General features: G+C 37.0%; 53 protein-coding genes and 1 pseudogene (1 of these 54 running past the window's edge). 29 read left to right on the forward strand and 25 right to left on the reverse strand.

Annotation, left to right across the window (positions count from 1 at the left end; genetic code table 11):
- The 5 genes from ACQKIM_RS13380 to ACQKIM_RS13400 all read right to left on the reverse strand — a co-directional run.
- The coding region (locus ACQKIM_RS13380; protein WP_427544656.1) for a helix-turn-helix domain-containing protein at positions 1-310 on the reverse strand (310 nt) is incomplete at its 3' end.
- Positions 311-548: 238 nt separating this feature from the next.
- Positions 549-728: a hypothetical protein gene (locus ACQKIM_RS13385; RefSeq protein WP_283868730.1), complete on the reverse strand. Its 180-nt coding sequence runs from the start codon at positions 726-728 to the stop codon at positions 549-551.
- A 182-nt stretch (positions 729-910) separates the two neighbouring features.
- On the reverse strand, positions 911-1447 hold the full coding sequence (locus ACQKIM_RS13390; protein WP_427544658.1) for a tubby C-terminal domain-like protein: 537 nt from the start codon (positions 1445-1447) through the stop codon (positions 911-913).
- A gap of 143 nt (positions 1448-1590) precedes the next feature.
- Entirely contained in the window at positions 1591-2853 is a 1263-nt protein-coding gene (locus ACQKIM_RS13395) for a dicarboxylate/amino acid:cation symporter (protein WP_427544660.1), read from the reverse strand.
- Positions 2854-3115: 262 nt separating this feature from the next.
- A complete protein-coding gene (locus ACQKIM_RS13400) occupies positions 3116-4165 on the reverse strand; it encodes a TRAP transporter substrate-binding protein (protein WP_427544662.1) in 1050 nt (349 codons plus the stop codon).
- Positions 4166-4279: 114 nt separating this feature from the next.
- Between ACQKIM_RS13400 and ACQKIM_RS13405 the strand changes: the two genes are divergently transcribed.
- Entirely contained in the window at positions 4280-5860 is a 1581-nt protein-coding gene (locus ACQKIM_RS13405; RefSeq protein WP_427544761.1) for an ATP-binding protein, read from the forward strand.
- Between the two features lie 146 nt (positions 5861-6006).
- Positions 6007-6708, forward strand: coding sequence for a response regulator (locus ACQKIM_RS13410; protein ID WP_427544664.1), 702 nt, complete (start codon positions 6007-6009; stop codon positions 6706-6708).
- Between the two features lie 43 nt (positions 6709-6751).
- Here the strand turns inward: ACQKIM_RS13410 and ACQKIM_RS13415 are convergent, their stop codons facing one another.
- Positions 6752-7720 carry a 4-hydroxy-3-methylbut-2-enyl diphosphate reductase gene (locus tag ACQKIM_RS13415; RefSeq protein WP_427544666.1) on the reverse strand — a complete coding sequence of 323 codons (969 nt, stop codon included), beginning with the start codon at positions 7718-7720 and terminating at the stop codon, positions 6752-6754.
- Between the two features lie 73 nt (positions 7721-7793).
- Positions 7794-8300 (reverse strand): VrrA/YqfQ family protein, encoded by a 507-nt coding sequence (gene vrrA, locus ACQKIM_RS13420; protein ID WP_427544668.1) that lies wholly within the window; start codon positions 8298-8300, stop codon positions 7794-7796.
- A gap of 331 nt (positions 8301-8631) precedes the next feature.
- Between vrrA and ACQKIM_RS13425 the strand changes: the two genes are divergently transcribed.
- Positions 8632-10320, forward strand: coding sequence for a methyl-accepting chemotaxis protein (locus ACQKIM_RS13425; protein WP_427544670.1), 1689 nt, complete (start codon positions 8632-8634; stop codon positions 10318-10320).
- A 594-nt stretch (positions 10321-10914) separates the two neighbouring features.
- Here ACQKIM_RS13425 and ACQKIM_RS13430 read toward each other — a convergent pair.
- Together ACQKIM_RS13430 and ACQKIM_RS13435 are read right to left on the reverse strand one after the other, a co-directional pair.
- On the reverse strand, positions 10915-11619 hold the full coding sequence (locus tag ACQKIM_RS13430; RefSeq protein ID WP_427544672.1) for a response regulator transcription factor: 705 nt from the start codon (positions 11617-11619) through the stop codon (positions 10915-10917).
- Positions 11620-11628: 9 nt separating this feature from the next.
- The gene (locus tag ACQKIM_RS13435) at positions 11629-14316 is read right to left on the reverse strand and encodes a DUF4118 domain-containing protein (RefSeq protein WP_427544674.1); all 2688 of its coding nucleotides are present in this window, start codon (positions 14314-14316) and stop codon (positions 11629-11631) included.
- A 368-nt stretch (positions 14317-14684) separates the two neighbouring features.
- Between ACQKIM_RS13435 and kdpA the strand changes: the two genes are divergently transcribed.
- The 3 genes from kdpA to kdpC are packed head-to-tail and all read left to right on the forward strand — an operon-like array spanning position 14685 to position 19114.
- Entirely contained in the window at positions 14685-16379 is a 1695-nt protein-coding gene (gene kdpA / locus ACQKIM_RS13440) for a potassium-transporting ATPase subunit KdpA (RefSeq protein WP_427544676.1), read from the forward strand.
- Positions 16380-16394: 15 nt separating this feature from the next.
- The gene (kdpB, locus tag ACQKIM_RS13445; protein WP_427544678.1) at positions 16395-18458 is read left to right on the forward strand and encodes a potassium-transporting ATPase subunit KdpB; all 2064 of its coding nucleotides are present in this window, start codon (positions 16395-16397) and stop codon (positions 18456-18458) included.
- A gap of 11 nt (positions 18459-18469) precedes the next feature.
- Positions 18470-19114 (forward strand): potassium-transporting ATPase subunit KdpC, encoded by a 645-nt coding sequence (gene kdpC / locus ACQKIM_RS13450; protein WP_427544680.1) that lies wholly within the window; start codon positions 18470-18472, stop codon positions 19112-19114.
- Positions 19115-19166: 52 nt separating this feature from the next.
- On the opposite strand, the gene ACQKIM_RS13455 is transcribed toward kdpC, so the two are convergent.
- Entirely contained in the window at positions 19167-20222 is a 1056-nt protein-coding gene (locus ACQKIM_RS13455) for a 2,3-butanediol dehydrogenase (protein ID WP_427544682.1), read from the reverse strand.
- 294 nt (positions 20223-20516) lie between these two features.
- Here ACQKIM_RS13455 and ACQKIM_RS13460 point away from each other — a divergent pair, with 294 nt between their 5' ends.
- A complete protein-coding gene (locus tag ACQKIM_RS13460; protein WP_427544684.1) occupies positions 20517-21818 on the forward strand; it encodes a DEAD/DEAH box helicase in 1302 nt (433 codons plus the stop codon).
- Positions 21819-21830: 12 nt separating this feature from the next.
- Positions 21831-22727 (forward strand): deoxyribonuclease IV, encoded by an 897-nt coding sequence (locus ACQKIM_RS13465; RefSeq protein ID WP_427544686.1) that lies wholly within the window; start codon positions 21831-21833, stop codon positions 22725-22727.
- Positions 22728-22783: 56 nt separating this feature from the next.
- Here the strand turns inward: ACQKIM_RS13465 and ACQKIM_RS13470 are convergent, their stop codons facing one another.
- Positions 22784-23020 carry a Nif11 family protein gene (locus ACQKIM_RS13470; protein ID WP_283868716.1) on the reverse strand — a complete coding sequence of 79 codons (237 nt, stop codon included), beginning with the start codon at positions 23018-23020 and terminating at the stop codon, positions 22784-22786.
- Between the two features lie 226 nt (positions 23021-23246).
- Between ACQKIM_RS13470 and ACQKIM_RS13475 the strand changes: the two genes are divergently transcribed.
- From ACQKIM_RS13475 to ACQKIM_RS13485, 3 genes are read left to right on the forward strand one after another with little or no spacing between them, the layout of a single operon-like run.
- Entirely contained in the window at positions 23247-23993 is a 747-nt protein-coding gene (locus ACQKIM_RS13475) for a metal ABC transporter ATP-binding protein (RefSeq protein ID WP_427544689.1), read from the forward strand.
- A 15-nt stretch (positions 23994-24008) separates the two neighbouring features.
- Positions 24009-24872 carry a metal ABC transporter permease gene (locus ACQKIM_RS13480; RefSeq protein ID WP_427544691.1) on the forward strand — a complete coding sequence of 288 codons (864 nt, stop codon included), beginning with the start codon at positions 24009-24011 and terminating at the stop codon, positions 24870-24872.
- Complete coding sequence (locus tag ACQKIM_RS13485; RefSeq protein ID WP_427544693.1) at positions 24869-25294, forward strand: Fur family transcriptional regulator; 426 nt, start codon at positions 24869-24871, stop codon at positions 25292-25294. The genes ACQKIM_RS13480 and ACQKIM_RS13485 overlap by 4 nt, the downstream gene beginning before the upstream one ends.
- Positions 25295-25648: 354 nt before the next feature.
- On the opposite strand, the gene serC is transcribed toward ACQKIM_RS13485, so the two are convergent.
- Positions 25649-26737, reverse strand: coding sequence for a 3-phosphoserine/phosphohydroxythreonine transaminase (gene serC, locus ACQKIM_RS13490; RefSeq protein WP_427544695.1), 1089 nt, complete (start codon positions 26735-26737; stop codon positions 25649-25651).
- Positions 26738-27427: 690 nt separating this feature from the next.
- Here serC and ACQKIM_RS13495 point away from each other — a divergent pair.
- The 4 genes from ACQKIM_RS13495 to ACQKIM_RS13510 all read left to right on the forward strand — a co-directional run bounded on the left by ACQKIM_RS13495 (position 27428) and on the right by ACQKIM_RS13510 (position 30906).
- Positions 27428-28078: a DUF2306 domain-containing protein gene (locus ACQKIM_RS13495; protein ID WP_427544697.1), complete on the forward strand. Its 651-nt coding sequence runs from the start codon at positions 27428-27430 to the stop codon at positions 28076-28078.
- Positions 28079-28216: 138 nt separating this feature from the next.
- Positions 28217-28753 carry a hydrolase gene (locus ACQKIM_RS13500; RefSeq protein ID WP_427544699.1) on the forward strand — a complete coding sequence of 179 codons (537 nt, stop codon included), beginning with the start codon at positions 28217-28219 and terminating at the stop codon, positions 28751-28753.
- Positions 28754-29149: 396 nt separating this feature from the next.
- On the forward strand, positions 29150-29650 hold the full coding sequence (locus ACQKIM_RS13505) for a sigma-70 family RNA polymerase sigma factor (protein ID WP_427544701.1): 501 nt from the start codon (positions 29150-29152) through the stop codon (positions 29648-29650).
- Positions 29647-30906 (forward strand): DUF4179 domain-containing protein, encoded by a 1260-nt coding sequence (locus ACQKIM_RS13510; protein ID WP_427544703.1) that lies wholly within the window; start codon positions 29647-29649, stop codon positions 30904-30906. The genes ACQKIM_RS13505 and ACQKIM_RS13510 overlap by 4 nt, the downstream gene beginning before the upstream one ends.
- 340 nt (positions 30907-31246) lie before the next feature.
- Here the strand turns inward: ACQKIM_RS13510 and ACQKIM_RS13515 are convergent, their stop codons facing one another.
- Together ACQKIM_RS13515 and ACQKIM_RS13520 are read right to left on the reverse strand one after the other, a co-directional pair.
- Positions 31247-31771, reverse strand: a complete 525-nt coding sequence (locus ACQKIM_RS13515; protein WP_427544705.1) for a PCYCGC motif-containing (lipo)protein — start codon at positions 31769-31771, stop codon at positions 31247-31249.
- A gap of 76 nt (positions 31772-31847) precedes the next feature.
- Positions 31848-34154, reverse strand: a complete 2307-nt coding sequence (locus ACQKIM_RS13520) for a YhgE/Pip family protein (protein WP_427544707.1) — start codon at positions 34152-34154, stop codon at positions 31848-31850.
- Between the two features lie 184 nt (positions 34155-34338).
- On the opposite strand from ACQKIM_RS13520, the gene ACQKIM_RS13525 reads away from it, so the two are divergent.
- The 8 genes and pseudogenes from ACQKIM_RS13525 to ACQKIM_RS13560 all read left to right on the forward strand — a co-directional run bounded on the left by ACQKIM_RS13525 (position 34339) and on the right by ACQKIM_RS13560 (position 41827).
- Entirely contained in the window at positions 34339-34818 is a 480-nt protein-coding gene (locus ACQKIM_RS13525) for a thioredoxin family protein (protein ID WP_427544709.1), read from the forward strand.
- 105 nt (positions 34819-34923) lie between these two features.
- Positions 34924-35625, forward strand: coding sequence for an O-linked GlcNAc transferase (locus ACQKIM_RS13530; protein WP_427544711.1), 702 nt, complete (start codon positions 34924-34926; stop codon positions 35623-35625).
- A 223-nt stretch (positions 35626-35848) separates the two neighbouring features.
- Positions 35849-38026: a bifunctional diguanylate cyclase/phosphodiesterase gene (locus ACQKIM_RS13535; RefSeq protein ID WP_427544713.1), complete on the forward strand. Its 2178-nt coding sequence runs from the start codon at positions 35849-35851 to the stop codon at positions 38024-38026.
- A 370-nt stretch (positions 38027-38396) separates the two neighbouring features.
- Positions 38397-39596, forward strand: a complete 1200-nt coding sequence (locus ACQKIM_RS13540; RefSeq protein WP_427544715.1) for an NAD(P)-dependent malic enzyme — start codon at positions 38397-38399, stop codon at positions 39594-39596.
- Positions 39597-39680: 84 nt separating this feature from the next.
- A complete protein-coding gene (locus tag ACQKIM_RS13545; RefSeq protein ID WP_427544717.1) occupies positions 39681-40238 on the forward strand; it encodes a hypothetical protein in 558 nt (185 codons plus the stop codon).
- Between the two features lie 333 nt (positions 40239-40571).
- Positions 40572-40670, forward strand: a pseudogene (locus tag ACQKIM_RS13550) (hypothetical protein); the annotation flags it as partial.
- A gap of 12 nt (positions 40671-40682) precedes the next feature.
- The gene (locus ACQKIM_RS13555) at positions 40683-41114 is read left to right on the forward strand and encodes a hypothetical protein (protein ID WP_427544719.1); all 432 of its coding nucleotides are present in this window, start codon (positions 40683-40685) and stop codon (positions 41112-41114) included.
- A 59-nt stretch (positions 41115-41173) separates the two neighbouring features.
- Complete coding sequence (locus tag ACQKIM_RS13560) at positions 41174-41827, forward strand: alpha/beta hydrolase (protein ID WP_427544721.1); 654 nt, start codon at positions 41174-41176, stop codon at positions 41825-41827.
- Between the two features lie 49 nt (positions 41828-41876).
- Here the strand turns inward: ACQKIM_RS13560 and proC are convergent, their stop codons facing one another.
- The gene (gene proC, locus ACQKIM_RS13565) at positions 41877-42677 is read right to left on the reverse strand and encodes a pyrroline-5-carboxylate reductase (RefSeq protein WP_427544723.1); all 801 of its coding nucleotides are present in this window, start codon (positions 42675-42677) and stop codon (positions 41877-41879) included.
- A 329-nt stretch (positions 42678-43006) separates the two neighbouring features.
- On the opposite strand from proC, the gene cyoE reads away from it, so the two are divergent.
- Positions 43007-43930 (forward strand): heme o synthase, encoded by a 924-nt coding sequence (cyoE, locus tag ACQKIM_RS13570; RefSeq protein ID WP_427544725.1) that lies wholly within the window; start codon positions 43007-43009, stop codon positions 43928-43930.
- A gap of 30 nt (positions 43931-43960) precedes the next feature.
- Here the strand turns inward: cyoE and ACQKIM_RS13575 are convergent, their stop codons facing one another.
- Complete coding sequence (locus ACQKIM_RS13575; RefSeq protein ID WP_427544727.1) at positions 43961-44695, reverse strand: metallophosphoesterase; 735 nt, start codon at positions 44693-44695, stop codon at positions 43961-43963.
- Between the two features lie 312 nt (positions 44696-45007).
- Here ACQKIM_RS13575 and ACQKIM_RS13580 point away from each other — a divergent pair, with 312 nt between their 5' ends.
- Together ACQKIM_RS13580 and ACQKIM_RS13585 are read left to right on the forward strand one after the other, a co-directional pair.
- Complete coding sequence (locus tag ACQKIM_RS13580) at positions 45008-45517, forward strand: RNA polymerase sigma factor (protein WP_427544729.1); 510 nt, start codon at positions 45008-45010, stop codon at positions 45515-45517.
- Positions 45510-46460 (forward strand): hypothetical protein, encoded by a 951-nt coding sequence (locus tag ACQKIM_RS13585; RefSeq protein WP_427544731.1) that lies wholly within the window; start codon positions 45510-45512, stop codon positions 46458-46460. Before ACQKIM_RS13580 ends, ACQKIM_RS13585 begins: the two co-directional genes overlap by 8 nt.
- A gap of 63 nt (positions 46461-46523) precedes the next feature.
- On the opposite strand, the gene ACQKIM_RS13590 is transcribed toward ACQKIM_RS13585, so the two are convergent.
- From ACQKIM_RS13590 to ACQKIM_RS13610, 5 genes are all read right to left on the reverse strand, one after another.
- Complete coding sequence (locus ACQKIM_RS13590; protein ID WP_427544733.1) at positions 46524-46973, reverse strand: helix-turn-helix transcriptional regulator; 450 nt, start codon at positions 46971-46973, stop codon at positions 46524-46526.
- 283 nt (positions 46974-47256) lie between these two features.
- A complete protein-coding gene (locus ACQKIM_RS13595; RefSeq protein WP_427544735.1) occupies positions 47257-47661 on the reverse strand; it encodes a hypothetical protein in 405 nt (134 codons plus the stop codon).
- A 165-nt stretch (positions 47662-47826) separates the two neighbouring features.
- Positions 47827-49155, reverse strand: a complete 1329-nt coding sequence (locus tag ACQKIM_RS13600; protein ID WP_427544737.1) for a hemolysin family protein — start codon at positions 49153-49155, stop codon at positions 47827-47829.
- Positions 49156-49187: 32 nt separating this feature from the next.
- Positions 49188-49592, reverse strand: a complete 405-nt coding sequence (locus ACQKIM_RS13605; RefSeq protein WP_427544763.1) for a MerR family transcriptional regulator — start codon at positions 49590-49592, stop codon at positions 49188-49190.
- Between the two features lie 178 nt (positions 49593-49770).
- Positions 49771-50265: a hypothetical protein gene (locus tag ACQKIM_RS13610; RefSeq protein ID WP_427544739.1), complete on the reverse strand. Its 495-nt coding sequence runs from the start codon at positions 50263-50265 to the stop codon at positions 49771-49773.
- Positions 50266-50454: 189 nt separating this feature from the next.
- On the opposite strand from ACQKIM_RS13610, the gene ACQKIM_RS13615 reads away from it, so the two are divergent.
- The 3 genes from ACQKIM_RS13615 to ACQKIM_RS13625 all read left to right on the forward strand — a co-directional run bounded on the left by ACQKIM_RS13615 (position 50455) and on the right by ACQKIM_RS13625 (position 55067).
- The gene (locus ACQKIM_RS13615; protein WP_277815951.1) at positions 50455-50583 is read left to right on the forward strand and encodes a hypothetical protein; all 129 of its coding nucleotides are present in this window, start codon (positions 50455-50457) and stop codon (positions 50581-50583) included.
- Between the two features lie 148 nt (positions 50584-50731).
- Entirely contained in the window at positions 50732-52819 is a 2088-nt protein-coding gene (locus ACQKIM_RS13620; protein WP_427544741.1) for a methyl-accepting chemotaxis protein, read from the forward strand.
- A gap of 160 nt (positions 52820-52979) precedes the next feature.
- Positions 52980-55067 (forward strand): methyl-accepting chemotaxis protein, encoded by a 2088-nt coding sequence (locus ACQKIM_RS13625; protein WP_427544743.1) that lies wholly within the window; start codon positions 52980-52982, stop codon positions 55065-55067.
- 62 nt (positions 55068-55129) lie between these two features.
- Here the strand turns inward: ACQKIM_RS13625 and ACQKIM_RS13630 are convergent, their stop codons facing one another.
- From ACQKIM_RS13630 to ACQKIM_RS13645, 4 genes are all read right to left on the reverse strand, one after another.
- Positions 55130-55702, reverse strand: a complete 573-nt coding sequence (locus ACQKIM_RS13630) for a 5' nucleotidase, NT5C type (protein WP_427544745.1) — start codon at positions 55700-55702, stop codon at positions 55130-55132.
- 12 nt (positions 55703-55714) lie between these two features.
- The gene (ispG, locus tag ACQKIM_RS13635) at positions 55715-56830 is read right to left on the reverse strand and encodes a flavodoxin-dependent (E)-4-hydroxy-3-methylbut-2-enyl-diphosphate synthase (protein WP_427544747.1); all 1116 of its coding nucleotides are present in this window, start codon (positions 56828-56830) and stop codon (positions 55715-55717) included.
- 95 nt (positions 56831-56925) lie between these two features.
- Positions 56926-57270 (reverse strand): hypothetical protein, encoded by a 345-nt coding sequence (locus ACQKIM_RS13640; RefSeq protein ID WP_427544749.1) that lies wholly within the window; start codon positions 57268-57270, stop codon positions 56926-56928.
- Positions 57271-57322: 52 nt separating this feature from the next.
- Positions 57323-57671 carry the 3' portion of a DUF1189 family protein gene (locus ACQKIM_RS13645; protein ID WP_427544751.1) on the reverse strand. 170 nt of this gene lie beyond the right edge of the window, so the window shows 349 of its 519 coding nt (coding positions 171-519); its start codon lies off the right edge, out of view; it ends in the stop codon at positions 57323-57325.

Here is a 57671-nt window from a genome sequence, read left to right on the forward strand (position 1 = left end):
CTAGAAAAGCCAATACTCGCTTCACCTTCAAAGGGTTACGAGAACGAGCCACATTTCGATCAGTGATTGCTTGACCAGTTGCAGCGAAGTACTTCATGGTATAGATTCGTTTACCATTTACTATCCTCACTTGGGTAGTAGTTCCTCGCTTGATTTCGTTATATATAGTAGCACGACAAACACCCAATCTACGGGCAATCTCAGCTTTTGATAAATTCCCTTCATCAAGGTAAGCCTCTAACTTTCCACGTTGAATTTCAGTAAGTCTGGGTTTCTTTTGAGTTCCTTTTATGTTAAGCTTTGTTTGCATCAAATCGAAAAATCTCCTTTGTATATTGGTTGTGTAGGAACTCCAATAATACACGATTTTTCCGATTTGATGCATTTTTTTATACAGTGTCTAATCTGATTTTACAATTCGCCATTTATTTTCAAAATAGATTTCCTTAATTTAAAGTAAAAATATAGGTATGCGAGTTATAATTGATCAAATTAGAGGGTAGCTCAAGTTTCAGTACTTGGAGCTACCCTTTTTGACATGTTACCCATTAATGTTTAATTTCTTCAATGACTTTTTCTTTTAAATCGGTGTCCATAGAGGAAAGCTTAACATTATTTGTAAGACGTTCTTTTAACTCTCGATCAGTCATAATGCCACGTTCCTCTAAGATTTGAACAAGAAGATTTAAAGTCATTAAATTTTTAATGTCTGCTGCCTTTGAATCCATATACACCCCTCCAAAAGTATAGTAAGCCTACTCTTTTAGTGTACTCCTATTTTGAAGGGACTGTATAAAATACTCAAAACAAAGCGAATATATTTCGTGTTCCGGAATATCTGGAACAATTCTAGCGTGTAAAAGTGAACTCTTTAATCTGTTTAAGTTTTAAACTATCTAAAGTCCTTATTTCATTTTTTTATTAAGAATAAAGTTTGATAAAGAGCAGCTAGTAAAGCAACAAAAAGCGTATCATCGGAGTCGAAAAGCTTAAAAGCTATACCAGTACGTACTAATTCAGTTTCTAAATTACTAGCACTTGCTATTTTTACATCATTGCAATATAAATAGGCGGTTGAGGTAAAATCCTTTTCAAAGCGAAAAACAAGTCCATCCATTGTAAATGAATAGGAGGATTCAAGTAGCTGCACGACCTTGTGTTGAATTGGTAGGGTTGTTCCATCTGGCATCACAAGAAGATGGCTAACCCCTTTTGTTAAGAGTGTTGATTGCACTTGAAAAAGCGGTGCTCCTAAGGGAGAGCGGGTTTCATAACGATGTGGTAAGGATTGCTGTGCAGCTACTAGCATAACAGCATTGATAACTTTTCCAACGGATGAACGTTCAACCTTTTGTAATACACATACTGCTTCATTTCGTTCATTAATAATAGGGATCTGTGTAAAGCTTTCGAATGCTTTCGGAAAGGTAAGTGTAAATGTAGCCATAAAAAGCCTCCAATCTACTAGACTATACGAGGAAGCCTAATCCTAGGTTTCATCATTTTATAAATATTATTTTGACATAAGAGATGAAAAAGAATGAACAAAAAATAGCTGACCATTATTACATTGATGGTCAGCTTTTTATCTTATTGAATGATTACTTCACCTGCAAGAGCACGTTTTTCTTGCTCTGGATCGAATTCTTTTTCCATTTTTGAAACAACAACTGTTGCAACACCATTACCAATTAAGTTTGTAACAGCGCGAGCCTCTGACATAAAACGATCGACACCGATTAACAATGCAATCCCTTCAACTGGAATCATAGGGAATGCCGCTAGCGTTGCCGCGAGTGTAATAAAGCCTGAACCCGTTACACCAGCCGCTCCTTTAGATGTTAGCATTAAAATAGCTAATAAGGTAATTTGATGCCAAATGTCTAATTCCACGCCATAAGCTTGTGCTATAAATATTGCTGCCATGGATAAGTAAATAGACGTACCATCTAAATTAAAGGAATACCCCGTTGGTATAACAAGACCAACGACTTGTTTAGAGCAGCCATAGTTTTCTAGTTTACGCATCATCGAAGGTAATGCTGATTCTGATGAGGATGTCCCAATAACGATAAAAATTTCATCTTTAATATATTTAATGAACTTAAAAATATTGAACCCAAAGTAACGTGTAATCAGACCGATAATGACTACGATAAAGATAAACATCGTGATATAAACAGACAGCATTAAAAATCCTAAGTTTCCAAGTGATTTAATACCAAAATTTCCGATTGTGTAACTCATGGCACCAAATGCACCAATAGGGGAAATCTTCATGACCATATTAACAATTTTAAAGAAAATATCTGCGACTTGTTCGAAAAAATTAATTACTGGTTTAGCTGGTTCACCAATTGCAGCGGCAGCTAGCCCAAATAAAACTGCTGAGAACAGGACTGGTAGTAATTCACCGTTAGCAAGTGCGCCAACAACATTATCAGGAATAATTTGCATGATAAATGCACCGAAGCCATGTTCCGCGGCAGCAGCTTGTTGTGTATATTGAGACACATCTGCGGCGTTTGCAGCATCTGTATTAAAGCCCTTACCTGGCTGTACAATATTGACAACGAGTAGGCCAATCGCTAGTGCAAAAGTAGAGACGATCTCAAAATAAATTAAGGCTTTCCCTCCGATTTTTCCAACCTTTTTTACATCGCCCATACTCCCAATGCCAATAACAACTGTTAAGAAAATAATAGGAGCTATTAACATTTTAATTAATTTAATAAAAATATCGGCTAATATTTTTAGCTTCGCCCCAAACTCAGGGAACATGGCACCGACAATAATACCAAGTACAATAGCTATCAGTACTTGTACTGTTAAGTTTTTAAAATTTATACGCATAAAGTTCTACCCCTCCAACCTTAGTGAAAATTGTGTGAACGCTTTCATGTGGTTATCATAGCTGAAATTTTCCGACAATAGTTTTTATGACCGTAATGTTTCTATTGTTCATTTTGTTCATTTTTAGTTGAAGAGTGTATGAAACCAGTGTTTGCAAGGATAAATACTGTTTTATAGTAGATTTGAAATTGAAGAATCTATTATAATACAAAAGAAAAAATCCTCACGATTTGTGAGGATTTATCATTAATGAACAAAAGTATTAAGGAGAAACGATTTTTTCAATTCTCGATAAGACATCATCATTTTGTATATTGGTTTTATAAAAGTCATAGACAGGTGTAAGCTTTTCTTTAAATCGTTGTCGTTCCTCACTACTCATCGTGGAAATTTCAAAGCCTTCTTGCTGCTCTAGCTTTCGTAGATCCTTTTCATTCATAATAACGGCTTGTTCAAATTGCCAATCTGTCGTGTCCTTCATAGCCTCCATAATCTGCTTTTGAATCTTTACAGGTAGAGACTTCCAAAAGTTTTCATTCATAAGAACAGCATACCCTAAAATCCCATGCTTTGTTAATGTCATATGTTTTTGTACCTTATAGAAGCCTTTAGAGTAAATATTAGATGCTGTATTTTCCTGTGCATCGATGGCATGTGATTCAAGATCCGTAAACACCTCACTAAAGGAAATAGGAATAGGCGTTGCTCCAACAGCCTCAAATTGCTTCTCAAGTGTTTTACTTGGCATTGTTCTGATACGTAAGCCTTTTAAATCCTCAAATGTATGAATAGGATAATCGACAGAGGTTAAATGCTTAAAGCCATTGTGCCAAAAGCTAAGTCCCTTTATTTGAAAGGGTTCAAGCTCATTTAATAGCTGTTCGCCAATTGAGCCGGTAAGAACTTCATGGACTTCATCATCCGTATTAAAGAGGTAGGGTAAATCTAGAACCTGCCAGTTTGGTACATAGGCTGTCATTTTAGAGAAAGTAGGGATAATCATTTCTACTTCTCCATTTTGTAATGCTTGAAACTCATTTTCATCATTAAACAAGGAGGAGTTTGGGTAAACATGTACCTTTACTTCACCATTTGTTTTTTCCTCAACAAGCTCTGCGAATTTACTTGCAGCCTGTCCCTTCGGCGTATTTTCTGCTACTACATGACTTAAATGAATGGTAATTTGTGTATCCAAGCCTTTTTGTTCATCGTCGTAGGGGAGGGGGTTAGCGAATAGTAGACCTTGTTGTACGCCAATCGCTATTGTTAACAGTAAAACGGTTGCTATTGTTCCAATAATAAATTTTTTCATCTATTACACCCAATTAATTCGTATTTTCTGATGTTTTTGTTATTCTAACATATGAAGTAAGCTAAAATATAGGTGAGGGAGGCGTTTTACATCTTGAAATTTCAAAAGTTATCAATGAGAAGAAAAATCATGTCTCTAACTTTTTTTATTCTCATGCTTTCCTTTAGTATTGGTGGTACATTTTTGCTAGGATTCGTAATGAATGAGCAGAAGGATAAGCTTGGAAATCAGGCATTGCTTGTGGCAAAAACCGTATCACAGCTTCCTGAATTAAAAACATATATTACCAGTCTTGATTTTAATGAGGCAACAACGCATATTAATCCGGTTGTAGACGAAATACGTGATATAAATGGTGCACAATATATTGTTGTTTTAGACATGCAAAGACGCAAGTATTCCCATCCGAATTCAGAGGAAATAGGTCGAATTTCGCAATCAGGAGATTTAAATGCAGCCTTTTCTGAACATTATTATACATCAATTGCACATGGTGAGCATGGTGATATGGTGCGCGCATTTGTACCTATTATGAATAATGAGGGAAAACAATTAGGCGTCGTGATAGTAGGTTATAGTGTTTTAACGATTGCTGAATTACTACAATCTATCCAAAAGGAATTAATCATTACAATCTTCTTGTCTCTTCTATTTAGTGCATGGGGTGCCCATAATTTAGGGCTTCATATGAAAAAGCAAATGTTTGGGTTAGAGCCGCATGAAATTGCTAAAATGTATGTGGAGCGAACAGAAACCTTTAATGCCATGCATGAAGGAATTATCGCGATAGATAATGATTTAACGATAACTATTTTTAATGAAAAAGCATGTGATATATTAAGTGTTTATGACCAACCGTCGACATTAATTGGAAAGAAAATTTATGAGGTATTACCTGACACACGCTTACCAGAAATTTTGGAACTTGATCAGCCTCTTTTCAATCGTGAGCTATATATTAATGGACATAGTATTATGAGCAATCGTATTCCAATACAAGTCAATGGAAAAACAGTTGGAGCGGTGGCCATGTTTAAGGATCGTACAGAAGTGAAAAAGCTTGCAGAGGAATTAACTGGTGTAAAGGCATTTGTACAGGCATTGCGTGTACAAACACATGAGCATAAAAATAAACTGCACACCATTGCTGGACTTTTACAGCTTGGACATCATGAGCAGGCACTATCTTATTTAACGCAAGTGAAGGAAGAACATGATGAAATTACAAATTTCTTAAATGAACGAATTAAAAATGAAAATATTTCAGGCTTATTACTTAGTAAGATTTCCTATGCAAAAGAGCAGGGAATTCGATTAGAGATAGATCGAGAAAGTCGACTGACTGAATTTCCGAAAAATTTAGATCATCATGATTTTGTCATTTTATTTGGTAATTTAATCGAAAATGCTTTTGATGCATTAAGAGATACGCAACTGGATGAAAAAATTGTGCATGTGTCTGTTGATGAAGATGAAGATGTATTGGCAATCTTAGTAACAGATAATGGTATAGGCATGACAGAAGAGGTAAGGACCCATATTTTTGATAATGGCTTTTCGACAAAAGAGAAAAAGGGGCGAGGTATTGGTCTGTATTTAATCCAAGATATTGTACAAAAGGGGCAGGGGGATATTGAGGTTATTAGTGAGCCTCATAAAGGAACCAGCTTTTTGATAACATTTTATTTTTCCTAAAGCCCGGAATTATAAGTGATTAAACTGAAAGCTCTTCGCTTAAATGAGTGACCACTTAATAGGAGAGTATCGACTACGCAAAAAAAGTAGTAAATAACCAACGACTTAATCCAACTAGAAAAATTACGATATACGGAGGGTTGACAGTGACACAGATAAGGGTGCTCTTAATAGAAGATGATCCGATGGTGCGAGAGGTGAATCGTCAATTTATTGAAAAGGTAGCGGGGTTTGAAGTGATAGGTCAAGCCTCAAATGGTGTCGAGGGAATAGCTCAAATACGTAAGCTTGCACCTGATTTAGTATTCATGGATATTTTTATGCCAGAGCAGGATGGAATTACGAGTTTGCGAAAAATACGTGAACTTAAATTGCCAGTGGATGTTATCACTGTAACTGCTGCAAATGATATGAAAACGGTGAAACAGATTTTGCATCTAGGCGTTTTCGATTATATTATGAAGCCCTTTTCGTTTGAACGCGTGCAGGGAACACTTGAAAATTATTTGCGTTTTAAAAGACAGATGCAAACAGAGCGTGAGCTGACACAGGGAGAACTTGATCAGTTATTCCATTATCAGGGTGTGCAAAATGAAATTGAGCACCCGACTATGATGCACTTAGAAAAAAACTTGCCAAAAGGTTTTAATAGAGCAACACTCGAAAAAGTTATGCACTATTTGCATTCTGTAGAGGGAGCATCGGCTGAAAGAGTTGCAAGTGGTGTAGGCATCGCTCGTGTTACAGCTCGGAGATATTTAGATTATTTAGAGAAGCAAGAAGAGATTACGATGGATGTGCATTATGGGGGTATAGGTCGTCCTATCAATTATTATTTTAGCAAATAACAAAAAAACCTGATTGTGTTTAGGCAATCAGGTTTTAAGTATTTTAGTAGGGCATAATTTTTTCTACAGGCTTTGGTGTCTTAATTTTTGGCAAAATTTTATCTAGTGTAACTGTACGTTTAATGACGTGTGTAGTTTCATCATGTTCTTCGAATTGTTCAAGGAATGAAATGACCTCTTTCACAATCGGTGTAGGCGTTGAAGCACCTGCTGTGACAGCAACAGTATTAATGTTTGTTAACCATTCAACTTTTAGTTCAGAAACATCTGCAATTCGATAGGATGGTGTCCCTGCGATTTCAACAGACACCTGTGTTAAACGATTTGAGTTATTGGATTTTGGATCACCTACAACAATAAGTAAACCGGCTTCCCCTGCCTGTTTAGCAACGGCTTCTTGGCGTACCTGTGTTGCTAAACAGATTTCTTTATGCACTTCAATATGTGGGAATTTTTCTTTTAAACTATCCATTAAATGAGCAACATCCCATTGACTCATAGTTGTTTGATTGGTTACCAGTAATTTATCATTCGTTAAATTTAATGCATCAATATCATTGGAAGATTGCACTAAATGTACATGCTCTGGTGCAACGCCGATTGCTCCTTCAGGTTCGGGATGTCCTTTTTTACCAATATAAATAATATCATAGCCTTGTGCTGATTTTTCACGAATTAAATCGTGTGTAACTGTTACGTCAGGACATGTAGCATCAATGGATACTAACCCTTTTTGCTTCGCAATTTCACGAATTTCAGGTGAAACGCCATGCGCTGTGAAAATAACAGTGCCAGTTTCAACCTGTTTTATGATTTCTAAACGATTATCACCATCTAATGTGATGATGCCATCCTCTGCAAAGGCATCTGTGACATGTTTATTATGCACAATCATTCCTAAAATGTAGATAGGTCTTGGTAATGTTTTATCGAGTGCGGCGTTACGAGCGATAACCATCGCATCAACAACACCGTAGCAATAGCCACGTGGATTAATTTTTAATACTTGCATGGTTGTGACTCCTTTCAAGCTTACCTACCTACATTATAACGGACGGGAGCGACGAATACAAAGAAACGTTCATCTACATAGGTGGCTGGAAAATACGTGGTTTGGATGGGATTGGATCTGGCGGAGTGAATGATGCATTTTGTCGAGAAGACCTTCCACTTTTTGCAGAACCTGCTCCATCACTTGCTGTAGCTTTAGCGGCCCCAGCCTTATCTCCTGTAGATGGAAGACCTTGAAACCCTTTATACAATTTTAATAGAGAGGGAATATTTTTTACCATAGGCATGGCTTGCTGTATATAGGGTGTATAGGTTTTGGCTGAATTGAACAAGCTATTTGCTTGCTGTAAGAATGAGCCGATCTTAGAGGCTCCTTGAACTGGCGGCATCGGCATTTGCCCTCCGAAAGTCCCTATTCCGCTAGACATTGGAAAGCCACCCGGAATTCGTGGTTGAACTGGGAAGCCTCCAGGAGGTAAAAAGGACTGCGGTGACATTTGTTGTGTTGGCATTGGCATTTGCATGGGCATTCTCATGCCGCCGGGATACATTGGGAACTGATAGGGTTGTCGAAATACCATAATGAACTCCTTTCAATACTTGTTTATCATTGATGACATACCTGATTATAGTTATGATATGCAGATGGCTATGCTAGCGTTCGACAAAGACAAAGAAAACACACGACCAATAATGGCCTCTGTTCATCGTACCTATATATTTATCATTACATAGGTATATTTCTTAAATCGTCACATTTTTTCCACTTTTCTGTCGACTTGCGGGAGTATAATGGATTACTAGTAACTACTTTCCTATAGAATAGAAAAGAACTTGTAGGATTTATGTAAATATTTCGTAAAGGTATTTTTGTTAGAATAGTATAGAGGAATCTTGAATAGGAGGTATTTTGTGTCAATTAAAATGAGAAGTATGGTGTCATTTGGTCTGATTGTATTATTAGTGCTAATTATGGGGTTTTTTCAGCAACAAAATGCCAAATCCCAATTAGATCAAATACACTTAATGAGGGAAAAGACATTGCAATCAGCACTGCTAGCAGATGAGATGAAGCTGGCGGTGGTTCAGGTTCAGCAATACTTGACAGATATTAGTGCTACAAGAGCACTAGACAATTTAGATGATGGATTTGAGCAGGCAGAAAAATATAGTAAAATTTTTAATCAAAATTTAGAACAGCTGAAAAGTTTACATCCTCAAAATGAGGAAAAACTAAATGCTATTAAAAAAGCATTTGATCACTATTATAGCACTGGTCAAGAAATGGCTAATAGCTATATTCAAGGGGGACCTCAGCAGGGAAATAAGATTATGCTGGAATTTGATACGACATCTGTTGAAATCAATGAAAAAGTAGAAATATTCCAACAAGAAAGCATTACCCAAATGGAAAATTCTTTAGCCGATGTTGAAAAACTTATAGATGATAATAAGCAATGGTTTTTATGGATATTCGGTATTATTGTCCTGATTTGTATTATAGTCGGCTTTATACTTGTACGTTCCATTCTTGTTCCAGTACATAAATTAACTTCTGCTGCGGAAGTAATTGCTAAAGGTGATTTGTGTCAAAAGGATATAGAGGTTAGAACAAATGATGAAATTAGGATTTTAGCAGATTCCTTTAATTTAATGAAAACTAATTTACATTCTTTGATACGTAGTATGACTGCTAATGTTGAGCATACTACTTCATCAGCTGAACAATTAGCTGCAAGTACAGATGTCATTTCTGATTCCTCTAATGATGTTGCAAACTTAGTAGAGGAGATGGCAACAAATGATCATCAAGCAGCGGCCACTGGTCGTGAAAGTTCGATTGCAATGGATGAAACAGCTCGAGGCGTTCAACGTATAGCGGAGGCTACGCAAATGCTCCATTCAAAAGCTATAGATACACAGACTATTGCGAACGATGGCGAAAAAACGTTGCATATCGCAGAAAATCAAATAGCACTCATCCAGGAATCATCTAATAAGACAAATGAGCGTATTAAGCAGCTAAATAGACAATCAGCTGAAATCGTCCATATTACGAAAGTAATAACGGATATTACCGAACAAACGAATCTTCTAGCATTAAATGCTGCTATTGAGGCAGCGCGTGCTGGTGAGCATGGTAAAGGCTTTGCAGTTGTAGCTGATGAGGTACGCAAGTTAGCGGAGGAATCGAAAGCATCTGCCAATCAAATTGTTGATTTGATTGCACTAATTCAGCAGGAAATGAAGGAAGTAGATAAGGCTGTAGGTGTAACGGTATTAAATGTAGATGAGGGAGTCACATTTATTCAAAATGCACAAAAATCTTTCGATGAAATTCTACATGCCATTCGTGAGATGACAGGTCAAATTGAAGATGTTTCAGCCTCCACACAGCAAATATCAGCAAGCACTGAAGAAATGGCTGCATCGGTCAATGAAATGTCCAACTCTGCCGTACAAGCTGCACAGCAATCCGAAACAATTGCCTCAACAATTGAGGAGCAAGCAGCAACGATTGAAGAAATAAATGCCGTTGCAAAATCATTAAGTGAAGAGGCTCTGATAGTGAAGGAAGAAATCAATAAATTTAAAATTTAGGTAGGACTGGAGATTATTAAAATCTGTTATTACTTTTTATCTTGATTCAGCAGAATACTCCCACCTCTATAGGTGGCGAGATGAATGCGATTTTTTTCCTATTCAGTGGGCGTACAAACGCCCGCTGAATCAGAGGAACTCAGGTTAGATCTTCACATCCTGTGAAAACGCCTGAGTGACCAACATCGTGTTGGCCTAAAGCCCTTGACGGATTCAAGCGAGGAGGTTCCAAAAAATTTGGGTGTTGTGGCAAAATGAAAGTGATTTCTTTCGTGTTATGTGAGGTCTTTTATTTTGTCGAATACATAAGGAAATCTTTATTTTAAGGGGAGATTGCTGAATTGATGAGACTATGTGCACGATTGACTAGTATTTGTGCTAGATAGAAGGCTACTTGTACTTAATAGAATGTCCGTTATTAGTTTTAACTAAATTTTCACTGTAAATGTATTGCTTTTTCCTACAGAGCAATACTTTGGATTAGAATAACTTGATTCATTGACATAATAGTTTTCAACAACATGAAGCGAGGTAGTTCCAAACATTTTTGGAATTACCTCGCTATATTTTTTTAGAAAATATCTTCGTTTTACATTATTCTTCATCATGACAGCGTAGCATTCTGTACCCGACACGAACATGGGTCTGAATTAACTTTGGATTAGCGGGGTCGTTCTCTATTTTTTTGCGAAGCGTTGCCATGAAAACTCTAAGGCTTGGGACATCCGATTGGAGAACATTGTGCCAAATTTCCTTTAAAATAAAATTATGTGTTAATACTTTGCCAACATGCTTAGATAAAATGACCAACAGCTTATATTCTATTGGTGTCAAATGCACCTCTTTACTATTGACAAACACTGTATTTGCTAAATAGTTTATTTGTAAATGGCCGTTCTCAAAGATAGAGGGTTCATTTTCTAGCTGATGCTCATACATCATTCTTCGCAGTGCTACTCGTATGCGTGCTAGTAACTCCTCAACACTAAAAGGCTTAGTGACATAATCATCTGCACCAGCATCCAATGCATTTATTTTATCTTGTTCTTCACCACGCGCACTGACAACAATAATAGGGGTTTGGGTCCAGCTTCTAATCTTTGTAATAAGCTCTACACCATCCATGTCCGGTAGTCCTAAATCCAGGATGATTACGTCTGGCTTCATAGTAAGAGCCTTTTGCAATGCACTGTTCCCATCATATACGATGTCGAATTCATAGTGCTGTGTAGCTAATGTCATCTTGATTAAATTACCAATGGCTAGGTCATCTTCGACTACAAGAATTCGTTTATTCATGGAACATCATTACTCCTTTTTTAGTGAAAAATGAAAGATAGTGCCCTGTGGTTGATTATCTAATACATGTATTTCGCTGCCATGTAATTTTAAAATGGTTTGACAAAGTGCCAAGCCTAATCCTAGACCTCTTCGACTATCGCTACGCTGTATTTTTCCGGTTGTAAATGGCTCAAAAAGCGTTTCTTTTATCGCATCATCAATACCTGGTCCATCATCAGAAATAGCGAAATCTACTAAACCACCAGATTCTTTTACTAGTATCGTAATCACACTACCGGGAGGTGTATAGGTCAATGCATTATCAATGATATTAATCAGAACCTGAATGATTAGTCGTGCATCCATAAAAGCAAATAAGAATTCTGGTTCAATTTGATAGGATATTTTATGAGTATTATTTAGACGAACGACATGGCAAAGAGCCTCTTGTATAATTTCTTCTACAAGTTCCAAATGCATCTCTAAAGCGAATTGTCCATTCTCCAATTTTGAAACAGCGAGTAAGTTTTCAACCATTTGTACAAGCCATTTTGAATTTTTATAAATATCTTCATATAATTTGTTTTTTTCATTATCTGGAATATAATTTGCATTCGTCAATAAAATATCCGCATTTCCGGAAATAGCTGTAAGTGGTGTTCTTAAATCATGTGAGATAGCACGTAAAAGGTTAGCACGCATTTGTTCCATTTCCGCATCTCTAGCTACTTCTACATTGAGCTTCTGTAAATACCATTTATCGAGCGCAAACGAAAAATCATTGATAATAGCATGCAAAATATTACGCTCAAATGCAGGTAATGGTGATTGCTTTGACAGTGCAATGCCAATAACACCCTTCACATATCCATTTGATATAACGGGTAAATAGTAGGCACTTACTTCTGGAAATATATCAGTTGAAACACCTGCTACATGCTTATTATTAATAACCCAACTCACCACCCCACCATTAGGATTTTCAAAAAGGGAGGATACTTTCTTATTTTCGCTATTTGACATGCTCTCTGTATGAAAAAACATTGAATTAACAATGGTGTTATTTTCTATTTCAAAGAATTGTACGGGCTTTTCTACTAGCCTAACAATTTGTACCATACCCTCCGTAATAATTTCATCTATCGTTTTAGCGTGTTGGAGCCTCCGATTTATATCAAGCAGCACCTCCATTCGATAAGATTTCCGCACAGCTATCATCGTTTGCTTTTTTATTTTTTTTGTTAAGCTACTTGTGATGAACCCTGAAAGGAACATGATTACAAAGGTCATTGGATAATCTCGATGATAGGCATCAAATGAGAATCGTGGTTCTGTAAATAAGTAATTAAATAGTAATACAGCGGTGATGGAGCTAATAATGCTCATTATCCAACCCGATGACCAGATAGCAAGCATTAAAACACCTAAAATATAAATCGTAATGACATTTGATTCACTAATACCAAGTGAATATAAATACAAGCCGATAATGGATACAAAGCCAAATATGAAAATCATTTTTAACAAGTCAAGCCAGTCAAATGACCACTGTATATTTATTTTTTGTAGATAGAATTGTTCATTTTCCTGATCTGGTACTATATGAATAGCTAAATTTGGTACAAATTCAGTCAGTTGATCGCTGATTTTTGTGCTTGGTTGCCACCATCTTTTTCTCATGCTTGTTCTACCGATGACCAATTTTGTCACACCGCTAATTTGAGCATAATTAGCAAGGGCTGCTGCTATATCATCCTCTTGAACAATGACCACATGACCACCAAGCTGTTCAACAAGCTTTATATGCTGCTGCAATCGCTCTGAGTTTGCGGTTGTCCTATCGCTTTCCTGTACCCTTTGTACATAAAGAGCAGTGAATTTGCCATGCAATGCCTGAGAAAGTCTTGCGGCATTTCGAATAACCTTGGCATTTGTAGGAGAGCTACTAATACCAACAAGTATATGCTCTTCAATCTGTACAGAATGTTTCATTGATTCGTTGCTGTTAATTTGTTTATAGTTAATCGTATCAGCGGCTCTACGTAGTGCAATTTCTCGAAGAGCTATTAAATTTTGCTTAGAAAAGAAAGATTGTAGGGCTTTTTCAGCTTGTTGCTTGCTATAAATTTTGCCATCCTGTAGACGTTGAATTAACTCATCGGGTTCAAGATCCACAATTTTTATTTGTGCAGCCTGATCAATTAAGTAATCTGGTATGCGTTCCCGTACCTTGATGCCAGTTATTTCTTCTACCAAATCATGAAGACTTTCAATATGTTGAATATTTACAGTTGTATAGACATGAATTCCCTTTGCAAGTAATTCCTCTATATCTCCAAAGCGCTTCTTGTGTCGCATTGTTGGTACATTACTATGTGCTAATTCATCAATAAGAACAATTTCTGGTTTACGACTTAATACTGCATCAATATCTAATTCCTGAAAGGCTTTCTCCTTATACCTTATTTTTTTTGTAGGAATTTGCTCAAGCCCTTCGAGTAAGGCTAATGTTTCTGGACGAGGATGAGGCTCTACATAGCCAACCACCACATCTTTACCAAGCGTTTGAGCCTGATGTGCTGCATCTAGCATTGCATAGGTTTTCCCTACGCCAGCAGCATAGCCAAGAAAAATTTTGAGCTTTCCAATAACGTGTTCCTCCTGTTGAAGCCTCGCTAAAAATGTCTCTGGAGCTGGTCGATCTTGTTCCATCATCCTTCACCTCATTTGTATTATAGCGCTATCTTCCATTAAGAAAGTATTAAGATTTCCGCCCTTATAGTTTCTTAATAGAAAAAACGATTTCCTAACACTACATTAATCTGAAAGTAAGTATGATGAGAGCATCCTAATAACGAAAGGGGTTTTAATTGTTGGACTTATCTATGATTGGTTTACTAATAATCAACTTTGCATGTCTTTATGCGTTAACAGCATGGTGCTTTAAGCTAGTGAAAGAAAAGTAAGGAGGGTGAATTGAATGTGGATTTTTATGGGGATTGTACTTGTATTCCTTTTTGGTTATCTAGGGCATGCATTACTATATCCTGAAAATTATTAATTGGCTTATAGGAGGTTGCATTATGTGGCAAATAGCCATTGTATTAATTATTTATGTACCACTCGTTATCGTTACAGGTCATTATTTATACCGGGTGGCAATGCAGCAAAGAACCTGGATTGATCCAATCATGGATAGATTTGATGGGTTTATTTATAAACTTTGTGGTATTAAAAGAGTGGATATGACAGGTAAACAATATGTGCTCTCTTTAATCCTATCAAATGCCTGTATGGTGTTTATTGGCTATATTCTATTACGAATTCAAGCAATCTTGTTTTTAAATCCAAACAAGATTGACAATATGGAAGCATCACTATCTTTTAATACTATTATTTCATTTATGACGAATACAAATCTTCAGCATTATAGTGGTGAATCAGGGCTTAGTTATTTATCACAAATGCTTATCATTATTTTTATGATGTTTACATCTGCAGCTAGTGGTTATGCAGCGTGTATGGCATTCTGTCGTCGTATTGTGGCTAAAACGGATACGATCGGTAATTTCTTTGTAGATTTTGTTCGTATCATTACAAGGATATTAATACCACTTTCTATAGTAGTTTCCGTTATTTTGGTATCACAGGGTATACCACAAACCCTCAAAGCCAATCAAACTGTACAAACGATAGAAGGGAAATTACAAGATATTGCACTAGGACCTGTAGCTTCACTTGAGTCTATTAAGCATATAGGAACAAACGGTGGTGGTTTTTATGGAGCAAATTCTACTACTCCATTTGAAAATCCAACGGTCATTTCAAATATGATTGAAATGCTGTCAATGATGCTATTGCCTGGAGCCTGTGTAGTAGCATTTAGCTTAATGATAGCTTCTAGAAAAAAGAAGCCCATATTTGGCAAGCAGGGGTTAGCTATTTTTGTAGCAATGACCATGTTGTTCCTTGTTGGATTAGTGACTGTCTATGTATCGGAGCGAGCAGGTAATCCCATTATGAATGAACTGGGAATCACACAACAACTTGGTAGTATGGAGGGCAAGGAGATGCGCTTTGGGGTGGCGCAGTCTGCATTATTTACAACGGTGACCACAGCTTTTACAACTGGATCTGTCAACAATATGCATGATACGTTAACTCCGCTAGGTGGGCTTGTACCGATGTTTAATATGATGCTAAATGTTGTCTTTGGTGGTAAGGGCGTTGGTCTGATGAACATGATGATGTATGTGTTGCTAACAATCTTCATTGCTTGTTTGATGATTGGTCGAACACCTCAATTTTTAGGCAAGAAAATTGAAGAGAAGGAGATGAAGCTTATTGCTCTTTGTATTCTAATTCATCCCGCCATTATCCTGCTATTTTCAGCTCTTGCTGTTGCTTTACCACAGGGCGTAGCAGGGATAACGAATCCAGGTGCACATGGATTATCACAAGTACTCTATGAATTTGCTTCTGCTTCAGCAAACAATGGCTCGGGCTTTGAAGGACTATCCGACAACTCCATATTTTGGAATGTCACAACAGGTCTGGCTATGTTCTTTGGTCGTTATGTAACGATTATCATTCAACTAGCAATCGCATCCTTACTGGCTAAAAAAATGTGGCATCGTGATTCTATAGGAACGTTGAAAACGGACAATACCATGTTTACATTTCTACTTATGGCAATTGTTTTAATGATTGGTGCTCTGACATTTTTACCTGCGATTGCACTGGGACCAATCACTGAGCACCTACAACTTTATGCGTAATGAGGAGAGACACGTATGGAAACTGAAAGAAAAATCTTTATCACTGGCACTATGCTAAAAAGCGCTTTGATAGATGCGTTAAAAAAATTTCATCCGATATATATGCTGAAAAATCCTGTAATGTTTGTAGTAGAGGTGGGATTTTTGTTTGTTCTGCTTTTAGCTCTATTTCCAGCTCTTTTTGGCGGTGAAATAACAGAACATGAGAGACTCTATAATGCAATTGTGGCAACCATTCTTTTTATTACTATTTTATTTGCGAATTTTGCGGAGTCGATTGCAGAGGGAAGAGGAAAAGCACAGGTTGAAACCTTAAAAAAGACGAAAACCGTGACACAGGCCCGTGTTTTGCTAAATGATGGTTCTGAAATAATGAAACAGGCACATGAATTAAAGAAGGGCGATATCGTGTTAGTTCAAGCAGGAGAGGTTATACCAAACGATGGAGAGGTCATCGATGGAATAGCTACTGTAGATGAATCGGCGATAACAGGTGAATCTGCACCAGTAGTCAAAGAGCGTGGGGGTGATTTTTCTTCAGTGACAGGTGGAACGACTGTTACAAGCGATTGGCTAATGATTGAAATTACTTCAATGCCTGGTGAATCATTTTTAGATAAAATGATAACGCTTATTGAAGGTGCTAGTCGTAAAAAAACGCCAAATGAGGTGGCTCTCAATACGCTTTTAGTAAGCTTAACGATTATTTTTTTACTAGTGGTTGTATCACTTTATCCTATGACAACTTATTTAAACGTGCCTATTTCGATCGCAACATTAATTGCTCTGACAGTCTGCTTAATTCCAACAACAATTGGTGGATTATTATCTGCTATCGGTATTGCGGGAATGGATAGGGTGACACAGTTCAATGTTATTGCCATGTCAGGAAGAGCTGTAGAGGCATGTGGGGATGTGGATATATTAATCTTAGATAAAACAGGCACAATCACTTATGGGAATCGCATGGCTTCTGAATTTCTGCCTGTAATAGGTGTGAAAAATAAAGATTTAGTGCAAGCATCTTATTTTAGTTCATTAACAGATGACACACCTGAAGGGAAGTCTATCCTATCACTAGCATGCGAATTAGGTGTGAATACTGATAATGAAGAACAAATCATAAAAAATAGTACACATATCCCATTTACAGCACAGACAAGAATGAGTGGATTAGATCTGCAGGATGGAACAAAAATTCGAAAAGGTGCCTATGATACGATTAAACAAGAGTGTATCAATGCAGGGCATAGTGTTCCAGCGAATTTAGATCAGCTTATTCATCGAGTATCCTCTGTTGGTGGGACACCTCTAGTAGTAGCAGTAAACCAGAAAATTATAGGTGTTATTTATTTAAAGGATGTGGTCAAGGCTGGATTAAAGGAACGCTTTGAACAGCTACGAGCAATGGGAATTAAAACAATCATGTGTACAGGAGATAACCCCCTGACCGCAGCAGCTATTGCAAAGGAAGCGGGGGTGGATAGCTTTATTGCAGAAAGTAAACCTGAGGACAAGATTCAAGTCATAAAAGATGAACAGGCACAAGGAAAAGTAGTAGCGATGACTGGTGATGGGACGAATGATGCACCAGCATTGGCACAAGCAAATGTAGGACTCGCTATGAATTCAGGAACGAATGCAGCGAAGGAAGCTGCTAACATGGTGGATTTAGATTCAAATCCTACTAAAATTATTGAAGTAGTTGAAATTGGGAAGCAGTTACTTATGACTCGAGGTGCCCTCACAACATTTAGTATCGCAAATGATATGGCAAAATATTTCGCCATAATCCCAGCAATGCTAATGGTTGCTGTTCCAGAGATGAATGAGCTAAACGTGATGCAACTGAATTCGCCCTCAAGTGCTATTATTTCCGCATTACTATTCAATGCGATTATCATACCTCTGCTCATTCCTGTTGCCATGAAAGGGGTTAAATACAAGCCTATGAGTGCTTCAAAGCTACTAAATAAAAACTTATTCGTTTATGGACTAGGAGGCATCATAGCTCCTTTTATCGGCATAAAGTTGATTGATGTTATGATAGCACCCCTGTTTCAGATGTTTGGACTATAGGAGGAAGAGAGATGCATAAATTTTTTGAGAATACAAAGCAAGCAATATTGATTACGTTCACAATGTTTCTTCTTTGTGGCTTTATTTATCCATTGGCAGTAACTGCATTAGCACAAGGAGTGTTTCCGCACAAAGCAAACGGTAGTTTAATAGAAGTTGATGGGCAAGCTAGAGGTTCAGAATTAATCGGTCAGGCATTTTTAGAGCCCGCCTATTTCTGGGGACGAGTGTCATCAGTAAATTATAATGTGTACACAAAAGAGGATACAATTCCTAATGAAAATGGTCAGTTGAATTATAGTGGTGTTAGCTCAGGCTCCTTTAATTATGCACCAACAAATCCTGAATTAAGGAAAAGAATTGAAGCAGATATCGAGAAATTTTTACTAGCCAATCCTGCTGTTGAACGACAGGATATTCCTGCCGATTTAATGACGGCCTCTGGTTCAGGGCTAGATCCCCATATCAGTGTAAAGGCTGCAGAAATACAAATCCAGCGTATTGTTCAAGCAAGTGGTCTTTCAGAACAGGAGATTAGAAATATTATAGCTACTTATACAGAAAAACGAGTACTGGGGATTTTTGGGGAAAATAAGGTCAATGTTCTTATGGCTAATCTAGCAATCATGAAGAAAATAGAGGAAAGAAAAGAGTAATCCATTAAAAACAGGTAGAGAAGCGCTTGGGTCTTCTCTACCTGATATATAGTTAAGCTTGAGAATTTACTAGAATTTTAATATGGTTTTTCTCTTTCATTAAAGCTTCGAAGCCTTCTGTCACTACTTCATCTAATGCAATACGTTTTGTTACGAGCTTCTCAGCAGGGAAGTAACCTTGTGTCATTAATTCCATAACAGCCGGGAAAATATCACGGTACGCAATAATTCCTTTTACAGTACGCTCTGAAAGAACAATATTGTTTGGCAGAATAGAAGCTGCTGTTTCCCAAATTGAAACAATAATTGTTTCACCTTCAAATGATGTTGAATCAATGGCTTGCTGTAACACTACAGGAACACCAGTAACTTCAAATGCAACATCAACGCCACCGCTTGTTAATTCATGTAGTCGAGCAACTACATCCTCGTCCTTTGGATTGATAACAGCTGTTGCGCCTAATTCTAACGCTTTTGCTGCACGCTCTGCTGAAAGCTCTACTGCATAAATTTCAGATGCTCCAGCTGCACGTAATGCCTCAATCACTAATAATCCAATTGGTCCTGCGCCAAAGACAGCCGCTTTATCGCCAGCCTTTAGCTTACTTTGACGTACAGCATGTAGGGCTACCGCTGCAGGCTCTACAAGCGCACCTTGTTCATAGGAAAGTCCCTCTGGCATTTTGTGTACCATTTTTTCGTCAACCATCGTAAATTCAGAGAAGCCACCGCCACCGCCAGATAGACCGTGGAAACCTAAGTGCTTACAGATATTGTATTTGCCTTTTTTACAAGCAGCACATTCGCCACATGCAAGAATAGGCTCAACAACAACAGGATCTCCTACCTGTACTTTGGAAACGCCTTCACCGATTTCTACAACTTCACCTGAGAACTCATGTCCCATCACGATTGGTGCAATATCTTTACTTACATAGTGAGGTTGTTCCACTGGGATGAATATAGGGCCAGCTGCATATTCATGTAAATCACTGCCACAAATTCCTGTCCAATGTACTTTAATTTTCACTTTCCCAGGTGCAATAACTGGTTCTTCAATGTTTTCTACACGGATGTCTTTTGCTTTATACCATCTTGCTGCTTTCATGATAAAATCAACCTCCTCTAATGTCTTACTTCCTCATCATAACATGTGGTAATTATTCAAATCATTAGTTTGCAATAAATTGACATAAAAAATACGAATACTTAGCTTTTTTCAATGATATTGTAGCACTTTTTTGATTGCATCTTAACGGTATTTACAGTACCTTTGATAAGGGTTTTATTGTAACGATAATAAAACTAAAAAATAATGTTCATGCTAAAGTTTAATAGGCCGTTAATATACCTAAAAGTTGAATCATGATACAATGGGAAAGATGATTAGGAGGAACGAAGGATGTCAAAATATACTGATTATAATTTTCAGCCATTTTTGCAGGACGCAATAGCAAAATTAGGCTTTACAGAACCGACGCCAATTCAAAAGGAAATTATTCCGCTACTATTAAAGGGAAAAAGTGCAATCGGACAGGCACATACAGGAACAGGAAAAACACATAGCTTTTTAATTCCAATTGTGCAGCGTATTAATTCGGATAAACAAGAAGTACAAGCTGTTATTACTTCACCTACACGTGAGCTTGCACAACAAATCTTTGATGCGTTAAATCAATTAATAGAAGGAACAGCGATTCAAGCAAAACTATTTATTGGGGGTACAGACAAACAACGCTCCATTGATAAGTTAAAAACACAGCCACAAATTGTTGTTGGGACACCTGGACGTATTCGTGATCTCGTTTCTGCGCAGGCGTTATTTGTGCATACGGCATCAATTTTAGTTGTCGATGAGGCTGACCTAGCCTTTGATATGGGCTTTATCGAGGAGATTGATGGCTTTGCTTCTCAAATGCCAGAGAATCTTGAAATGTTTGTATTCTCAGCAACTATTCCAGAAAAACTTCAGCCTTTCTTAAAGAAATATATGGAAACACCTGTCCACGTCCATATGAATGATAAACGACCAGTGGCAGAAGGCATTGATTTTGTGCTTGTACCAGTTCGCTCAAAATCACGGAACAAGCGCTTATTGGATGTTATAGAAGGAATCAATCCATTTTTAGCTGTAATTTTTACAAATACGCGTAAAACGGCAGAGCAAGTTGCAGGCTACTTAAATGAAAACGGTATTCGCTGTGGTCAAATACATGGTGATTTAAGTCCACGTGATCGTAAGAAGATGATGAAACAAATTCGTGATTTGGATTATCAATATATTGTTGCTACTGATTTGGCAGCTCGTGGTATTGATATTCAAGGGATTTCACATGTCATTAACTATGAAATTCCAGAAGATCTAGAATTCTTTATTCATCGTGTAGGACGTACAGCACGTGCAGGAAATAAAGGAACAGCCATCACCTTGTTTGAGCCTTCAGATGAGGATGCATTAATTCGTGTGGAGAAGATGGGCGTTCCATTTGTACAAAAAGACGTAAAAGATGGAGAATGGTCTGAACTAAAGGATCGCCATGCTCGAAAAAATCGTGTGAAGCATGAAAATGAAATCGATGCAAAGGCAAAATCATTAGTTCGTAAGCCGAAAAAAGTAAAACCAGGCTATAAACGTAATATGAAATGGGAAATGGAAAAAATAAAAAAACGTGAACGTCGCTTAAAAGCTCGCGGTAAAAAATAAGGAGGCATTCTTATGCTACTTGGATCACATGTTTCAATGAGTGGAAAGGAAATGCTACTTGGATCAAGTAAAGAGGCACTTTCATATGGGGCAAATACCTTTATGATCTATACGGGAGCTCCTCAGAACACGCGTCGTAAAGCTATTGCTGACCTTAATATAATGAATGGTCTTTTACACATGAAGGAGCATGGCATGACAAACATCGTTGTCCATGCACCTTATATTATTAATATTGCAAATACAGAAAAACCTGAAACCTTTCGTCTAGGCGTAGATTTCCTACAATCTGAAATTGAACGCACTGCTGCGTTGGAGGCAAAGCAAATTGTTTTACATCCAGGCGCCCATGTTGGAGCTGGTGCAGATGCAGGTATTGCCAAAATTATTGAAGGCTTAAATGAAGTGCTATCACAGGATTATCCTGTCCAAATTGCATTAGAGACAATGGCTGGTAAAGGAACAGAATGTGGCCGTTCTTTTGATGAGCTTGCTAAAATTATCGATGGTGTTACGAATAATGAACGCCTTTCTATCTGTTTCGATACATGTCATACGCATGATGCTGGCTACAATATTGTAGAGGACTTTGATGGTGTATTGAATGAATTTGATAAAATTATCGGTGTTGAACGTATTAAAGTTCTTCATATCAATGACTCAAAAAATGTTCGAGGTGCAGGCAAAGACCGCCACGAAAATATTGGCTTTGGTCATATTGGCTTTGAGGCATTAAATTATGTGGTGCACCATCCGCAATTAAAGGATATTCCTAAAATCCTAGAAACGCCTTATGTTGCGTTAAATAGTGATGCAAAATCCAAGTCGGCACCTTATAAGTATGAACTAGAGATGTTCCGAAGTGGTGAATTTAAGCCTGAGCTAATCACTGCTCTGAAAGAAGGATAAGAATAGAAGATGCCCGAAATCAGTGAAATAAACACTGCATTTTCGGGCATTTTCAATTATTTCGTAAAAAGTGCGATAAGCTGACGAGAACGCTTTCTACCTAAAACAGCCTCAACCTCTACAAGTATATCTTTCGGTATGCCTAAAAAAAGCCAAGAAAATGAGAATTGCTCCAAATGGGGCCGAAGCTTTTTTACTTCAGACGTTGTAATGTCAAATCCTTCAGCACGAGCGATGGCAACAATTTCCTTATCACTACTTTGCGCTAATTGCTGTAAAAATTGAATACTCAAAGCGAATCCTCCTTCAAATTTTTATTTTATGAAGATCTTCATATGAGCACAAGACAAATGGGACAATCGTTCACTGTGCACTGGAAGCCGCTTGCTTGAACTAAAACAATATTTCCACCAGAACATAAAACATAAGAATCTTTTTTTCTTTACAAAAACTGAGCTTTCATTTATACTAACAATCTGTAAATCGTAATGATTTTGAATTAGAAAGAAGCGATCATGCATGAAAAAATCATTAATTAACATTGAAAACGTGTCATTTCAATATGACTACACACAAGTCTTAAAAAATATCTCTTTCCGTGTAGAAGAGGGAGATTTTTTAGCACTACTCGGTCCAAATGGCTCTGGGAAATCTACATTATTAAAAATTATTTTAGGACTATTAAGACCTATGTCTGGAGAAATAAAGTTGTTTGGTGAACCAAGTACAACTTTTAAGCATCGTGAATGGATAGGATATGTTTCACAAAAATCCAATGCCTTCAATTCAGGATTTCCAGCAACCGTCCAGGAGGTAGTAAAAAGTGGATTAACAAAAAAATTAGGGCTATTTAAAAGACCAGGACGCGAAGCAAAAGAACAAGTATTGGATGCCTTAAAAGCTGTTGGAATGGATGCTTTTATGCATCGCAATATTGGCGATTTATCTGGTGGGCAACAGCAACGGGTCTTTATTGCACGAGCCTTAGTGAGTGAACCGAGGCTACTAATATTAGATGAACCAACTGTCGGCATTGATCATGAGAATGTGCAATCATTTTATGATATGCTAGCGAAATTAAATCGGGAACAGGGAATTACCATGATTCTTGTCACACACGATGTCGATACAGTGTCCAATCGCATCAGTCATGTGGCATGTCTAAATCAAACGATTCATTTCCATGGTTATAAAAATGAATTTGATAGCATTTCTCAGGATGCGCTTGATGCTTGGTATGGTCATTCTGTCAGAAAGATTCATTAAGAAGGAGAAGGCACTATGATTGAAGCAATTTTACATTATGAATTTTTACAAAATGCCTTTTTCTCTGGGCTATTAATCGGCATATTGGCCCCGCTTTTAGGTGTCTTTATTGTTGTACGTCGATTGTCTCTGATTGCAGATGCCTTGTCACATGTAACACTCGCTGGTATAGCAGGAAGCTTATACATCAGTCAGTCTGTGACAGCCTTAGCGATGCTTAATCCTATTTATTTAGGGATACTCGCCTCTGTGAGCGGCTCCATATTAATAGAACGACTAAGACGGCTGTATAAGCACTATGAAGAGCTTGCCATTCCCATTATTATGTCTGGTGGTATTGGTATTAGTGCTATCTTTATTTCACTAGCTAGTGGCTTTAGTACAGATTTAATGAGCTATTTATTTGGATCTGTATCGGCTGTTTCACGGCAGGATTTATGGGTAGTTGTGGGTATTGCTGCCGTTGTTATCATTTTTTTATTTTTATTTTTTAAAGAGCTTTTTGTCCTATCTTTTGATGAGGAATATGCCAAAGCGAGTGGTCTACCTGCACGTTGGATTCACCTACTATTTATGATTGTGACAGCACTAGTCATTGCCGCAAGTATGCGCATCGTTGGAATCTTACTTGTGTCATCTCTTATGACGCTTCCTGTCGCTGCTGCTATGCGACTAGCTAAGGGCTTTAAACAAACAATTATTTATGCCATAGTGTTTGGCGAAGCGGCTGTGCTAATAGGGCTAGTGAGTGCTTTTTATTTGGATTTAGCGCCAGGTGGTACGATTGTGGTCACTTCCATCCTCATTTTGTTACTTGTTATACTAGGGAAGAAAATAGCATTTAAAATGGCTGCAAAACAGGGGGAGGTAGCGTCATGAATATTACAAGAGCGTGGGAAATCTTAAAAGAGAACGGCTATAAAAAAACAGATAAGCGGGAGTTAATATTAGATATGTTTGCAGCAACTGATAAATATCTTACTGCTCGTGACTTATTGGATGTTTTGAAAAAAGATTTTCCAGGTATGAGTTTTGATACCATTTATCGCAACCTAGCTACATTTGTGAAACTTGACATACTGGAGGAAACTGAATTATCTGGAGAGCGTAATTTCCGTATGCATTGCGAGTCAGAGCATCATCACCATCATTTTATCTGTATGGATTGTGGTAATGTCAAAGAGTTAAACTTATGTCCAATGGAAATGCTTGGAGAAAAGCTGCCAGACTATGAAATTGAAAATCATAAGTTTGAGATTTATGGTAAATGTCCAGATTGTAAGCACGAAAATCTGTCATAATCTTTCAATCCTACAAAAAGCAGCATTCGAAAAAGGGTAGTGCCAAAAATTGGAACTACTCCTGATTAAATTAAGAAATTTTACGAATTTCATCAATTTTATTGCAATCTATAATAAGAGGTTGTAGCTGCAGCTTGAAGGAAAGTAGCACAGCAATTTTTTGTCAAAGGAAATAAATATTACACCTAAGAAGCTGTTGCCGCTAGATAAAAAGATTTAAGAAAATCATCTTTATAGGGATTAACGGAGAGACAAAAAGACGAAAGAATAAGCAAATTATTCCTTCGTCTTTTTATATAGATTGAATAATATAAGTGAAGTGTCAGAATCAATACTTCTTCAGAAGTAATTGGACTACTGATGCTTTTGTTGGAAAGCTACCATGAAGTCACGTAATGCTTCACAAGCCTCTAATGGTACAGCATTGTAAGTTGAGGCACGACAACCACCTACAGAGCGGTGTCCATTTAGTCCGATAAATCCTGCTGCTTTTGCCTCAGTCAGGAACTGCTTTTCAAGCTCCTCATCTGCGACACGGAAAGTAATGTTCATTAAAGAACGGCTTTCTGGTGTAGCATGTCCTTTGTAGAAGCCATTGCTATTGTCAATCGCATCATAAATAACCTTTGCCTTTAATTCATTGTGCTTCGCGATTTCAGCAACTCCGCCCTTTGCTTCCACCCATTTTAATACTTCACCCAACATATAAATACCGAAAGTTGGCGGTGTATTATATAAAGAGTTGTTATCAGCATGTGTTGTATATTTCAACATCGTTGGAATATTTTTATTCTCTTTTTCTAGTAGATCTTTACGAATAATGACAACTGTTACTCCAGATGGACCAAGATTTTTTTGAGCTCCTGCATAAATAAGTCCAAATTTGCTTACATCGATTGGTTTTGAAAGAATATCACTTGACATATCTGCCACTAATGGGACATTACCTGTTTCAGGGAATTCCTTCCACTGTGTACCATGAATAGTATTGTTTGAAGTAATATGCACATAAGCATCCTCTTCGTTAAAGTGAATATCTGCTAACGCTGGGATATTACGATATTGATTTTCTTTTGTACTTGCCGCTTCTACAGGTGTACCAAATAATTTGGCTTCCTTGAAGGCTTTTTCAGCCCATGAGCCTGATAAAACATAGCTTGCCTTTTGATCTGCTGGAAGGAAGTTCATTGGTACCATTGTAAACTGAAGGCTGGCACCTCCTTGTAGAAACAGAATTTCATATTTTTCTGGGATAGCATAAAGCTTTTTTAATAAAGCAATTGCTTCATTATGTACTTCATCAAAAATAGCACTACGGTGACTCATCTCCATAATGGACATACCTGAATCACGGAAGTTTACTAATTGCTGTTGAGCTCTTTCTAGTACTTCTAGCGGTAGTGCAGATGGACCTGCGTTAAAATTGTATGCGCGTTGTGTCAAAGTGGTACACTCCTTGTTTTTTATAAAGTGAGTTTTGTTCATTCAATGGGAGTCAGTTCTCCTAGTGAATGTTAGATAAATCCTTCAGGCTTTTACGGAACGGTCATATACACACATTCTAAAATAATGGGTGATTAACTAACCGTGAAAGCAAGATAAAAGAACTTTACTGGATTATAACTCAATTTTCAATAGAAAAAATAAAATTCTCAATATTTAAGCAAAATAGTGACAGTCTCGCTACAAAATGTACACAATTAAGTAAATTAAAAATGTCTATTAAGCTATAAATACGAACAAACATATAAATGCATGGGCGTTTTTTGAGGTTATCTTCGTAATTTATTAATCATTTCAATTTTTTAATGTCAAACGTTCGTGTTTGTGTAACGAAAAAGGTTTGAGTACATAAGCTTCTGTCTACCTTTTTATCTTTTTCTTAAAACTAAAGGATTCATTTTCAGGGCCTATATAAAACCTCTTATATTCATTTTAGTACCACTTGTATAGCAAAGGGAGAATCCAATAAATTGAAATGTTACAGTATAAACAGAGTAAGGGAATGTGGCAAAAAATGAATGGGGATAAAAATAGTCTCCAATTCATATATTTTCACAGATGCATGGAGAAAAGCATAGTCAAAAAACTCTCATATATTATCAAAAAAACCAAATTACAGGAGATTTCGGTATGGATAAAAAAGCATGGCTAATTGTTAGTTGTTGTTTAGCGATTTTAATATCTGGTTATTCTATTGTGCAGTATTTTTTCATGGACGCACATCAAGCAGGGTTTGTGAAACTAAAGCTTATGTTGAATTCTACATTAAACTCTCTGTGGTACATAATGCTATATATACATATTATATTTGGTGTTTTAGCATTAGTAATCGGTCCCTTTACACTATTCACAAAATTTAGAGAAAAGAATATTAAACTTCATCGTACGATGGGAAGAATTTATATGATTGGTATTTTATTTGGTGGTATTTCAGGGATTTATTTGGCATTTCATGCAACCGGAGGCGTACTGTCTCAGTTGGGCTTTGGCCTTTTATCTATATTTTGGCTGATTACAGCTTCACAGGCACTTGCTAACATTAGACATAAAAAAATTGATACACATGAAAAGTGGATGATTAGAAATTATTCCTTAACCTTTGCAGCTGTCACATTAAGAATCTGGCTAGCTTTATTTACGGGATTATTCGGGTTTCAACAATTTGAAATTAGTTATACTATTATTGCTTGGCTCTGTTGGGTGCCTAATTTAATCGTTGCAGAATGGCTTATTAAACGGAAACATAAAAAGAAGGACTCGAAGTTACTAGTTGGGACATAAAATTTTTGTAGAGATGAATACATTATTTGGGCTACAAAACATGATGACTTATTCAGCTCCAATAACAAGGCTGAATGCAGATAAACAACACAACTTTCGGTATAATGAATGTTGACTATGATTTAAAGGGGTGTTCAAATGTTTACAGCAGAAGAAGCATGTTTAGTGGTTGTCGATGTACAAGGGAAGTTAGCAACGATCGTGGATGAAAGCGAAGTTACAATTCAAAATATTTCTAAACTAGCTCAAGCTATGCAAGTACTGGGAGTACCCGTTTTATGGCTCGAACAGAATCCAAGCCGTTTAGGTGGCACCGCATTAGAAATTGCCCAACATATTCAGGGGCAGCCAATAGCTAAAATGGCATTTAGTGCTTGCCAAGAGGAAGAATTTATGACTGCATTAAAAGCCACTGGTCGTTCACAATTTGTTGTGACTGGAATTGAAACGCATATCTGTGTCTATCAAACAGCGCGACAGCTGAAAGAGCAAGGCTTTGAGGTTGAAGTTGCCGTAGATGCGGTATCCTCTCGTACAAAGGAAAATAAAGAGCTAGGGATAGAGAAAATGAAGGCACTCGGCATTTTACCAACGAGTACGGAAATGATTTTATATGAACTCCTGCAAAGAGCAGATCATGAGCATTTTAAAACAATACTGCAGCTTGTAAAGTAAACGATAGAAAAAATACGGGTTTTTCATGGATGTTTGAAAAGGTCTAAAGGACTTGTTCAAACATCCTTTTTTTCTGTGAACCAAGCCCCTTTTTGTTAAAGATATAGTCTGAAAATATTTAATAAATGTATAGTTATGTAAATCTTTCTATCCGTTATTCAACTCCCATGAGAGAACTTAATATCTGTCATTTTCTGAGGTGAAGTGCTGAAAATGTGCTTCATGGGTGGCTAATGGAGCAGGTTATTTGAAGAAGGAATTAATAACTTATGTCTTTAAAGGAACCTCTATGACGCAAAGATTAAAGGCAAATCCATAGTCGGTTTCAAAATAATTTGAAAGTTTTTGAACGAAATGAAGAATCGCTCCGTCTAATGGAGGAAGGAGGCGAAAAGGATGGAATTTGAAATCGTGCAGCGTGCTATTCGAGGGGATCATCAAGCGATACTTTCACTTATTGAAATGGATGAAGATATTTTATATCGCATGGCTTTTACATATCTGAAAAATGAGCAAGACGCTTTAGACGTGATGCAGGACCTAGTTTACAAGGCACTGAAAAAAATGCATACCGTTCAACAGCACGAATATGCCAGAACATGGCTCGTGCGCGTTTTAATCAATTGTTGTAAAGACCATTTACGAAAACGCCAGTCAACCATTTCAATTAAAGAACATCACCTAGTTGAAAAGGTCATCTACTCTGATATGGAGCGGTTATTGGAACATTTATCCTTGTCGGAGCAGCAACTCGTCTATATGAAATATTTTCAGCAACTAAAAAACAAAGAAATTGCCGAGCTAAATCAAATTCCGGAGGGTACTGTAAAGTCTAAGCTTCATCACATACTAAAGAAGCTTAGAAACTTCGCTGGAGAAAAGGAGGACTGGCTATGAGTAAACTACCGATTGACGTTCCAAAGGAGAAACTTCAACAAGTTCGGATGGATATGTTTCGTAAAGTTCAACGAGAAAAAAGAGTAAAGAAGCGCATTGTTCCGGTTGCAATAGCCTTTTTGTTTTGCTTAGGCGTTTTATTTTCAATTCGTATTTCTCCTACGATTGCTAACCAGGCTGCAAAAATACCTGGCTTTCAACAAATTGTATTAGCGGTTGTAAGAGATAAAGGGATAAAAGATATTGTGGACAATGACTACTATGAAGAAATCAACGCGACGCAGACTAAAAATGGTCTATCGCTTACATTGCAAGGCGTGATTGCAGATAATTCGGGATTAGTACTTTACTATGACGCCGATGCCTCATTTGATATGTCGGAATTACACTTGGAGGAAGTTCAATTGTTCCAAGGAGACAAAAAAATTAAAGACGGAAGTTCATTTACAAGTCATCAATCGCATCAAACACGCATCTCTTCTTCAGTAGAATTTAATTTTTCAGAGCCTTTCGCTTATAGTTCAAAGGATTTTAAGGTGGTTTTTCGTTTTTATGAAAAAGATAAGGGGAACATTGAAATTACGATACCGTTTTCACTACAAAAAGAAATCGCAAAGGAAAAAATTATTACTGCGAATCGTATTGTAGACGTCGGTGGTCAGAAATTTACGATTACACAAATTCGCCGTTCTCCACTAAGAACGGCAATCGATATTGAATTAGATGAAGCGAATACGATGCAAATTTTAGCGTTTGATGATATTGCGGTCGAGACGGAAAATGGGGAGCGAAGAGAAGGCATTAAATATGGCTTGTCATTAGGTGGTGATAATCGCGATAGCAAATTCATGTTTAAGTTACAAAGTAATTATTTCCATGATTCAGATTCACTCAAAATATTAATTGGAGCTGTTAATGCTGTTCCAAAGGGCGAGGATTTTATCGAAGTTGATTTTGGCACAAAAGAAGTACTCAAGAAGCCCGATTATTTGGATTGGGATATTTCTCTAACGGAGCAAGGTGTATCAGTTGCTGCAAAGAAATGGGATGATAGAATGCGACATTCGTTTCTAAATATTGCTGAAAAAGCAGATGGCACGCCGTTAAAATTTACAGGTGGCTCGTACTCAGATGATGACCAGCACCTATTTGCGACAGAGAGCTTTGAAAATTATAATGGCAAAGCAAAAATATATATAAACTATTACTTCAATCCTATTGGAAAAAATATTGAACTGAATATTCCGTTGAAATAAAGTAAAGATGTTCAAAAAGGCTCTCCTTTTTGAACATCTTTTTAACTTTTTCATACTTGTGGTAATATTCCATTATTGAATCCGGTTAAGCCTACCGAATAATATGCTACTAGTTTATCCTCCTTCAGCAAATGTTTTTTGTATCGAAAGCATAGCAATTACGCCAAGGCGAAATTGATTTTAACTTTTGTCCTATGTAATATGATAAAAAATGTACACCACTAAAATTTTAGTAATGTACATTTCCATAATATGCGTAACATTATAAACAAGTTGTGATGAAATTAAACATCATGTATAATTGCGGTCTTTAATGTTACAGATTGTGCGACTTTGCTTTTTATGCAGGCATTTCAGTCGGTGTTGGTTTAGCATAGCCTTCTTTATATGTGTCATCTATTGCTTGACGAATTTCCTTAAGACTCATGCCATCCTTATGCATTTTGGCAGATTGTACAGCAATTTCAAGACATACCAAACAGCGAGTACCGTGATCATCCCAGACGATAGCTCCATCCTTACGCTTCTCCTGGATAAAACAGTTTAAATTACTTTTATGCCCTACAGATTCGCCACATCCACAATAGCATGGGATCCACTCCAAAATTTCTGTGGCTTGCCCAGCAACTTGATATACTAAGCGAATATTTTCAGGCTGACTGTCTAAAAAGGAAGGAAGTACGTCAGCAGAGGCTGTTTCTTCCTGAATATCACCAGAGTCATGGGCATGTCCCTCATGCGAAGCTTCATTTTGCTCATAGTTCTGATTCGGATCCTGATTTGATTCCACAGCCTTTTTTTCATCATTACAAGCACTTAACACTAATAATGACATAGCAAAAAGAAAAATTAGTTTTTTCAACATAACGCCTCCTAGATGTTTACACTACTGCCATTATAGCATCGGTAGTTGAAACATTTGTAGGAAGAGTAGGGAAGATTTAATGAAATATATCTAAATCACGTGTTTTGTTCATGAAAAGTTCCATTTTCTCACTCAATAATTTTTTTAAGAAGAAGCCAAATAAAATAAAGACTAACCAGAAGCAAGATAAAAAGGCTAAATCTACCCAGACTTTTGTCCAAATTATACCTCCAACTGCCTCACGCATCATTTCTATTGCGTAGGTAAAGGGCAGAAATGGGTTGATTATTTGGAAAAATTTTGGTAATAATTCGACTGGATATGTGCCTCCAGAGCCGGCTATTTGTAATACCAGCATGACAATTGCTAATGCTTTTCCTACATTTCCGAATACGGATACGAGTGTATAGACAACTGTCACAAACACTAAGCTAATAAAAAGACCAAAGGGTATAAAGTAATATGGAGAACTAATGGATCCATCTAAAAGAACAATATCGCCAATTGTAATAATCAGTGTTTGGATTAAAGAAAACGTAGCAAAAGTTAATAGTCGCCCAAAATAGATAGCACGAATACTATATTGTGAATGATTGTGAACATCTACGGCTAATAGTGAAATTAACAATAAACAGCCCACCCATATAGACAATACTGTATAAAATGGAGTCATAGCAGTTCCGTAATTTGCGATAGGAAACATTCTATGCTCCTCAAGCTTAATAGGCTCCTCAAAGAATTCACGTTCAGCATTGACGTCATTTTTTAGCAATTGAACAATTTCGGCAATGTCTGCTTCATTTTCCAATGTTCGAAGCTTCTCTGCAAGGTCTCTAATTTTGGTACTGAGAGCAGGAAAATCGGCTTGTACTTTAGAAATGGTATTATTGGCTGTTTCTAACGTTTTTCTAGCATTTTTTAAGCGATTTGTTGCTTCTGGCATAGAGTTTTTTACATTCGTCAACATGGCGGATGCATTTGTTAACGTATTTTTAGCAGATGATAAGGTTGTATGAATTTGTGGTTCCAGATTATCATTATAATGCGTAACGAATTGCTGAAGGTTGTTAGCAGCAGTTTGTGCAATGGCTTGAAGATCAGCTAGATCCTTTTTAATTGTTTCTTCATCCAAGACATTAAGCTTCTGTACGTTTGTGTGAACATCTAAGAGTAGCGTGTTGAGTTGTTGTAATGATGTTAATGTGCTTAATGAATAGTCAGTTAAACCTGGATTTTCCTGTAAATTTCCTCGTATAGCTTCAAGTTTTGTGATGAGATCCTTATTGACACCTCCAGTATTGTTTTGCTGAAGATCCGTAATAATTGATTCAAGTGAGCTTTCAAGTTGCTTGCGTGAAGAGGCATTAGCTTGTGTTAAATCTTGGAGGGCTTCAAGTGTCTGGATGCTATTATTAACTTTTTTACGTGATTCCTCTAGCTGTTTTTGTACCGTTTCCTTTGTTTGTGCAATTTTCGATGTACCTACAGTTGCATTTTGCAGCTTCTCTAATAGCTTTGAAAAATGTTGGGCAATTTGTTGAACAGTTTCTAAATCTTTTTTAATGGCTGGAGATAGCTGATTAAATAGTGTCTCAGCTTCATTCATTAATGTTAAACCATGCTGTATAGTAGTAAGACCATCATTAGTTAATGCCTCAACCTTTGGGACCTGTTTAATGGTGTCATCTAACAATGATTCGGCTTCCTTACCACCTTTTGCGGTTTGTGCTAAAAATGATTCAATATCAGGTAGATGATGCTCAATGGTAAATATATAATGTTCAAATTTTCTAAAGTCAGGTATTTCCCTTTCCATTTCAATGCCTATCGTATTAAACATAGAAAAAAGTGTTCCATTAACAGTTGAAACAAATTCGTTAGAAACCTGTTGCGTCAGCACACTAGCCCCTTTACTAGTAATTTTAGGTGCAATGGGGTTGATTTTTTCATTCACATAATAATCAATATGTGCTTTTGTTGGCTGATTGGATAGGATAGAGGTGAGTTTTTGAGAAAAATCACTAGGGACAATGATCACCGCAAAATAATCACCATTTTGTAATTGATGAATGGCTTGTTCATGAGATAAAAATGTCCAAGAAAAATTTTTATTTGTTTTTAAATTGTGGACTACCTCGTTCCCGACATTGATCTCGTCTCCTCTAACGGTAGTTCCAGTGTCTTCATTGACTACAGCAATTTTCATATTGGCTGTGTGAGCGTACGGGTCCATAGAGGCATAGATATTAAGCCATGCATATAGAGAGGGTAAAAAGATGAGCCCGCCAATAATGACAGCAACTACCCAGTTTGTTAAAATATTATGGATATCTCTTTTATAAATTTGAAAGCTATGTTGGATAGTGTGCTTCAAAGTAACCACTCCACATTCATTTTTGGCTAAAGCTTTATTATGTATGTTCCCAAATTTGGACGAAATTATGTTTGAATTGTGGAAAAACTTATTTTTAAAGGCAAATTAGTTTACTAGGATTTCAAAACACTTTATAATCAAATCGCGAATACACTAAAAATAGGGTATTTTTAGTGTCTAAAAGGAGGAACACATGAAAAAATTACTGATTATTGGCTCCATTATTGTTGTACTATTTGCAGCAATTATTGTGCTAACAAATGTGTCGAACAAAAGTAAGCTAGCAAACGCAAAGGATTTGTATGGCGACAAAGATTTAAAACAAGAAACAATCGATCAATTAGATGATAAAAACTATCAAAATATTATGCTGCCTGATGAATTAGAGAAAAAAATAAAAGCTGGAGAAGATGTAAACGCTTATTTCTTCAGTCCAACATGTGTGCATTGTCAAGCGTTCACACCAGTATTAATGCCAATTGCTGATGAGCTTGGTATTGATATTGCTCAACTAAATGTTTATGAGTATGACGATCTATGGAGTAAATACAATATCGAATATACACCAACATTTATTCGCTTTGAGGGTGGTAAAGAGGTTAACCGCTTTGTAGGTGCATTACCTGAGGAAGATTTACGAGCATTCTTAAATACAGAGGTATTAAAAAAATAGAGTTAAGTGAGACTGTTTCAAAAGTTAAATTTTGAGCAGTCTTTTTTTAATTGTAGTTAGTGTATACTAAATATACTGAAAAGTTGTGCATTGGAGGAATATGGAATGACGATGGATGATTATTTTTATAATGGAGAGTTAATGAAATGTTATGAAGCAGCTAAGCAAGTGACAGATGAAGCGGAAAAGGCATTAGCTGATAAATATATAAAATTATTGGAAGAGTATGATTTTGCTAGCTACCCTAAGCCTATGCTGGCAGTTGAAAATCAGCAGGAGGAGCGTGCAGATGAAAGCTATCCTGAATCGGATGCTGTCGTAGAAATTCGTGCAATAAAGGATGAAACGGAATTTTCTAAGCGTGTTCAAGAGCTAGAGAATATAGCGAAAATAGGTACACCCTATGAAAAAGCACAATCGTTTTTTACGCAGGGTGAATTATTTTTATTTGCGCACCATTACAATGAGAGTGTGCATTGTTTTAAACAAGCCGTTAAGGAAAATCCAAATAAGGCTTTATACTGGGGGATTACTGGACAAACAATGCATCGCTTTGGCTGGATGCCCTTTGATGCACTTGGTTATTTAGAGCAAGCGATTCATTTAGATCCTAATAATGCCCGCTGGAAATGGAATAAAGCGCTTGTCCTGATTCAATTAGCGAAGGATATACAGCTGGCACCGTTTATGGCAAATGCTGCGATTACCTTAGAGGATGCCCTTGCTGCTTGTGGTGAGCAACAGCGATCATTGCAGGAAGCCATTCAAAATACAATCGATAATATGGATAGCTACGTATTCTCATAACAAGGGAAAGATGTCTCGATAATAGGGGCATCTTTTTTTAGTGTCTAGCATTTGAGGGGAAATAGTATTAGAGCTAATTTTTTTATGTCAATAATCTATGTTTTCTTAATGCTAAAATGGATAATCGAAACCTCTGTTTTTTTGTTATTTTATAGTATAATTATTCCAATATTTCTATATGAAATATCGGAAAATAAATCTTAAGCAAAGGAGGGAAGTAACAATGTGGAAGTTCAATGATGATTTTTCATTTGTAAAGAGAGGGAGTCAATTTCTTGTATTAACAGTAATTTTCTTAAGTGTTATTGCTTTAGGTGGTGACCAATTCTATGGCATCTTCGGTAAGAACAACTATGTCACAATTCATTTAATGATGGAAATCCTTATAATTGTGGTAACAATGGCGATTTCGATTCAGGCTTGGCTAGTTTCACCTTATATTTTATCGAATCGAGTTCTCTATGCTGGTGCTTTATTTTTAACCATTAGCTTAATAGAAATAGCCCATACTCTATCCTATAAAGGAATGCCTTTCTTCATTACAGAAAGTACACCCTATGCTGCCACATGGTTCTATATACTAGGGAGATTGCTATTATCGGTTGGTGGTCTTATTCTTCTTTTCACGAAAGACAAGGAAGCTAAAATAACCTTTCGTTGGCTGATTTTTACGGTGCCATTTTTAATAATCGTAGCTTGCTTTGCAATTATTTATGCCCCAACATCTATCTTGCCATCACTAATCATTGAAGGAGAAGGGCCTACAGCATTAAAAAATACTTTGCAATATTTAGCAATTATGTTACATATCATCATTATCATTGTTTTACTAAGTAAGTTTAAGCAAGCACCAAAAATAATTTTTCTTTCGGTGGGCAGTGCGATTTATTTAATCATGAGTGATTATCTTTTTACAATATATCGTGATGTTTATGACATTAAAAATTTTATCGGTCATATTTTCCAGCTTAGCTCCTTCTACCTTTTATTTAGAGCAATTTATTTTTCATCTATCGAAAGGCCTTTTCAACAGCTAATTGATACACAAGGTCATCTAGAAAAATCTCGTGAAAAAATGCATTATATGGCCTATCATAATGAAGTAACGAACCTGCCAAATGAGCGTTTTTTAATGGAGACATTAAAAAGAAATTTATACATAACTTCATCGCAAAAAGCAATTCTTGCCATTGGTATAGAAAGGATTTCAGCCATTAAAGCATCTTTAGGTAATACATATGCAGACCAGATGATTGATCTGATTGCACAACGGCTGAAAAACGTTATACCAGAGAAATTTGATCTTTGTATGTTGCGAGAGGATTATTTTGTAATTTTTATCGATGAAGTGGTTCATACCAATCAATTAACTCAGCTGAGTCAGCAGCTTCAATTGGTCATGGAGGAGTCATTTCAAGTACAACATTTTTCACTCAATAGTCAGCTCAATATAGGAATTTCTTTATTTCCCACAGATTCAAATAGGGAAGAAGAACTTCTTAGATTTGCACTCTATGCGATGCATGAAGCACATAAAATACCATCACGTATACGTTTTTATGAATCCACCATGTCTAGTGAAATGACAGAGCGGCTAGTATTAGAAAATGATTTACATGATGCATTAAACAATCAGGAGCTTTATTTGGAATATCAGCCTCAAATCAATTTACAGTTAGGTGAAATAAAGTCAGTGGAAGCTTTAATCAGATGGCAGCATCCAAAAAAGGGATGGATTTCACCAGGGGTTTTCATTCCGATTGCGGAGGAATCTGGCTTGATTATTCCTATTGGACAATGGGTGTTAGAAACAGCCTGTACACAAGTGAAACAATGGGAAGCAGCTGGTCTACCCCGAATGAAGGTGGCTGTCAATTTATCATTAGGTCAACTTTTTCAGCAAAATCTAGTGGAAATGATACAGCATGTGCTTGACAAGACACATTTAGAACCACAATATTTACAGCTGGAAATTACAGAAAGCATGACAATTAACAGCAATCATATAACGACAATTTTACAGCAATTAAAGGGACTTGGTGTGACTATTGCAGTAGATGATTTTGGCACAGGTTATTCATCCCTATCTTATCTGAAGGATTTACCGATTGATTGCTTAAAGATAGATCGATCTTTTGTTCAAAAAATACATGCAGATTCTACAGATAAGGCATTAGTAGACATGATTCTTTCGATGGCCAAGCATCTACAGTTAAAGGTAGTTGCAGAGGGAATAGAGGAGATAGATCAACTAAGCTATTTAGTGACTAGTAAATGTGATGCTGTACAGGGCTTTTTATTCAGTAAACCTATACCGCCCGAAATATTACAGGAATCCTACAAATCGCTTCACAATCATGTGAAGAGTATATTAGACTCAATTTTAATTCTAGAAAATTAATATAAATGGGGCTTTTCAGTAAGTCTAATAGTTTTCAAAAAACTTCGTACACGAATAATGAATGCTAAAAAAATACCTAGTTGTAAAGGATTTTTGAACTCCGCAGTAACACATATAGTGTAACTGTGGAGTTTCTTTGCCTTTGTCGGGTCATCTAAACCTATTTTTGGATAATATTCCTTTGTAAACGATTACATATATTTGTAATATTCATAAAATAATAACAATTTTGCACTCTCTTGAGAACATTGGTTTTATAGCGTTGACTTTACTTAAGTGAAGTAATATAATTTTCAAAGTTAAATTGTTTGAATAGTTTTGCAATAAAAATAAATTTGATAATTTTTTTAGTAGGATGGGAGTTTATTTAATGGATATTATGCAAAAAGCAGCAGAGATGCATAGAGAAGCACAAGGGAAAATGAAAATTGTTGCAAAAGTACCTGTACAAGATACATATGATTTAAGCTTAGCGTATTCACCAGGAGTTGCACAGCCTTGTATCGAAATCGAAAACAATCCTCAGGCTGTGTATGATTATACAATCAAAGGAAACTTAGTGGGCATTGTTACGGATGGTACAGCTGTACTTGGGCTTGGCGATATTGGACCTGAGGCTGCACTGCCAGTAATGGAGGGAAAGGCCATTCTTTTAAAACGCTTTGCGGATGTTGATGCATTTCCGATTTGCCTTGCAACAAAAGATGTAGATGAAATTGTGCGTACAGTCAAAGCTATTGCCCCGACTTTCGGGGGGATTAATTTAGAGGATATTTCAGCGCCTCGTTGTTTTGAGATTGAAGACCGTCTTCGTCAGGAATGCAATATTCCTGTATTTCACGATGACCAGCATGGCACGGCAATCGTAGTAGGGGCAGGACTATTAAATGCTGCGAAAATTGTTCATAAAAAACCAGAGGATATGAAAGTAGTCATTAATGGTGCTGGTGCGGCAGGGATTGCAATTTTACGTTTATTACTTCAAATGGACTATAAAAATGTCATTATGTGTGATACAAAGGGAATTATTTATGATGGTCGTCAAGAGGGAATGAATAAGATTAAGGAGCAAATTGCGAAGCTTTCTAATCCAGATAATCTTAAAGGAACATTAGAGGATGCTATTACTGGAAGTGATGTTTTTATCGGTGTTTCAGTTGCCAATCTTTTAACAAAAGCCCATATTGAATCTATGAATGCAGATCCAATTGTTTTTGCTTTGGCAAATCCAAATCCAGAAATTACTTATGATAATGCGCGTGCATGGGGCGTTCGTGTCATGGGGACAGGTCGTTCTGATTATCCTAACCAAGTGAACAATATGTTAGCATTCCCAGGGATTTTTCGTGGTGCACTAGATGTTCGAGCTACAGATATTAACGAAGCGATGAAATTAGCAGCTGTTGAGGCGATTGCATCATTAGTGTCAGAAGAAGCATTATGTGAAGAGTTTATCATCCCAAAATCTATGGATGAGCGAGTTGCAGGTGTTGTAGCTAAAGCAGTTGGAAGTGCTGCCATTGAATCTGGCGTTTCAGTGCTATTCCAACAACCGACACTACAGGCATAATGGCTGCCCGTTTCTTTATATTCTACAATCATGGTATGATAGGAACGAAATGATTTGATTTGTAGATATAAAGGACGGGTTTTTATGGCACAAGAAGCGGCAAATAAATTTATTGAAAAGGTGTGTAATCATTTAGTTCGCAATATGAATATTTCAAAGGTAGAGCAGCACTTTAAAGAGACAATTGTGATACAGCGTGAATCGGCACAGTCCCAATTCGATTTTTGGGATAGATTGATGGTGAATATGCTGTATTTTACTGAAAATGAGCAAGTTTGGGAAAACGAATTCCTGAAAATGCTTGTAAACAAAGAGTGGCTAAAGCCAGCGGTGCTTGAGGAAGAATTATTGATGCATCAGCTTCGTATCCGTCAACAAGTTGCTGAGCGAATCGATGAAGCGAAAGAATTGTTTCACAAGCAGTATGAATCAGATGGCTTAGTAGAGGAGGATATCATTTACGATTTTGCTTATAGTTCTGCTGGACATTCAATGCGTATGGATTTAATAACGGTATTGGTGACAACCGCAGAGCAATCAAAATTACTATTTGACGCTGATCCACAAGAAACCATTCGTATTGTTAATGGTTATATTGCGTACCATACAGATCAATTAATAAATCGAACAAAATTGATATAAGTTTTTCTAAGAGGCTACCTAATTCGTTAGGTAGTTTTTATAATGTCTGAGTAGCATATTGACAAAATAATGGATAACAGTGTACTTTTGAATTAATATAAATGATAATGATTTTCATTATCGGTAAAATAGGAGGTTGCTTTGTGGTGAAGAAACGTCAAACAAGGGCAACAAAAATAGTGTTAGCAGCTTTATTAGCAGTTGATATGATAGTTCCTGGCTAAAGTGCAGTAGCATACGCAGAACAAGGAACTACTACTGTATTATTATCCTGTACAATTTCGTTTTGATGTCAAAGGAGCACCAACAGTTGTTGTTAATACATATACAGATATTGAGGCAGATGGCAATAAGGACGCCATTCTAACGCTTTATGCAAAAGGCATAATTACTAAGGCAGAGCACTTTCATCCACAAAATAATGTGATGAGAGGGCAGCTTGCATTGATGCTTGCACGTGCACTTCAGTTATCAGGTGCTCCAGATGTAGGATTTAAAGATGTTGCCACATTAAGCGACACAGAACAAATTCAAGCAATTAATGCATTAGCAGCAGCTGGCATTGTGATGACAGGAGAGAATTTTAAACAAAATGACATTGTAACATGTCAACAAGGAGCGTTAATGGTGTATCGTGCCATAGGCTATGCCGCACAAAAAGAGCTTAATTTTGGTTCAACACTTGTCTATGCAGATGAAGCAAGTATTTCAAATGTCGAAGCAAGAAAGGCTTTTGCACTGTTATACGCAGGAGGCATGATGACTGGAAGGAAGAATACGACAGGGGCACTAGTGATAGAGCCAAATGCACAATTAAAACGTACACAAATGGCAAAAATTTTAAACGGTGCACTGAAATATATGAGCACTAAATAAGTGATGCAGGAATTGAATATGGTAAGATAATAATGATTCCATTTGAAAGGATTTTGTTCATGAATACACCATTTACCTTTAAGCATACACAACCTACTACTATGGACCCTCAAAAAAAATATCCAGCGATTTTTTTATTGCATGGAATGGGTAGTCATGAAGATGATTTACCACAATTAGTGCAAGATTTTAAAGAACAATGCCATGTTTTTAGTTTACGTGGACCTATTACACAAAAGCCTGGCTATGCTTTTTTCACTATCCAGGAGGTTGGTAAACCAGACCGTGAAATCTTTGATAAAGTGTTAGTGGCATTACAACGGTTTGTGTTAGAGGCTATTGACGAATATCAAATTGATCCACATAAAGTATTCGTGCTGGGCTTTAGTCAAGGGGCAGTTTTGGCACAATCACTTGCTTTTGTAATGGGCAATTTAATTACTGGTATAGTAGCGTTAAGCGGCTATACACCAAAATTTGTCACAGATGAATATGCAATTCGTCCAATCAATCATCTACGGGCATTTATTTCTCATGGTGACTATGATTATGTTATTCCGTCACAATGGGGTGCTGAAAGTAAAGAAACTTTTGAGCAATTTGGAGCAACGGTCACATTTAAACAATACGCAGATGGACATGGCGTTACACCAGAAAACTTACGCGACCTTACTGCATTTTTAGCACAGGAATTACAAGAAAATTATCAATAATGAAAAGTCGAGACATGATTCGTCTCGGCTTTTCATATTGTTTAGCATTTTATTTGGATAAGCTTCGATCTTTATCAGTCACAGCAGCTACTGCATCATGAATCGTTGTTTCAAAATGATTGCTTTGTAAGGAGGATACACCTTGAATGGTAGTTCCACCTGGTGAACATACCTGATCGACAAGTGCCCATGGATGCTCCTGTGATTGTAAAATCATTTTAGCACTGCCGAGCACTGCATTTGCTGCTATATCAAGCGCCATATTCTTTGGCATTCCTTCGCGTACAGCTGCACGTGCTAAAGCGTCAATATACATATAAGTAAATGCTGGTGAAGCCCCGCCTATTGTTGTAAAAATAGAAAATAAATGCTCAGGCACTTCAATAATTGTGCCAACTGTTTCAAACAAGGAAATAACGAGTTGAAGCTGTGTAGTTGATACTTGTTCACTTGCTGTATAGCAGCTTGTGGATGCACCGATAAGGGCATTGATATTTGGCATTACACGAATAATAGGGGTACTTTCAGATAAATAATCTTGTAGATATGTAATATTTTTACCTGCAGCAATGGAAACAATGACTTGATTGTCCTGTAAATATTTTTTCACTTCTGGTAAAATGTCTGGTAGCATTTGGGGTTTAACACCAAGGATAATGACGTCACAATTTGACATAATGTCTGCGATAGAGCTTGTGGCTTGAATACCGTAAGATGTTGCTAATTTTGTTGTTTTAACTTTGGTCCGATTATAACCGTAGATCATGGTAGAATCGAAATCTCCGCTTTTGCACATTCCTTTTATAATAGCTGTCGTCATATTACCAAGACCGATAAATCCATATTTCACGTGATAGACACTCCTTTATTTAGTTCAAACATACACATTAGTATAAAATAGATTGTTTTTCTTGAATAGCAATATGCAAAGAATCAAGGCAATAAGGTTCAAATTCACGGCAGTCGGTGGTATCATAGAAGATGTTGTGAATGGAACTGTATCTTTATTCTCATTTAGCAGAAAATAAGAAAATCAACAAATCATGTACTTTATGTGAACATAGAGACAGACTCTAGCTAAAAGAGGTAAAATAATAATTTGATATGTTTAATGCAAATTTTGTCGCTTTCTATCGAGGATAGCTTGTAGAAATTAAGAGAGAAAAGGAATTAAGATGAATGGAACAAAATCTAAAAACGGAGCATCAACAACAATCTCGCTCTTCTATTTTAGCGCAAACAGTTAAAACTGGAATTATTAAATCCAATTTAATTCCTATGTGGGCTGGTTTAACGCTAGGGATGTACAAAAATAAAATGACTTTTATCGAGAATATACCTGAGATTATTTTTGCCACGATAGGATCCACGCTTGTTATAGGAGCCGCTGGGGCATTTAATAATGTCTATGATCGGGACATCGATGCTATTATGCCTCGTACACAAAGCCGTCCTACAGTTACAGGAGAGATGTCTGCGAAATCTACTCTGACTTTAGCGTTTGCTATGCTTATTTTGGGTGTGGCTGTACTATTTCTGGCATCACCATTAGCTGCAGCATTTGGCTTCCTTGGAGTATTTTTGTATGTAGTACCGTATACAATGTGGACAAAGCGTCGTACAATCTATAATACAGAAATCGGAAGCGTAGGAGGAGCAATTCCACCTGTAATTGGCTGGGCTGCAGTCTCTTCCGACATTACACATCCAGCGATACTCGGTTTATTTTTTGTCATGGTTATATGGCAAATGCCTCATTTTTATGCGATTGCTATTCGTAAGCATGCTGACTATGAAGCAGCAAAAGTTCCAATGCTTCCCGTTGTAAAAGGAATGCGTCGAACGTATTATCAAACGAACTTTTATTTACTATTACTAATTTTATCAAGCTTCCTATTTGGCTCTTTAAGTATTGGAATTATGCTTGTTGCACTATTGCTAAGTATTGCATGGCTTGTTATGAGTATTTACGGCTATCATAGTAACAAGGATCAAATTAAATGGGCGACAAAAATGTTTGTGTTCTCACTATTCCATATGACTATTCTGTTTTCAACAGTGATTGTGTACTCATTAGTGGGTGTTATTTTTAAATTGTATTAATGTCATCCTATTACAACAAAAGCCAACAAGTTATTCGTCACTTGTTGGCTTTTTCTTATCCACTGATATGATTTGGCGACTGGGCCATTCCAACGCATGTAATTGCCCACCAAATACAGCCCCGCCATCAATGCCAATAATATGATTTTCACCAAAATAGGCATTGTAATTAGTTGGGTTTTGATGAAGTCTATACGTAGGTGTATGGCCAAAGACCACCGTTTTATCTCCCTGATAGCCGGTATGAAATTCTTCTCGTATCCATAACAATTGCATAGGGTCAGTTTCTGCCAAAGCTACTCCAGGAACAACGCCACCATGTACAAAGATAACATCTTCTAACTCAATATAAGTTTCAAGTGTTTCGATAAGCTGTAAATGTTCTTCAAGCTTCGGTAATGTCTGTATAAAAGTTGGTAAGTTGTTATTTCGAATGGCTTCTTCAAAATCCGCTAGCTGATAACCGTAGCTTGCAAGTGTAGCATCTCCGCCACATAGACCTACCCAATGATTCCAAGGTTTTAGATGACCTGAGCGACAGGCATTAAGCATAATCGCCTCATGGTTACCTAGTAGAACCCGTGCACCCATTGCTCGCAATTCGCTCACTAGGTTTAACACACCACTTGAGGAAGGTCCTCGATCAATATAATCACCTAGTAAAAATAGCTGATCATGCTCAGCATTATAATTTGCTGCCATTAATAGCTCCTCAAAAAGTTCTAATTCCCCGTGTATATCACTAATAGCTAGTATTCTATTCATACAGTTGCATCCTTTCCAGTTTAGTACAGTTACTATTTAGTATAGAGAATAGTTCTGCAAAATTCGACTTTTCTAGCTCTAGACGGAAAAGTGATTACGAAAGTTTTCACTTTTCCTAAAAAGTATTGATGAATGAGATTCTTATCTTGTCAATGCTTCAAGCAAAGGACTTCTTCTTAATTTAGTAAATGTATCCAGTACTATTATCTTAAAATTTTCACTAATGAAAGTTTACTTTATCATATGTTAGGGTGATTCCAATTCCTTATTCGTTCGTCTATAGTGTTGGGATAGTGGAAAGGGGGAGCATAATTGCTACAGCAATTTCAGCAAGATTATGAGAAGCACAGTGATACTATTTTTAAATATATTTATTATTTGGTAGGAAACAAGGAACTAGCGGAAGATTTAACACAGGAAACATTCTTTAAGGCCTATCAATATATGCATACATATAGGAAGGAAGCAAATATTGTTACATGGTTAAGAAAAATAGCTCGGAATTTAGTATACGATTACTTTAGACGTAAGCGAATTTTTCAATTTATCCCCTTTTATCAGAAGGATTGTTTACAAGATGAAGCCTTGTTACCAGAGGAATTTTTACTGAAAGGTGAGATTTTTTTAGCTGTTTTTCAAGCACTTTTTAAGATAAAGCTTGAGTACCGAGAAGCTATTATTTTGCGTTACATTGAGGAGCTATCAGTTAAAGAGGTCAGTGATTTACTTGGCTGGAGCGAAGCAAAGGTGAAAAATAATACGACTCGTGGTCTTAGGGCAGTACGAAAAATACTAGGGGAGGAGGAAATAAGTTATGAATGATCCAGTAAAAAAAGTTTTAAGACAAATGCGGGAATTAAATCGATCAACAGAAGACAAAGAGCTAACGTGGAGAAATCTGGAGAAAAAAATGCAGATGGAAACAAAACGTCATCAATGGCGGTATCGTACAGCATTCACAGGTGTGCTTGTTATGTTATTTTTGTTTCTTATCTTGTTAGTAAATGGTAATGAGGTTTCCAAAAATGCGATGTTTCCCTTAAAGGAGGAAATAGCATCTGTTCATTATGTAGCATCCGATACAAAAAGCCAATTTATTGGTAAAGATTCAAGACTTTATTTGGGTGTGAAAAAGCTATCTTCAAAATCCTATAGGCAACTAGAAACATTATTAGCCTTACTTCAAGTAATTATTCCGAGCGAAAGTGACATTCAAGCTTTTGATAATGATACGTATGATCTAGTTATTACCTTTAAAGATGGACATCAGCAACGTTTAAAATGGAATCGTTATGCTAACGAAAATGGAGAATTATTAATGCTCGATTGGGATAAAAAAATATATTATACAATCCCTAAAGAAATGGCTATGAAAATGGATGAGGAAATTTTAGCGTTAAAAAATGATTTTAAGAATTGGTCATTATGGCCACTTATTATTCTAGGAGTTATGATAGTGGAAGCTTTTTTGAGTTTTTTAATACGAAAAAAATACAGGCTTCCGAAAAAGCCAGACCTCTATCCAGAAAGAAAGTGGATGCTAGTGGATATTGGTGTGTCAATGGTTATACTTTTTGTCGCAATTAATTTAAAGAGTCCATTGTATGCAGGTTGGTTAATACCTGTCGCAATCATATTATGCTGTTGGCAATTTTGGATTAATCAAAAATTAACGCCACACCGTGGTTATATGGAGCTTCGATTATTGCGGGTTGCTTATCTTTTATCTTTTATTATGTATTTTATAATCTTGTTTGCATCTTAAATAGGGGCTCAACTTACAGTCGGTGGGGATATGGAAAATCCCACCGATTGACAGTAAATTTGGTTATTCTTTGAGTTTACGCCATGCTTGCTTTGCAATATTTTCATCAAATGTTGATAGTAGCCGATAGTTATTGGAATCTAGAATTCGAAAATGCTGACTAATAACATTTTGCTGCAGGCGATAACTACTGAATTCACTTAGGTTTTTCCACCATATGTAACCGCCCATAGTTTTTTCTTTTGGCTGTAATGTTCCATTGTTCGCTATCAAATCCACTACCTCAAGTGGATCACCGCCAAGCTCATGCTGTAAAATTGAGCTTTCTCGGCATAAGGTACAAACTGCGACTGTTGTTGTCCATCCAGCGTGTATACGACCTTTTTCAATTTGAACAAGTGTTTTTTTAGAGAGTCCCAGCAAATCGCTCATCTGATCCTGTGTTAAATTTTTTTCGGTACGGATTAATTTCAGTTTTTCTGAAATAAGTGTGATTAATTGTTCACGATTCATCCAAACACCCTTTCTTTCAGATCGTTAAGTACCATTATACATCAAAGCATGAAGAGCATGTTTTCGGTTTTGTTGTATTCAAAATGGCTAATAGTAATGTAAAACAGACTGTCCAAATGACTTTGAACAGTCTGTTTTATCCCACGTACAGTAGGGCTCCTACTTCGATATGTAGGAGGAGCCTATACCTATAATTGAGGCAAGAATTAAATTATTCACCAAAGCCTAATTCGTTCAGATAATAGGACTTTAGTCACGTAGGATATGAAGTTTCATCTTATCGTTAAATTTCGTATTTTTTTGTGTCTGAAATAACGCGGAAATGAATTCCTTTAATTTGAGCACTTATTTTATGACGAAGAGTATCAATATCGACAAGCTCATCTTTATCATTCACACATTCTGCAATTTCCTGTAATAGCTTCGTAAAGGCTTCTTTGAAGAGTGTGCGCATATTATCGAAATCCAGACTACGGAAGTTACCATCAATATCAAAAGCTTCAACAGAATTTAATTGCTTTGAAGCTCCAGCAAAACGATCGTCGTAGACTGTATAGTTTTCATCCGTGACAACGATAATATATAATATTTCACCTGTAATCGTTTTTAGTTCGATATTCGTTTTGTGTTTTTTGACGTCCGTAATAATGTGTATACCGTCTGAATGATATAGCTTAAACAATTTCATATGTGATGCCCCCTGAAAATAGAATCATATTCATATTTCATTATATAGGAATATGGCTAATAATGGAATAAGGCGAAAGTATATGAAAAATTAAATAGCCCTATTTGTGAAACATCAGTAAAGCTAAAAATGATATAAACTATCAAAAAAATCGTAACTTAATTATTAGGCTTGAACAATAGAGGGTGCTGCTTTTCGAAGAGGTCGCACCTCAATGTAATGTAGTTGATGCCCTTGTTGCTCGTAGATACTAAAAACATATGGAGCTAATTCAATATTTTTCGTCGCTTTAATACCATTATTTACTGTTAAGAACCACCCGCCGAGCGTTTCAACTTCTTCTGCTTCAAGCGTAATATTTAATAAGTTTTCAACATCTTCAACAAGCATTTTTGCATTTAAAATGTAGTGATTGTCATTTATTTTTCGAATTTCTGCAATTTCATCATCGTCAAATTCATCACGAATTTCACCAACAATTTCTTCTAAAATATCCTCTACAGTAACAAGACCTGATGTGCCACCATATTCATCCATTAGAATGGCCATATGAATGCGCTCCTTCTGCATACGTACCAATAATTGTTGAATAGGAATCGTTTCAATCACTCGAATTACTGGATTGATAAATTCATCTAGTACAAGAGATTCGTCCGTAAGCTGCTCAAGCAATCCATAGGTAAATAATTCTTTGGCATTAATAAAGCCTAGAATATTATCACGATCTCCTTCATAAACAGGATATCGCGTATATTTTTCTTCAGCGATAAAATGGATCATATTTGTAAAAGATTCGTTCTTCTCAATACCAGCAATTTCTGTGCGAGGTACCATAATTTCACGAGCAATACGTTCGTCAAATTCAAACACATTATTTACAAATTTGAGCTCAGTTTTATTGATTTCGCCGCTTTTAAAGCTCTCTGATAGTAGTAATCGTAATTCTTCCTCTGTATGTGATAATTCATGCTCGGAAGCAGGTTTCATGCCGAAAAGTCCAACTAGTATACGAGCAGAACCATTCAAGAACCAAATAAATGGATACATTATCTTATAGAAAAGCATAATAGGCTTGGCAAACAACAATGTAATCGTTTCAGCCTTTTGAATAGCAGCGGTTTTAGGTGCTAATTCACCAACAACAACATGTAAAAATGTAGCAATCGCAAAAGCACTACCAATTGTGAAAATCGTCATATATTTATCAGAAATACCAACCATCTCGAAAAGGGGATGTAGCATAAATTCAAAGGTTTTTTCACCAACCATCCCGATACCAAGAGCTGTTACAGTAATACCGAGCTGACAGGCAGATAAGTATTCATCCAAATGATTGACAACATGCTTAGCAGGAATAGCTTTTTTATTGCCCTCGCCAATTAATTGATCTAGCCTAGAGGAACGGACTTTAACGATGGCAAATTCTGTTGCTACAAAAAAGCCAGTTAAAGCTAATAAAATGGTGAAAATCGATAAGTTAAGTATGGTCTCCAAATAGTCGTTCTGTATAAACAGAACGTCACCTCCTAATTATGAATAAGTAAAAGCAAAGATTGCATGAGTGCAATACTTTCAGGTGAAACATTTTTTTTAATTTTTTCAATATGTTTAGTGTCTTGTTTGTTCATTTGAGCAAGAAGAGAAGTAACATCATGCTCTAAATCCTGCATTTTCAAACGAAGTATTTGTACATCGATTTCTTCATATGGTGTGATGTTTAACTCATGCTGGATTTCTACAAGGGATAGACCTTCCTGTTTGCGCTGCTCAATAAAACGAAGTCTGTCAATCATAGCAGGGGCATAATAACGATAATTTGCGGCAGAGCGTTCAGCTTCCAATAAACCTATGTTTGTATAATAATCGATTGTTCTTTTTGTAATGCCTGTTATTTCTGCCAGTTCGCCAATTCTTAATTTCTCTGTCCCAATGTAAACACCTCCAAACCATCACGTGATACTTTAATTATAACGTGATGGTTTTATACATTCAAATTATAGAATTCAATATTTCAAAATTGTAAGATTTCTTTTAACAGACACATAAAAAATTCAAGATAGAGAAGCAAAAAATCAGTGGGAGCTGTGCCCACTGATCAAAGTTACTACGTTATTTCTTTAAATGTGAATCGTAAAGGTAATATAATGCCTCTTCACCAGTCATTTCTAAAATTATTTCATTGTTAAAAACTAATGTCACATCAGTAAGCGAGCCATCAATTTGGTCATCATTTATCACACATGTAACGTTTACCACGCCTGTTTCTGCGAGCTGTTTTTTCATAGTATCATCCCACGATTGTTCGGAAAATAGTGGTGCTTGCCATGTCCCTCTCACATGAAGCTCTTTTTTGTTAGGGTCATAATCCCAGCGTATGTCACGTAAAATAGATTTAAATAGGTCATTAACCGTAAAAGCTGTGTCTTTATAGTTAATGGTAATGGCACGTATAGCATGTACATCACGACCAACAGCACTAGCTGCGGAATCAGCTGCTGAATTAATGCCTGAAGCTGCATCTTTAATTTCAGATAGTCGTTCACCGCAGCCGGCTAGTAATGCACATAGACATGCTACGCATGCTGACTTTGTTATCCATCTCACAAGTAGTCCCCCCAGTTTTGCAAGTTGTTACTACTATATTATCGAAAAGAAAAATACGAAGAAAGGGCATGAAGGCGGCAGATTGTGACGGTTTTGCAACGATACGACCTCCACTTGAATGTTCAAGAAATTGGAATTTTTAGTATCTGAAAATTTAGTAAACTCACAAAAGAAAGGGAGCGATTTGGGATGAAGATTAATGATGAATTACTGGAACGATTAGGAACGTATTTTGTCTATCATGCTGTCTATGAAAATTATGGAATTACCTTTGAGAATTTTGTAGAGCGTTGGTTACGTGGAATACTTGAAATATAGTGAGCTGCCCCCTTTTAACAGGGATATTTATCTATAAAAAAGACATATATCCTTCTAGTTTCAACATTTTTCACAGTATAGCTCATGCTATAATTAACTTAAATAGTTAATTATCTATTACTTTATATCTAAAAGGGGGCTTATACATATGAATTTATTGGGGAGAATTCTCGTAACCGTTGTTGGAACGGTTTTTGTTGTATTTGCTGTTACAACAGTGGTGAATATTTATCAAACGAAAAACCTAACGATTGAGACAGCGCAAAAAATGGCACAGGCAGAAGCATCTGATAATGCCTATCAGCTTCAAATTCAACTTGAATATGCAATGGATACAGCGCGCACACTCGCAGCCAGTTTAACAACAATGGTGGAGGAAAAAAAGGCTGACCGTGCTTTAACTGATGCTACGTTCCAGCGTATTTTAGCGGATAATGAGCAGTTTATGGGCGTTTGGGCAGTATGGGAACCTAACGCCTTCGATGGGCAAGATGAAAAATACGTGAATACAGAGAGGCATGATGCAACAGGACGCTATCTTCCATTCTGGACGCGTGATGGCAATAGTATCGTTCATTCTCCGATTATGGATTACGATACATCCGATTTTTATGTACTACCTAAACAAAAAGGGCAGGAAATGATTTTGGAACCGTTCGTTTATCCTGTCGCTGGCAAGGATGTTCTATTAACGTCCATTATTGTACCCGTTACAATTAACAATGATTTTAAAGGCATCGTTGCCGTAGATATGAGCTTAGAAACATTAGCTCAATTAAGCCAAAAAGTAAAATTATTTGATAGTGGATTTGGTTCGATTATCTCAAATGATGGCATGTTTGTGACGCATCCAAACAAAGACTATGTGACAATGCCACTAGCTGAGCATGAGCATTATACATATATCAAGAATATACAGGCAGCGATTCAGCAAGGTAAGTCTTCTGTTTTCCAAGATTTTTCAAGTTATTTACAAGAGGAAAGCTATATTGTCACTGCTCCAATCCGCATTGGAAAAACCGAAACACCTTGGTCATTGCTTGTTACAGTGCCAACCAAAGAAGTATTAGCGCAAACAACAAAGCTAACCTGGACAATGATTATAATAGGCGTTGTCGGTATGATTTATCTTTTAATCGTGTTAACATGGCTGATTCGCCGAATAGTCAAGCCTATTGTGTTGACAGTTAAACAGGTACAAGCGATTGCAGATGGAAATTTAGCCTTGGAGCCATTAGTAGAGAAAAGCAAGGACGAGCTTGGCCAATTAGCACGAGCTGTCAATATCATGACAAATAACACACGAACATTGATTCAAGAAGCAACGCAAATCTCAAATCAGGCTAACACATATAGCGATCGACTCATGTCCTCCACAAATAATATGAGTATGAGTATTGATCAAGTGTTAACGACAACAGGCGAGCTGGCAGCTGGAGCCTCCTTACAAGCAGAGCAAGCAGCTGTCACATTGGGAGTGACACAAGAGGTTGGGCAGAAAATACAAGCGATTCAAGCGGCGATTAAGGAAATGACACATCGTTCTCAACAGACAACACAAGCATCCAAGCAAGGGCTAATACATGCTGAACAATCCATTCAAGGCATGGAGGCGATGTCAGAGCAAGTCACATTAACAGCTGCGGTTGTGCAGCAGCTCAGTGACCAATCAACTGAAATTAATCGTATTTTACAAGTAATTGATGCCATTGCAGGTCAAACAGATTTACTAGCACTTAATGCAGCAATTGAGGCGGCACGTGCAGGGGAGCATGGAAAAGGGTTCTCTGTCGTAGCAGAGGAAGTACGTAAACTTGCTGAGGAATCCGCTAAATCGACGAGTCAAATCGCAGCTATTATTGATACGGTTGTGAGAGAGGCTGTGAAAGCAAGTGATGCTATGCAGCATGTCGTGACTGCCGTGCAAACAAACACACAGTATATTGATGCCAATAAACAGGCGCTTGATGACATCTTACAACATATCGTCGATACAGTAGCGCAAATCGATGATGTGACAACAGCCTCACATTTAATTCAAAAGGAAACAGTAGAGGTGGTACGAGCAGTAGAAAATATGACAGCCGTTAGTGAGCAATCCTCAGCAGGAACAGAGGAGCTATTAGCGACAATGGAGCAGCAAAATAGCGCTGTTCATGAGCTGCAAAGTATGGCAGAAAGCTTAACAGCCATGACAAACTCCTTACAACAAACATTAGCTAAATTCCATTATTAATAGAAACCAGTAGCCACATGTCTTCCCATTGTACATTAGATGACATGTGGCTTTATTAAAAGATATATTTCGAAATATTTTTTCTGAATATTCCGCTATTTTAAACGTGAAAATGGTATAATTAATTAATTATTTTGCTATAGGCAAGGAGCTGGTTCATATGAAATTATTACATAAAATTTTACTGACAACATTGTCGACGATGATGATTGTATTCATCATTATTTTAAGTGTCAATATTGTAAAAACCAATACATTAGCAATGAACGATGCACAACAGCTCGCTCAATCACGTGCATCTGAAAGCGCATATAAAATGCAGATTGAACTTAATTATGCGATGGACACAGCGAGAACATTAGCCTCCAATCTCCAAACAATGGTGGCAAATCATAAGGGAGATCGGGATTTAGCAAATAACATGCTCCAACAATTACTTGAGCAAAATAACACATTTCTTGGAGTTTGGACGATTTGGGAGCCAAATGCATTTGATGAACAAGATGCTCGCTTCGCCAATCAGGAGGGACATGATGCAACAGGTCGCTTCCTGCCTTATTGGGCACGTAGCAGCAATGGTGTGACTGTTGCTCCCCTTGAAGGCTATGAGGAAAGTGACTATTATTTATTGCCCAAAACGTTGAAGCAAGAGGTAATTTTAGAGCCGCTTACTTACCCTATTGATGGGAAAGAGGTACAGATGACTTCAACAGCTATTCCTATTCAAATAGATGGACAGGTCGTAGGCATTGTTGGAATCGATATAAGTTTAGAAACATTGATTGCCATTAATCATGAAATCGTATTATATGATTCAGGCTATAGTGCGATTGTGTCACATAAAGGGATGCTTGTCTCCTATCCATCCAATGACTATGTCAATAAACCATTAGCTGAAATGGAAAAGTATAAAAAGACAGATCAAATTTTAACTGCTATCGAACAGGGCAAGCCATATTTAATAGAGGATTATTCATCTTACTTAAAAGAAGCCTCCTTTATTGCTGTGTCTCCTATCCAAATTGGTCAAACAGCTACACCTTGGGCATTGCAGGTAACGATTCCATCCGATGAGGTAATGGCAGCAGCAAATGAGGCAATGTGGCTGTCTATACTATTATCTATTATTGGTATTATTGTGTTAGTTGTAGCGATTATTTGGATTGCTCGACGTATCGTAAAGCCTGTGATTCAGACAGTAGAGCAGATTAAAACCATAGCTGCTGGAAATTTAGCGGTGGAGCCGTTGCAGGTAAAATCAAAGGATGAAATTGGTGAGCTTGCACATGCCATGAATCATATGACAGATAATATGCGTGAGCTAATACAAGCAGCTACTACTATATCCAATCAGGTGAATATATATAGCGGTGATCTACGGTCCTCTACCAATGATATGAGCATCAGTATAGACCAAGTGTTAACGACAACAAGTGAGCTTGCGACAGGTGCTACCTTACAAGCTGAGCAAGCGACGACAACATTAATGGTTACGCAGGAGGTCGAACAGAAATTACAGTCGATTCAAGTGGCAATCGAGGAAATGCTACAGCGTTCTCAGCAAACAACTGCGTCCTCAAAGGAAGGATTGGTTCACGCAGAGCAGTCCATTCAGGGGATGGAGGCGATGGCAGAGAAAGTGTCACTGACAGCTTCGGTTGTACAACAGCTCAGTGATCAATCGACAGAAATTAATCGTATTTTGCAGGTCATTAATGCTATTGCTGGACAAACAGATTTACTTGCACTTAATGCAGCGATTGAAGCGGCACGTGCGGGTGAGCATGGCAAGGGCTTTTCTATTGTGGCAGAGGAAGTACGCAAGCTCGCAGAAGAATCAGCAAAATCTACAAGTCAAATTGCCACGATTATCGATATGGTTGTTAGAGAAGCAGCTAATGCAAGTGATGCGATGCAAAGTGTTGTACTAGCTGTGCAAACTAACACACAGTATATTGACGCCAATAAACAGGCACTGGATGCAATTTTACAGCATATTGTGGATACCGTCACACAAATTGATAATGTGACAGCAGCTTCCAGTGTGATTCAAAAGGAGACGCTGGAGGTTGTGCGTGCAGTAGAAAATATGACGGCTGTGAGCCAGCAATCCTCTGCAGGAACGGAGGAGCTATTGGCAACGATGGAACAGCAAAATTTAGCAGTTCATGACATCAACAGCAAGGCACAGCAATTGGCTGCTATGGCTGACTCTCTGCATATAGCACTAGCTAAATTTCAATATTAAAAAATAGTAAGAGCTGTTGGCAAGGTCAAGTTTTCATCCGACCTTATCAACAGCTCTTTTGTTTATTTAAAAAAATGTGTAATAAATTGATTAGCCTCTTGCCAGTTATAGACCCGTACAACATTGTCAGGGACAGCCAGACGGTTATAAGGTGTGTCAAATAACACTACAGGTATTTTTAATTCTTCTGCTAGCATAACAGCATTATCGTGCTTATCCTCAAAGAAAGCTTCTACAGCATGTTTTTTTGCTGCTGCTAGCTTATCATGGCTACCTAGAAGCTCGATATAATCGTACGGAATCGCTTGTGTTTTAAACCAATTAACAGTAATATCTACTAAATTTTCACCACGAGCAGAAATATAGTAGAGCTCAAAATTGTTTTGCCAAGTACTTAAAATACTTTTCGCATCTTTCGCCACTTCAGATACTTCATACATATAAGGTTCATTTTCCTTAAACCATGTATTAAATACGCCCCGATCAACAGGGTGAGGAAATGCTGATAAAAAATCATATTCGCAGACATCATCAAGCGTAATATTTACATTGTATTGTTTATTAATATGTGGAATGAGTGTACTAGGACATGTCACTGTTCCGTCAATATCAATACCAAAGCGAGGTTTTCTCATGCTAGCACCTCCCTAGGCGTTTGCTTTTGCTGCTTCTTCAGCTGCTCGCTTTTCTTCCATTTCTGCTGCTAATTTATCAATTTCTTTTTTCAGTTCTTCTACCATCGTTTCTTCAGGTACTTTTCGAACAGTTTTACCCTTCATAAATAGTAAACCTTCACCACGTGCCCCCGCAATACCAATGTCAGCTTCACGTGCTTCACCAGGACCGTTTACTGCGCAGCCAAGCACCGCTACTTTTAGTGGTACATTTAATTTTGAAATATACTCTTCTACTTCATTGGCTATGGAAATTAAATCGATTTCAATTCGACCGCATGTTGGGCAGGAAATTAGCGTTGCCATATTAGAAGCCAAGCCAAATGATTTTAATAGCTCACGTGCGACTTTTACCTCTTCTACTGGATCAGCAGATAATGAGATACGAAGCGTATTACCAATTCCTTTTGAGAGAATAGCACCTAGACCTGCTGCTGATTTTACAGTTCCTGCAAATAATGTGCCTGATTCTGTAATCCCTAAGTGAAGTGGGTAATTAAAGGCCTTCGACGCTTTTTCATAGGCCTCAATTGCAAGATTTACATCTGATGCCTTCATGGATACGATAATATCGTGGAAATCCAAGTCTTCCAATATTTTAATATGATGCAGAGCCGATTCAACCATACCATCTGCAGTAGGGTAACCGTATTTTTCTAAAATATGACGCTCTAAGGAACCAGCGTTTACACCTATACGAATCGGAATGCCTTTTGCTTTGGCTGCATTGACAACCGCCTCTACTTTTTCCTTACGACCGATATTCCCTGGATTAATACGTACTTTATCAATGCCATTTTCAATTGCTTTTAATGCTAATCTATAATCAAAGTGAATATCAGCTACTAGAGGAATATGGATACGTTTTTTTATTTCTGCAATGGCATCTGCTGCACGTTCGTCTGGTACTGCGACACGAACAATTTGACAGCCTGCTTCCTCTAAACGAAGTATCTCTGCTACTGTTGCTTCAACATCATGTGTTTTTGTTGTACACATACTTTGAATGAATAATTCATTACTACCACCAATTGTTAAGTTACCGACACGAACGGGACGTGTATTTGAACGGTGACAAATTTCACTCATTAACTTTCTCTCCTTTTCGGGCCATACTTTCAGCCGTCACTGTCATTTATTTTAGCAGTGTAAGAAAATAAGGACAAGGAAGAAACGTTAACATTTCATTTTCCACATTTGTTTTCAAATTCAAATGACAATGGAAGCTTTATATTTTCACCAGGAATAAGTGCCTGTAATTGTAAATGAGGATTTAATTGATAAAATATCTCCAAGCGTTCAGGAAAGGTCATGGGTACTTTTGCAGGATGTAGTGCAAAGAGGCTGTGAATCGTATCTCCTTGAATAGTTTGTACAGTAATATAATTTGGTTCCCGCTGTTTTTCACAAAGAGCGTTATCTGAATTCTTGATGGAAAATGCAGAGAATTGTAAGGATCCCTCGGTTAAATCTACTTTCACAACAAAGGCGATAATAATGATTATGGCTGTTAACACGAATGCACGCAAAAAATCCCCTCCTTTTCTACACTATATTTAGAAGAGGGGGGAATCATGCACATTATTTTGTAATTGATTGTTTTGGATATTTTGTAAAGGCAATAATTAATAGAGTGACTGTTAAAAGTAAGGAAAAAACAGAGATAATGGTGCTGTTAATTGGTAAATAATCTGATAGCATGCTAATAAGAGTAGCCCAGGTCATGGCAAATGTTGTTGTTCGCCATATATGGCGGTATTCTCCTCGGCGCTTCATCACCTTTAAGATAAATAGACCCGCCAAGGCATAGAGTGCGATTTGTCCAAAAATAAGCATGGTTGTAAAAACGAAAAGCATGATGAATGTTACAGGGTACAATAGCCATTTAATGCCCTCTATATATTCAGTTAACCCGCTTATACTTGTCATA

The organism is Lysinibacillus sp. NPDC047702 (assembly GCF_050272555.1).
Lineage (GTDB): Bacteria > Bacillota > Bacilli > Bacillales_A > Planococcaceae > Lysinibacillus.

Excerpts from the sequence above, each read along its gene's own strand:
- ACQKIM_RS13480 (WP_427544691.1), top strand. The coding sequence starts at position 24,009 with ATGATTGAAGCAATTTTACATTATGAATTTTTACAAAATGCCTTTTTC.
- kdpC (WP_427544680.1), top strand. The coding sequence starts at position 18,470 with ATGCATAAATTTTTTGAGAATACAAAGCAAGCAATATTGATTACGTTC.
- ACQKIM_RS13475 (WP_427544689.1), top strand. The coding sequence starts at position 23,247 with ATGAAAAAATCATTAATTAACATTGAAAACGTGTCATTTCAATATGAC.
- ACQKIM_RS13625 (WP_427544743.1), top strand. The coding sequence starts at position 52,980 with ATGAAATTATTACATAAAATTTTACTGACAACATTGTCGACGATGATG.
- ACQKIM_RS13395 (WP_427544660.1), bottom strand. The coding sequence starts at position 2,853 with ATGCGTATAAATTTTAAAAACTTAACAGTACAAGTACTGATAGCTATT.
- ACQKIM_RS13595 (WP_427544735.1), bottom strand. The coding sequence starts at position 47,661 with ATGAAATTGTTTAAGCTATATCATTCAGACGGTATACACATTATTACG.
- kdpA (WP_427544676.1), top strand. The coding sequence starts at position 14,685 with ATGTGGCAAATAGCCATTGTATTAATTATTTATGTACCACTCGTTATC.
- ACQKIM_RS13620 (WP_427544741.1), top strand. The coding sequence starts at position 50,732 with ATGAATTTATTGGGGAGAATTCTCGTAACCGTTGTTGGAACGGTTTTT.
- ACQKIM_RS13500 (WP_427544699.1), top strand. The coding sequence starts at position 28,217 with ATGTTTACAGCAGAAGAAGCATGTTTAGTGGTTGTCGATGTACAAGGG.
- ACQKIM_RS13630 (WP_427544745.1), bottom strand. The coding sequence starts at position 55,702 with ATGAGAAAACCTCGCTTTGGTATTGATATTGACGGAACAGTGACATGT.
- ACQKIM_RS13405 (WP_427544761.1), top strand. The coding sequence starts at position 4,280 with ATGAGAAGAAAAATCATGTCTCTAACTTTTTTTATTCTCATGCTTTCC.
- ACQKIM_RS13535 (WP_427544713.1), top strand. The coding sequence starts at position 35,849 with ATGTGGAAGTTCAATGATGATTTTTCATTTGTAAAGAGAGGGAGTCAA.
- ispG (WP_427544747.1), bottom strand. The coding sequence starts at position 56,830 with ATGAGTGAAATTTGTCACCGTTCAAATACACGTCCCGTTCGTGTCGGT.
- ACQKIM_RS13525 (WP_427544709.1), top strand. The coding sequence starts at position 34,339 with ATGAAAAAATTACTGATTATTGGCTCCATTATTGTTGTACTATTTGCA.
- ACQKIM_RS13510 (WP_427544703.1), top strand. The coding sequence starts at position 29,647 with ATGAGTAAACTACCGATTGACGTTCCAAAGGAGAAACTTCAACAAGTT.
- ACQKIM_RS13590 (WP_427544733.1), bottom strand. The coding sequence starts at position 46,973 with ATGAATCGTGAACAATTAATCACACTTATTTCAGAAAAACTGAAATTA.
- ACQKIM_RS13575 (WP_427544727.1), bottom strand. The coding sequence starts at position 44,695 with ATGAATAGAATACTAGCTATTAGTGATATACACGGGGAATTAGAACTT.
- ACQKIM_RS13415 (WP_427544666.1), bottom strand. The coding sequence starts at position 7,720 with ATGCAAGTATTAAAAATTAATCCACGTGGCTATTGCTACGGTGTTGTT.
- cyoE (WP_427544725.1), top strand. The coding sequence starts at position 43,007 with ATGGAACAAAATCTAAAAACGGAGCATCAACAACAATCTCGCTCTTCT.
- ACQKIM_RS13430 (WP_427544672.1), bottom strand. The coding sequence starts at position 11,619 with ATGAATAAACGAATTCTTGTAGTCGAAGATGACCTAGCCATTGGTAAT.
- ACQKIM_RS13585 (WP_427544731.1), top strand. The coding sequence starts at position 45,510 with ATGAATGATCCAGTAAAAAAAGTTTTAAGACAAATGCGGGAATTAAAT.
- vrrA (WP_427544668.1), bottom strand. The coding sequence starts at position 8,300 with ATGGTATTTCGACAACCCTATCAGTTCCCAATGTATCCCGGCGGCATG.
- ACQKIM_RS13505 (WP_427544701.1), top strand. The coding sequence starts at position 29,150 with ATGGAATTTGAAATCGTGCAGCGTGCTATTCGAGGGGATCATCAAGCG.
- ACQKIM_RS13515 (WP_427544705.1), bottom strand. The coding sequence starts at position 31,771 with ATGTTGAAAAAACTAATTTTTCTTTTTGCTATGTCATTATTAGTGTTA.
- ACQKIM_RS13530 (WP_427544711.1), top strand. The coding sequence starts at position 34,924 with ATGACGATGGATGATTATTTTTATAATGGAGAGTTAATGAAATGTTAT.
- ACQKIM_RS13465 (WP_427544686.1), top strand. The coding sequence starts at position 21,831 with ATGCTACTTGGATCACATGTTTCAATGAGTGGAAAGGAAATGCTACTT.
- ACQKIM_RS13385 (WP_283868730.1), bottom strand. The coding sequence starts at position 728 with ATGGATTCAAAGGCAGCAGACATTAAAAATTTAATGACTTTAAATCTT.
- ACQKIM_RS13615 (WP_277815951.1), top strand. The coding sequence starts at position 50,455 with ATGAAGATTAATGATGAATTACTGGAACGATTAGGAACGTATTTTGTC.
- ACQKIM_RS13435 (WP_427544674.1), bottom strand. The coding sequence starts at position 14,316 with ATGATGGAACAAGATCGACCAGCTCCAGAGACATTTTTAGCGAGGCTT.
- ACQKIM_RS13540 (WP_427544715.1), top strand. The coding sequence starts at position 38,397 with ATGGATATTATGCAAAAAGCAGCAGAGATGCATAGAGAAGCACAAGGG.
- ACQKIM_RS13545 (WP_427544717.1), top strand. The coding sequence starts at position 39,681 with ATGGCACAAGAAGCGGCAAATAAATTTATTGAAAAGGTGTGTAATCAT.
- ACQKIM_RS13390 (WP_427544658.1), bottom strand. The coding sequence starts at position 1,447 with ATGGCTACATTTACACTTACCTTTCCGAAAGCATTCGAAAGCTTTACA.
- ACQKIM_RS13495 (WP_427544697.1), top strand. The coding sequence starts at position 27,428 with ATGGATAAAAAAGCATGGCTAATTGTTAGTTGTTGTTTAGCGATTTTA.
- ACQKIM_RS13455 (WP_427544682.1), bottom strand. The coding sequence starts at position 20,222 with ATGAAAGCAGCAAGATGGTATAAAGCAAAAGACATCCGTGTAGAAAAC.
- ACQKIM_RS13460 (WP_427544684.1), top strand. The coding sequence starts at position 20,517 with ATGTCAAAATATACTGATTATAATTTTCAGCCATTTTTGCAGGACGCA.
- kdpB (WP_427544678.1), top strand. The coding sequence starts at position 16,395 with ATGGAAACTGAAAGAAAAATCTTTATCACTGGCACTATGCTAAAAAGC.
- ACQKIM_RS13485 (WP_427544693.1), top strand. The coding sequence starts at position 24,869 with ATGAATATTACAAGAGCGTGGGAAATCTTAAAAGAGAACGGCTATAAA.
- ACQKIM_RS13560 (WP_427544721.1), top strand. The coding sequence starts at position 41,174 with ATGAATACACCATTTACCTTTAAGCATACACAACCTACTACTATGGAC.
- ACQKIM_RS13400 (WP_427544662.1), bottom strand. The coding sequence starts at position 4,165 with ATGAAAAAATTTATTATTGGAACAATAGCAACCGTTTTACTGTTAACA.